The organism is Oceanicola granulosus HTCC2516, from assembly GCF_000153305.1.
In the GTDB taxonomy this organism is placed as follows: Bacteria; Pseudomonadota; Alphaproteobacteria; order Rhodobacterales; family Rhodobacteraceae; genus Oceanicola; species Oceanicola granulosus.
In genome coordinates, this window is sequence record NZ_CH724107.1 from 2,014,803 (window position 1) to 2,068,980 (window position 54,178).

Genomic DNA, 54,178 nt, shown 5'->3' on the forward strand with positions numbered 1-54,178 from the left:
CCAACGGCACGATCCCGATGGGCGCGGTGAGGGTGAGCGAGAAGATCTCCGACAGCGCGATGGAGAACGCCGACGCGCCCATCGAGCTGTTCCACGGCTACACCTACTCCGCCCACCCGATCGCCACCGCCGCCGCGCTGGCGACGCTGGAGACCTACCGCGAGGACCAGCTCTTCGAGCGCGCCGACGCCCTCGCGCCGGTCCGGGAGGACCCGCTGCACGGGCTCAAGGGGCTGCCCCACCTCAAGGACCTGCGCAACCTCGGCCTTGTCGCCGCCATCGAGCTCGAGAGCCGCGAGGGCGCCGTCGGCTTCAGCCCGGCCCTGCCTGCGTGCGGGGCGCGCGCCCTGCCCCGGCCTCAGCCGTTGGTGCCGGCGGCGGCGGGGCGCAGGGCGGGGCGGATCACCGCCGGCGTCGCCGGGCCGGTGATCGCGGGGGCGCGGGCCTCCTCGAGGGTCGCGAGGCCCTCGGGGCGCGCGGGCGGCGCGACGGAGGTCAGCGGCGCGAGGTCGGTCACCCCTTCGAGGCGTTCCACCGCGGCGCCGGGATCGGCCGTCGAGACGGAGACCGCCGTCGAGAGGCTGCCGTCGGGACGGGCCTGCGGGCGGACCACCGGGATCGAGCCGTTGAGCAGGTCGAGGAAGCCGATCTGCTGGCCCTCCTCCACCTCACCCGCCAGCCGCGCGCGGTAGACCGGGATCGATTCCGTCACGCGCATCACGTAGTTGCGGGTCTCGGTGAAGGGGATGTGCTCGATCCAGTCGACCACGTCGATCTCGCCCAGCCGCGGGTCGCCGCGCTCGCCCATCCACTTGGCGGGGCGCGAGGGGCCGGCGTTGTAGCCCGCCGAGATCATCACCGGCGACTTGCCGAACCGGTCGGTCAGGTGCGCGAGGTAGGCGCTGCCGAGGGTGGCGTTGTACTCCCAGTCGCGGGTCAGGCGGTTGCGGTCGAACGGCAGGTCGAGCCAGCCGGCCACCTCGCGCGCGGTGCCCGGCATCAGCTGCATCAGCCCGAGCGCGCCGACGGAGCTGCCGGCATCGACGCGGAACTCGCTCTCGCGCCGGGCGATGGCGTGGGCCAGCGCCGACTCGACGGGCAGCTCCATCCCGCTCATCGGGTGGACCGGGAAGTAGGCGGCGGGCACGACGATCTGCTGCCCCGCCGCGGCCTTGCCGAGCAGGACCTCGAAGTAGGGCTCGTCCTCCTCCGCGAGCCACGCGCCGATGGCGCCGATCTCGTCGCGGGTCAGGGTGCGGCCCATCTCGGCGAAGAACAGCACTGCGAGGCCGCGCTCGCCGCCCTTCAGCAGCGCCATGCCGGCGGCGACGAGATCGTTGTCGTCGAGGCCGAGCTCCTCGAAGCTCGGGAAGGTCTCGGTCCCCGCGAGGGTCGGGTCGAGCGGCAGCCCGGCGCGGTCGGCGGCGAGCAGGCCGTAGAAGCTGGTCTGGTGCTGGCCGCCCTCGGCGAAGGCCGCCATCGCGGCCTCGTCGTCGCCGAGCGCCTCGTGGGCGCGGCCGATCCAGTACCAGGCGCGGCCCTGGCTGATCGGGGTCCAGGTGGCGTCCTCGAGGTTCTGGAAGTGGGCCAGCGCCTCGGCAGGGCGGTCGAGCTTGGTCAGCGCGATATAGCCCGCGAGCCACTCGAGGTCGCTGTAGGCGCTGCCCTCGGTGAGGAAGTGGTTGGCGGCGAGCTCGTAGGCCAGCTCGGCGTCGCCCTCGCGCATCACCCAGCGCGCCAGCTCCTGGCGCCAGCCGGACCAGCGGAAGGGCTCGCCCAGCGCCTCGGCGGAGGTGGAGCGGGCGGCGAGATGCTCGACGGCGTCGGCGCGGCGGCCGCGGTCGGCGAGCCAGTTGTAGCGGTCGTAGATCAGGCCCGGCGTGTCGGCGACGCTGGCGGGGACGCTGCGGTAGCGCGACTCGGCGTCGGTGTTGTCGCGGATCAGCGCGGCGCGGGCGCGCACCAGCGCCTCGGTGTCGTCGTCGAGCAGCGGCAGCAGGCGCAGCGCGTCGTTCACGCGCCAGCGCCAGAGCAGCATGTCGGCGCGGCCGGCGTGGTGCTCGGCGAGCAGGTCGCCGTAGGCGCCGCGCAGGGCGGACTCGCCGCTCTCGTCGAGCGTCATCGTCAGCCAGGCCTCGACGACCAGCGCCTCGGCCTCGTCGTCCCGGCCCAGCGCCTCGAGCGCGCGGGCATGGGCGAGCGCGCCCTCGCCGGTCTGCATCTCGCGGCCGTCGAAGAAGGCGATGACCTCTTCCGGGTCCATGCGGCCGGCGAGGCTCTCCTCGAAGCGGGCCTGGATGCGGTCGGTGCCGGGCCAGTGCTCGCGGGCGTCGAGGAAGGCCTTGTACTCGCCGAAGCTGCCGGCGCCGGCGCGCAGGCGCATCCAGTCCACGAGGTCTTCGCCGAGCGCGCCCCCGGGGGCGGCGAGGCTCTCCGCCGCCTGCCACTCACCGCGTTCCGCGGCGGCGAAGGCCGCGTTCATGTCCGGCACCCGCTCCTGGGCAGTGACGGTCAGGGGCGCGAGCAGGAAGGCGAGAAAAGCCATACGATGCATGAGATGTATCCGGTCAGCTACCATGGTGGCGGACACTCCCGGAAAGCGTGATTCCGTTCAACTCACAAACTTGGCAAAGTGCCGGAACCGGACTAGGGTCCGCGCGTTTCCGCCGATGGGTCCGTCCGCGACCCGCAATTCCCCGCCACTTCAGCCAGCCGAGCCAGTCCCGAAGGAGCCGCCACATGTTCAGAGGGTCCATTCCCGCCCTTGTCACCCCGTTCTCCGACGGTGCGGTGGACTTCGGCGTGCTCAAAGCCCTCGTCGACTGGCATGTGGAGCAGGGCAGCCACGGGATCGTCCCTGTCGGCACCACCGGCGAGAGCCCCACCCTCACCCACGACGAGCACGACGCGGTCGTGGCCTGCGTCGTCGAGCAGGCGGCGGGGCGGATCCCGGTGATCGCGGGGGCGGGCTCCAACAACACCGCCGAGACGGTGCGGCTGATCGAGGCCGCCAAGGCCGCCGGCGCCGACGCCGCGCTGGTGGTGACGCCCTACTACAACAAGCCGACCCAGCGCGGCCTGATCGCCCATTACACCGCCGCCGCCGAGTGCGGGCTGCCGATCATCATCTACAACATCCCCGGCCGCTCCGTCGTCGACATGAGCCCCGAGACGATGGGCGAGCTGGCGCGCCACGAGATGATCGCCGGGGTCAAGGACGCGACGGGCGACCTGTCGCGCGTGCCCAAGACCCGGATCACTTGCGGGACCGACTTCATCCAGCTCTCCGGCGAGGACGCCACGGCGCTCGGCTTCAACGCCCACGGCGGCGTCGGCTGCATCTCGGTCACCGCCAACGTCGCCCCCCGCCTCTGCGCCGAGTTCCAGGAGGCCACCCTCGCGGGCGACTACGCCACCGCGCTGGAGCTGACCGACCGCCTGATGCCGCTCCACATCGCCATCTTCCTCGAGCCCGGCGTGGTGGGGGCGAAGTACGGCCTGTCGCTGCTGGGCCACTGCGCCGACACGGTCCGCTCGCCGCTCACCGAGGCCACGGACGGGACGAAGGAGGCCATCCGGGCGGCGATGGTACATGCGGGGTTGTTGAATTAGGGGCAACGGCAGGGCATATCGTTCCAGTTACATTGGGAAGACACCCGTCAAGCTCCGTCACCTTTACCGGAAGTCCCAGCCCGGGTAGCATCGCCGTTGGAGGCGACGAAGTGACTAAGTCCAGAACCTACACGTTCAGAATCGAGAACTTCACACCCGAGAGCATGCCTTTCGGGCGCCTCGTTGAGTATTATCGCGAAGTAAAAAGGATGCTGGGAGGAGCCGACAATCTTCATCTCGTCGAAGTAGCCCAGGGCAGTCATGCCAGTGCATTTCGACTGGACCAGGACTGCGAGTTTGACTTTGAGGAGCACATCTCTGCACTAAACGCCGGGACGGCACCACATGCAGCGATGCGGGCGCGGGAAACAATAGACGCCATGTTACGCGAAGATGCAACTAGTGGCAGCTTCTGCGATCCGACAGGTGAAAATGTTGTCCCCTTCCCCGGGAAGTTCAGCGCAGTTAGCAATCAGCTCCGAGTGCGTGGAGCTGCGAACTTTGTAGGAGAACTTTATCACATTGCGGGAACGGGAGATAACGCGAAGGTACGGATAAACACTGGTGCTTACGGCGTTGTCTTCTGTGTCACCAGCAAGGACATAGCTAAGTCTCTCCGCGAGTTTCTGTTCGAGAAGGTGAAGGTGAGCGGACGTGGAATGTGGACAAAAGCGAGTTCTGGCAGGTGGGAAATAGATGATTTTGTCATCACGGATTTCGCCCCGGTAAAGAGCGAGAACCTCCGGACCAGTGTGAATAGGTTGCGAAGTATGGATATAACTTGGCCTGATGACCCCGTAGGAGAAGTAGATCGGCTGGAAGAGCGTGACGGTACGATAAATTGATCGTCGCATTCGATAACACTTTTTTATCACTCGTCTTGAGCCCGGGCTCTAGGCCTAGGTCCAATCCTGCAACGGGATCCCCTGTGGACCACTGCAAGGAACGCGTTGAAGCGCTCGTCGATTCATTGAGCAAGAGAGGCGACACGGTGGTAATACCAACGCCGTGTTTTTCGGAATTACTCTGCGCAGTTCCTGATCTTGAAAAGGCAGTTTCGGAGCTGAACACGTCCACAGCCTTTGATCTTGCACCATTCGATGAGCGCTGCGCAGTTGATCTTGCAGAAGTTGTTCGAAGTGCAAAGCGAGCCGGCGACAAGCGAGGAGGTGTCGCCGCTTCCTGGAACGAGATCAAGTTCGATCGACAGATTGCAGTTACTGCTAAGGTCAACGGAGCCGAGATTTTCTATACCGATGACGATAACCAAGCTACCTTCGCACGACAAATGGGCCTGCAAGTCGTACACACTTGGGAGTTAGATCTGCCGCCAGAATTTGCCCAGGTCGGGATGTTTGACGACGAGCTTTAACGCCCCCCACCCCCTGCTACACTCGCCCCCATGCAAGCGCTCTGCCGTGACTGTCTCCATGCCTTCGACGGCCCCGGCCGGTGTCCGGTTTGCCGGTCGCCGCGGGTCGTGGCGCATCCGGAGCTGTTCTCGCTGTCCATCGCGCACATGGATTGCGACGCGTTCTTCGCGAGTGTCGAGAAGCGGGACAATCCGGAGCTGGAGGGCAAGCCCGTCATCATCGGCGGGGGCCGGCGGGGGGTGGTGTCGACGGCGTGCTACGTGGCGCGGATCAGGGGGGTGCGCTCGGCGATGCCGATGTTCCAGGCGCTCAAGCTGTGCCCCGACGCGATCGTCGTGAAGCCGCGCTTCGAGGCCTACGTGGAGGCGTCGCGGGCGATCCGGGCGATGATGGACGAGCTGACGCCGGTGGTGGAGCCGCTGTCGCTCGACGAGGCGTTCATGGACCTCACCGGCACCGCGCGGCTGCACCACGCGCCGCCCGCGGTGATGCTGGCGCGGCTGACCAGGCGGATGAAGGACGAGCTGGGGCTGACCGGCTCGATCGGGCTGTCGCACAACAAGTTCCTCGCCAAGGTCGCCTCCGACCTCGACAAGCCGCGCGGCTTCTCGGTGATCGGCGCGGCGGATACGGTGGAGTTCCTGCGGCCGCGCCCCGTCAGGCTGATCTGGGGGATCGGGCCGGCGGCGCAGGAGAGCCTCGAGGCGGCGGGCATCCGGACCTTCAACGACCTGCACCGCTGGGACCGCGAGGCGCTGGCGCAGCGGTTCGGCGGCATGGGCGAGCGGCTCTGGCACCTGGCGCGCGGACAGGACCACCGGCGGGTCAGCGCGCACGCGCCGGTGAAGGGGCTGAGCAACGAGACGACGTTTCACGAGGACACGGCCGACCCGGAGATCCTCGACGGGCACATCTGGCGCATGGCCGAGAAGGTGTCGTCGCGCGCCAAGGCCAAGGAGATCGCGGGGCGGGTGGTGACGCTGAAGCTGAAGCGGGCGAACCACAAGCTGCTGAGCCGCCGCCTCAGCCTCGGCCAGCCGACGCAGCTCGCCGACACCATCTACCGCACCGCGCGCGGCCTGTTCGACGGGGTGGGCGAGCGCGGACCCTACCGGCTGCTCGGGGTCGGGATCAGCGAGCTGGTCCCGGCGGAGCGGGCCGATCTCGAGGGCGACCTGCTCGACCCCGACGCCACCCGCCGCGCCAGCGCCGAGCGCGCCGCCGACGCCATCCGGCAGCGGTTCGGCCACGACGCGATCCTGAAAGGACGAGCCCTGAGATGATCCGTTCCCGCCCCGCCAGGGGCCGCCACGCCTACGTCACCCTCGTCACAGGCGACGGCTACGCCATCGGCGCGGAGGCGCTGGTGCGCTCGCTGGCGATGTCGGGCACCGAGGCCGATATCGCGGTGCTGCACACCGCCGGTGTCTCGGGCGAGTGGCTCGAGCGGCTGGCCCGGCTCGGGGCGCGGCTGTGCGAGGTGGACCTGCTCGAGACGTCGGACGCCTTCAACCGCGCCCACGCCCGCGACGCGCTGCACGCCGCCGCGCCGTTCACCAAGGGCACCAAGCCGCCGCTGCACACCCCGCTCGACAACTTCGCCAAGCTGCGGCTGTGGCAGCTCGACTACGAGGCGGTGGTGTTCATCGACGCCGACGCGCTGGTGCTGCGCAATTGCGACCGGCTGTTCGCCTACCCCGAGTTCTGCGCCGCGCCGAACGTGTACGAGAGCGTCGCCGACTTCCACCGGCTCAATTCGGGCGTGTTCACGGCGCGGCCGTCGGAGGCGACGTTCGAGGTGATGATGGCGCGGCTGGATGTGCCGGGGGTGTTCTGGCGGCGGACGGACCAGACGTTCCTGCAGGAGTTCTTCCCCGGCTGGCATGGGCTGCCGGTGATCTACAACGTGCTGCAGTACGTGTGGTTCAACATGCCCGCCCTGTGGAACTGGGAGACGATCCGGATCCTGCACTACCAGTACGAGAAGCCGTGGCAGGCCGACCACCCGCGCGCCGCCGAGCTCGCGCCGCTGATCGCGCTGTGGCGGGGCGTGGCGGAGGGCCGGCCGCTGCCCGACCTGGGCGCCCTGCCCGGCCCCGCATGAGGCTCGCGGTCACCGGGGCGAGCGGGCTCGTCGGGCGGTTCGTCGTGGCCGAGGCCCTGGCGCGGGGCGACGCGGTGACGGTGCTCGGGCGCGCGCCCGTCGCGGGGGCCGACTGGCTGGAGTACGACCTGCGCGCGCCGCCGCCGTCGCTGGAGGGGATCGACGCGCTGGTCCATTGCGCCTTCCTGCACGTGCCGGGCCGCTACCGCGGCGGCGAGGGAGACGATCCCGATGGGTTCCGCCGGGCCAATGTCGAGGGCACCGCGGCGCTCTTCGAGGCGGCGCGGAAGGCGGGCGTGGAGGCGGCCGTGTTCCTGTCGTCGCGGGCGGTCTACGGGCCGGTGGCGGGGCCGCTGACGGAGACGGCGGAATGCCGGCCGGACACGCTCTACGGCGAAGTTAAGCTGGCCGGGGAGCAGGCGCTCGCGGCGAGCGGGCTGCGCGGGGCGAGCCTGCGGGCGACGGGGGTCTACGGCGCGCCGGGGCCGGGGCTGGCGCACAAGTGGGAGGACCTGTTCGCGGCGTTCGCGCGGGGCGAGGAGATCGCGCCGCGGATCGGCACCGAGGTCCACGGGCGCGACCTCGCGGCGGCGGTCCGGCTGGCGCTGGAGCGGCCGGGGGCGGCAGAGGTGCTCAACGTGTCGGACCTGTTGCTCGACCGGGCGGAGCTGCTGGCGCTGTGGGCGGAGGTGAGCGGCGTGGCGGGCCGGGTGCCGGCGGCGTCGGAGCGGGCGGGGTACGGCGAGATGGACACCGGCCGGCTCCGGGCGCGGGGGTGGCGGCCGGGAGGGCGTGGGCTGTTGCGGGAGACGTTGGAGATGTGGGCGGCGTCGGGGGAGCCGGGCTGAAGCCCGGCCTACGGGCCTTATTCGGCGGCCATGGGGAGGGCGTGGCGGCGGCCGATGGCGGTGATCTGGGCGATGACGCATTCCAGCGCGGCGCAGACCTCGGGGAAGTCGGGGCGGGGCTCGACGGTGCGTTCGTTCATGTAGAGCGAGCGATCGATCTCCACCTGAATCGCGTGCTGGCGGCGCGAGGGGCGGCCGTAATGCTGGGTCACGTAGGCGCCGGCAAAGGGCATGTTGCGCGCGACGCGGAAGCCGACGGAGGTGAAGGCGGCCTCGACCTGGTCGACGACGGAGGCCGCGGCGGAAGCGCCGAAGCGGTCGCCGAGCACCACGTCGGGGCGCGGCGCACCGGCGGGGCCGACATTGTCGAGCGCCTCGTGCGGCATCGAGTGGCAATCGATCAGGATCGCCTCGCCGAACTGCCCGTGGCTCTGCTCGAGCAGCCCCCGCAGCGCGCCGTGGTAGGGCCGCCAGTAGTGCGACAGCCGGTGGTGCGCCTCGCTGAGCGGGATCTTGCCGCGGTAGATCGCCCGGCCGTTCGCGACGACGCGGGGAATCACCCCGAGCCCGCTGGCGATGCGCGGATTGTGCGCGACGCGGCGCACGCCCTCGATCAGCGCCGGGTCGAGCTCCTCGGCGGCGCGGTTGAGGTCGACGAAGGCGCGGGGCGCGCCGGCGGTGAGCAGCGGCGCCCCGTAGCCGGGGGCCGCGCCGAACAGCTGATCGACGAAGGCATCCTCGGAGGATCGTATCTCGCGCTCGTCCAGGATGACGCTCCGCAGGAACTGCGCCGGGTAGGCGCGGCCCGAGTGGGGCGACGCGAAGACGACCGACGTGGTGCGGATATCGGGACGGTCGAGATGATACGCGGACTTGGACATCGACGCTCCTTTAGGGCCGGAAGATAGACCGGAATCTTTGTCTTCCAAAAGCCCTTGATCTCGTTCCCGACTCCCTTTAGAGACCGCTCACCTGACGCGGTTATGCCCGCGTCCTGTTTGTTTATGGGACGTGGGGAGCCGAAGACGGCAAGGGTGATTAGCTCAGCGGTAGAGCACTTCGTTGACATCGAAGGGGTCACTGGTTCGATCCCAGTATCGCCCACCAGACATTCACCGCGCCTGCCGCAGGCGCCGACGGCAACCCAGGCGCATCGCCGCGCCGCGACTACGAGGTAGAGACCTATGAAGGTTCGCAACTCCCTCCGCTCGCTCAAGCAGCGCCACCGCGATTGCCGCGTCGTGCGCCGCAAGGGCCGGGTCTACGTGATCAACAAGACCCAGCGGAAGTTCAAGGCGCGCCAGGGCTGACGCCCGCCGCCTGACCGGAAGACAAACGGGCTGCCCTTGGGCGGCCCGTTTCGTTTTCGTCGCGCGGCCATGAGCATTTCGTAGCCAAAACGGCCGCTTGCCCCTACGCTACCTGTCGTAAACACGATTCAACGACAACAGGGGTCCATTTTCATGAACAAGACGACGTTCTTCCTCGGGGCGACGGCAGCCTGCGCCTTCGCCCTTCCCGCCGCGGCGCAGGATCTTTGCGGCGGTGCCGTTTCGTCCGGCGCCTGGATCGGCGGCGACGAGGCCAATTCCGACATTTCCACCGCCGGCTCCCACAGCGATCAGCTCGCGCTCGTGCTGCTGGGCAACGCCCATGTTTCGCTGTTCACCGTCTCGAGCCCGACCGACGTGCGGCTCGAAGCCCAGGGCCAGGGCAGCGGCGACCCGCTCATCGAGCTTCTCGACGGCAACGGCAGCGTCGTCGGCGGGGACGACGACGGCGGCGGCGGCACGTCCTCGCTGATGACGCAGACGCTCCAGCCGGGGCAGTATTGCCTGCTCACCAACAGCTACGATACCATGGCGCCGCTCACCGCCACGGTGCGGATCGGGCGGACGGAGCACGAGGCGCTGACCGAGGTCGGCCAGAGCGGAGGCGACAGGGGCGGCGAGGGCAGCGACGGCGGCGGCGACATGCCGCCGGTGGAGATGGACGATTGCGGCGGCCTCTGGGAGCTCGCCGACGGTCCGATCGACGGCCAGCTCGGCGGCGGCGGCATCACCATGACCGAGACGATCAACCAGGTGCCGGGCTACAGCTTCCAGCTCGCCTCCGACGCGATGATCACGATCACCGCCGAGAACGAGGCCGCCGACCCGGTGCTCACCATCACCGACAGCACCGGCGGCTTCATCGCCGAGAACGACGATTTCGACGGGCTCAACAGCCGCATCGACTTCACGACGCCGCTCGCCGCCGGGAACTACTGCATCAAGCTCGACGCGCTCTCCGACGGCAACGTGCCGGTGACCGTCTCGGTGACGGAGTACGACCCCGCCGCCGCCGCCGCCGCGATGTACGACCGGGGCGAGACCGCGCCGCCGATGGACGGCAGCTACCCGATCACCGACATCGGCACGATCGACGGCCGCGTGGTGGAGATGGTGCAGATCGACGGCGACGACGCGAAGTGGTTCTCGGTGTCGGTCGACGCGGCGGGCCTGCTGCTGATCGAGGCGATCGGCGGCAACATGGGCGACCCAGTGCTGCGCCTGTTCGACGATGTGGGCCGCGAGATCGGCTACAACGACGATTTCGGCATGGGCCTCGACAGCCAGGTGGCCGCGCGGGTGCAGCCCGGCACGTTCCTGCTCGCGGTGATGGACATCTCCGGCTCCAGCCCGCAGCTGCGGGTGGTGATGGAGCGTTTCGTCAGCGCGCGCTGACGTCTCGCCGACGGACTTCGGGAGCGGCCGCCCTTCGGGGCGGCCGTTCTGCGTTCAGGCGATCGCTCAGCGGTTCAGCCCCGCCACGGCGCGGGCCATGACCTCGAGCCCGGTGGCGAGGTCGGCCTCGGCGGTGTCCTCGGCGAAGTCGTGGCTGATGCCGCCGATGGAGGGCACGAACAGCATCGCGACGGGCATCTTCTCGGCGACGTTGGTGGCGTCGTGGAGCGCGCCCGACGGCATGGTGCGCCACTGGCCCGGGACGCTCGCCTCGGCGGCGGTCTCGAGCGCGGCGCGCAGGCCCGGGTCCATCGCGACCGGGTCGAGGCCGAGCATCGGGCCGGTCTCGAGGGTGAGGCCGTGGCTCTCGGCCGTTTCGGCGAGGGCGGCGCGCACGGTGCGCTCCATCTCGTCGAGCCGGCCGACGTCGGCGTCGCGCCATTGCAGCGAGAAGGTGGCGCGGCCGGGGACGATGGAGGCGGCGTTGGGATGCAGGTCGACCTGGCCGATGGTCCAGACGGTGTCGGGGGTGACGAGTCCGGCGAAGCGCTCGGCCAGCCGTTCGGTCAGCGCGGCGAGGCCGCGGAAGGCATCGCGGCGCAGGTGCATGGGCGTGGTGCCGGCGTGGTTCTGCTGGCCGGTGAAGGTGGCACGCATGTCGCGGATGCCGACGATGTGGCTGACGACGCCGATCTTGCCGCCGCCGCTGTCGAGCACCGGGCCCTGCTCGATGTGCATCTCGATGTAGCCGGTGAAGCGGTCGTGCGGCACCCAGTCGTCCGCGAGGTCGGCCATGCGGGCGCGGGAGGCGGCGAGGGTGGTGCCGTCGGGCGCGGTGAGGGCGTCGGCCTCGGCGAGGCGCTGGTTGCCCGACCAGACGGAGCTGCCGGTGGTGACGCCGAAGCGGCCCTCCTCGTCCTGGAAGGCGACGACGGAGAGATCGGTGCGCCCCGCCTCGCGCGCGGCGCGGACCACCTCGAGCGCGGCGACGACGCCGAGCGCGCCGTCGAGCCAGCCGCCTTCGGGCTGGCTGTCGCTGTGCGAGCCGAGCAGCAGGCCGGGGGCGTCGCCGAGGCCGAAGAGGTTGCCCATCGGGTCGAAGCGGACGTCGAGCCCGATCTCGGCCATGCGCCCGGCGAGCCAGCGGCGGGCGGCGATGTCGGGGTCGCTGTAGGCGGGGCGGGAGACGCCCTTGCCGACGCCGGCGGCCCCGAAGCCGCGCAGGGCGTGGAGATCGGCGAGGAACCGTTGCGGGTTGGCGTTGGTCATGGTCCGTCTCCCGGTGATGCTGCGGCCGCGCGGATCAAGTCAGAACGCTGCCGCCGCCGTCAGCGCCGCAGATGTCAAACCGGCACCCTCAGCGCGGCAGCTCTCCCGTCAGCACGTAGCGCAGGACCTGCACCACCTGCTCCGGCGTCTCGGCGACCGCGAGCGCGGCGGCGTCGATCTCCTTGAGCGCGTGGCCGTGCTCGGGCGGGTGCAGCACCACGAGCGCCTTGCCCAGCGCCGCTGCGTAGCCGGCGTCGAAGGCGGCGTTCCACTGCTTGTACTGCTCGCCGAAGCGCACGACGACGACGTCGGCGCGCTCGATGTAGGTGCGGGTGCGGATTGCGTTGAGGCTGGCGCCCTTGCGGTCGTGCCAGAACTTGCTGTCCTCCGCGCCGAGGATCGCGACGCCGCAATCGTCGCTCGCGGCGTGGTCGGTGACGGGGGCGCTGAAGCTGATGTCGAGGCCCTCGGCCCCGGTCACGATGCGCTCGCGCCAGTCGGTGTGGATCTCGCCCGAGAGGTAAACGTCCAGTGTCATCCGCGTAGCACTCCGCCCGTTGCCTTGGTCACCTTGTCGACGATCTTCGCCGCGACCGCCTCGATCTCCGCCTCGGTCAGCGTCGCCTCGGAAGGTTGCAGCCGCACCGTGATGGCGAGGCTCTTCTTGCCCTCGCCGACGCTGCCGCCGACGAACTCGTCGAACAGCCGCACCTCGTCGATCAGCGCCTTGTCGGCCCCGGCGGCGGCGTTGACCAGGTCGAGCGAGGCGGTGTCGGCGTCGACGACGAAGGCGAAGTCGCGCTCGACGGCCTGCAGGTCGGTCGCCGCGAGCGCCGGGCGCGCGAGGGCGGCCTTGCGCGGCAGCGGCACCTGCTCGGGCCAGATCACGAAGGCCACGGCGGGGCCCTTGAGGTCCATCGCCTTGAGCACCCGGGGGTGCAGCTCGCCGAAGACGCCGAGCACCTTCTTGGGGCCGAGGCAGATGCGCCCGTGCCGGCCGGGATGCCACCAGCCTTCGCCGCCGCGCAGCACCTGCACCTTGGCGGGCGCGCCGATGGCGGAGAGGATGGCCTCGGCATCGGCCTTCACGTCGAACAGGTCGACCGCGCGCGCGGTGCCGTGGACGTCCTTCGGCCCGGTGCGCCCGACGCGCAGACCGGCGATCTCGATCCCCTGGTCCTCCGGCTCGCCACCGGCCCAGACCTGGCCGACCTCGAACAGCGACAGGTCGGCGAAGCCGCGCGCCTGGTTGCGGGCGGCGGCGGCGGCGAGGCTCGGCAGCAGCGAGGGGCGCATGTGGCTCATCTCGCTCGAGATCGGGTTCTCGAGCCGCGTCGCGTCGGTGCCGCCGCCGAACAGGGCCGCGGCGGCCTGGTCGATGAAGCTGTAGGTCACGCACTCGTCGTAGCCGAGCGCCGCCGCGGTGCGGCGGCCGATCTGCTGGCGCTTCTGGCCCGGCGTCAGGATCGGCTTGGGCACGCCCGGCACGGTGCGCGCGAGCGGCTTGCCGACGAGCCTGGTCAGCGAGGCGATGCGGGCGACCTCCTCGACGAGGTCGGCCTCGCCGAGGATGTCGGTGCGCCAGGGCGGCGCGTAGGCCATGTCGCCCTCGAGGGTGAAACCGAGCCGCTCCAGCGTGGCGCGCTGCTCGGCGGCGGGGATGTCCATGCCGACGAGGCTCTGAACGCGGTCGGTGTCGAGCCGGTAGCCGCGCCGCCAGTGGGGGACCTCGCCCGCCTGCACCACCTCGGACGCCTCGCCGCCGGCGATGTCGACGATCATCCGCACCGCGTGCTCCATCCCCTCGGGGGTGAAGGCCGGGTCGATGCCGCGCTCGAACCGGTAGCGGGCGTCGGAATGGATCTTGAGCGCGCGGCCCGTGTAGGCGGTCCGGACCGGGTCGAAGACGGCGGCCTCGACGAACACGTTGACCGTCTCGTCGGTGCAGCCGGTGCGGGCGCCGCCCATGACGCCGGCGATGCTCTCGACACCTTCGGCGTCGGAGATCAGCGTCATGCCGGGCTCGAAGCTGTAGACCTTGTGGTCGAGCGCCTCGAGCGTCTCGCCGCCCTCGGCGCGGTGGACGCGCAGGGTGCCGCCCTTGAGCTGGTCGGCGTCGAAGACGTGCAGCGGGCGGTTCATGTCGTGGGTGAAGAAGTTGGTGACGTCGACGAGGAAGCTGATCGGGCGCAGGCCGATGGCGCGCAGGCGGTCCTGCAGCCACTGGGGCGACGGGCCGTTCTTCACGCCGCGGATGTAGCGGCCGAAGAAAACCGGCGCCTGCGCGCGGGTGTCGTCGTCGATGGTGACGCTGACCGGGCTGGGGAAGCTCTCGGGCACGCGCTCGAGGGTGAGCGGCTTGAGGGTGCCGAGGCCGCGGGCGGCGAGGTCGCGCGCGATGCCGTGGACGCCGAGCGCGTCGCCGCGGTTGGGGGTGATGGCGATCTCGATCACCGGGTCGACCTTGCCGGGGTCGTTGGCGGCGAGCCAGTCGGTGAAGCGCTCGCCGACCTCGCCGGAGGGTAATTCGATGATGCCGTCATGCTCGTCCGACAGCTCCATCTCGCGCTCGGAGCACATCATGCCGTGGCTCTCGATGCCGCGGATCTTGCCGACGCCGATGGTGGTGTCGATGCCGGGGACGTAGACGCCGGGCCTGGCGATGACGACGGTGATGCCGGCGCGGGCGTTGGGTGCGCCGCAGATGATCTGCAACTCGCCGGCATCGGTGGCGACCTGGCAGACCTTGAGCCGGTCGGCCTCGGGGTGCTTCTCGGCGGTGAGCACCTTGCCGATGGTGAAGTCCGCCAGCCGCCCGGCCGGGTTCTCGACGCCTTCGACCTCGAGCCCGAGATCGGTGAGGGTGTCGAGGATGGTGTCGAGATCGGCCTCGGTGTCGAGGTGATCCTTCAGCCAGGAGAGGGTGAATTTCATCGGCGAGGGCTCCGCTGTCCGGCGTGTCGCGGCGTCTTAGCCCATCGCTCCGGCAGGGAAAAGCCGCGCGCGGATCAGCCGGGGCGCAGGGGACGCAGGGAGATTGCGCCGCGCGCCGGGCCGGTCCATTGGCGGGACTGGACGATGCGGCCCGTGGCGTCGAGCCAGTAGAGGTTGAGGAAGCGCTCGGTCTCGCCGGTGCAGGCTTCGTGGAAGAGTCGGGTTTCGGTGGTGTCGAGGGTGCGGGGGCCCTGGTCGGAGATGTCGCAAGTGTAGTGGCGGGTGACGGCGCGGTCGTCGCCCGTGAGGTAGCGATGGCTCCGGGGGGCGGTGCCGGTGCGCCCGGCGGCGAGCAGCGCGGCGCTGGCGCTGGCGTCCGCGGCGAGCAGTTCGGCGCCGTAGCCGCGCACGCCGGCGAGCAGGCCGTACCGGAGGGCGAGCCCGCCGCCTCCGGGGCCGATCCAGCTGTCGACCTCGCCGCGCCGCGCCTCGTGCAGCAGCGGGATGTTGGCGCCGCTGTCGACGAACGCGGCCTGCAGCGCGGGGCCGCCGGCCTCGGCCAGCGCGGCGAAGCGGGGGGCGGGCGCGGTGCTGCAGCCGGCGAGGGGCAGCAGCGCGAGGAGCAGGGCCCGCGCCGCTCTCCCGATCCAGCTCGTCACGTCGCGCGTCATCGGGTGATCCTCGCGAAGCGGTCGTCGATCTCGCCGCCGCGGTAGTCGCGCGTCAGCGGGTAGAGCCGGTGGGCCACGGCGAGCCGCGCGCCGCCGTCGCGCTGCACGGGGCGCAGCACCTGCCGGTGCACCCGCCCCGTGGGGCGGCGGGTGAACCAGTCGAGCGGGACCTCGAAGATCAGCCCCTTGTCGAACGCGCCTTCGCCGAACTCGTCGAAGGACACGTCCGTCAGCGTGGCGAAGGCGCCGATGCGCACGCCGTTGTCGTACTCCCGCATCACGGTCAGCGTGCCGCCCCAGTCACCGGCGAGGTAGCGGCCGACGTCGAGCTGCGCATGAAGCGGGCCGGGCAGATCGTAGTAGGCGGAGGCGTGCCCGGTGAGCGAGTCGTAGCCGCGAAATCCGAACATCTCGTTAAAATCGCGCTGCCGGACCGCGTTGATCTCCAGCCCCAGCGCCAGGGGCCCCTCGAGCGGGTGCCAGAGCAGCTCGGCCGAGACGCCGCCGTACATCCGCTCGAGATAGCCCGCCGTCACCCGGCCGAACAGGTCGCGACCGGGCCGGAACAGGTGCGTCGCGGTGAGCCGGTGAAGCTGCAGGCCGGGCGCGGCGGCATAGCGGACGGCGTCGGTGCGCACGTGCGGCAGGACCGAATCGGAGCGCCGGGTCGCCGTGCCGATCGTGTCGTGCAGCGGGTAGCGCAGGTCGGCGGCGAGGACGAGGCCGGGCATCGGCCGCAGGCTGGCCGTCGCGGCGGCGCCGACGCTGTAGCGCAGGGGGCTGTCGGGATCGAAGAGCGACGTCTCCACGTAGGGCGCGAGGGCGACGTGGCCGGCCGGGTAGGCGACGGGAAGCTCGCCGGCGCGGGTCGGGCGGGCGTCGGCGAGGGTGGTGGCGGCGCGCAGGATGCGGTCGCCCTCGAGCGCGTGCTCGCCCGCCTCCAGCGCGGCGCGGGAGATCGAAACGGTGGTGATCGGCAGGCCGTAGCGCACGAAGGTGATGTCGAACTGCGTCACCTCGGGGGGCAGCACGTTGGCCATCACCCGCGCCGTGCGGCCGGCGGCCTGCGGCACCGCGCTCCAGACCTCGTTGACCACCCGCACCCCGGCGCGCGGGCCGTCGCGGGTCAGGCCCTCGAGCACGATCCCCTCGGCGAGCAGCCGCGCGTCGAGCGTCTCGCGCAGGGCGTTCGGGCTGGCGCCGGGGCGGTTCCAGCTCCGGGCGGCGACCGTGTCGCGCGGCGCGAGCGGCTCGGGCAGGCCCTCGCGGCCGCCGGGGTGGCGCGGGCGCGCGGGGTCGAGTCTGTAGCCGAGGGTCAGTCCGATGTCGCGGCCGTAGAGGTAGGCGGCGCCGAGGGTGAGGCCGTTGTCGAAGCGGTGGCGCAGGCCGAGATTGACCGGGGCGGCGATGTCGTGCGCGGCGCCGCGCGCGCGCTCCTGGCGGTAGAGGTCGGGGCTGTACTCGGCGAGCAGGGTCGTCCGGCCGGCGATCTGGTAGCTGAGCCCGGCGAAGGGCGCGGCGGGGCCGCGGAACCACTGGCCGGCGTCGAGCTGGCCGGTGTCGGTGTCGGGCGCGGGGCGCTCGGCGAAGGGGCCGGGCAGCGCGCCGAGGGGCACGCGCCCGGCGAGCCGGCCCCAGCCGAGACCGGCCGTCACCGCGAGCGGACCGATCTGTTTGGTCGCGACGAGGTATTCGCTGCTGTAGATGCCGGTGCCGCCGAAATCGCGCAGACCGAGCGCGACGGCGGGGCGGCGCGGGCCTTCGGCGAGCAGATCGAGGTGGAGGTCGAAGCTGCGGTCGTAGCGAGTCCCCAGGCCGTCGTAGTCGAAGCCGTCGATGATCGCGTAGCGGGCGGCGCCGCGCAGGCGGGGGGTGAGCTGGTAGCTCAGCGCCGCGCGGGTGGAGGGGCCGACGCGGGCGAGGCCGAAGGCGAGGGTGCCGTCGGGGCGCGCGCCGGCGGTCGGCATCTCGAGCAGGCCGGGCGTCGCGTACGTGCCGAGCGGCGCGGCCTCGACCGCGCCGACCGCGAGCGCGAGGAGGGCGGCGAGCCTAATGCCCATTGGCCCGCAGCACCACGCGCACGGTGCGCAGCAGCAGCCGAAGGTCGGTCCGCGGCGACAGGGCGGCGCTGTAAGCGCGGTCGAACCGGACCCGCTCGGCGAAGGTCGTCTTGCCCCGGGCCGAGACCTGCCAGGGGCCGGTCAACCCGGGGCGCAGGCTATAATAGTGGCTGCCGCCGGCGGCGCGGTAGAGGGACTCCTGCTCGATGGTAAACGGGCGCGGGCCGACGAGGCTCATGTCGCCGCGCAGGACGTTCCAGAGCTGGGGCAATTCGTCGAGGCTCGTCCTGCGCAACAGCCGGCCAAGCGGCGTCACGCGGGGGTCGTCGCGCAACTTCTGGTAGGTGCGCCACTCGGCGGCCAGGCGGGGATCGCGGGCGCAGAGGCGCGCGAGCCGGGCCTCGGCGTCGGGCACCATGGTGCGCAGCTTGTAGCAGCGGAAGGTCGCGCCGCCCTGCCCCACCCGCTCCTGGGCGAAGAAGGCCGGGCCGCCCTGCAGGCGCGCGGCGAGCCATGCCAGCGCGATGATCGGCAGGACGAACGGCGCGAGGGCGAGACAGGCGGCGATGTCGAGCAGGCGCTTGCCGGCGACGCGGTAGAAGAAGCCGCGCCGGAGAGTGAGGGCGGGGCGTAGGATGACGGACGGGCTGAACATGGCGCGCTCCCGGAGGTCGACCCGGATGCAACCCTGGGCCGATTCTGCAGATTTTCTGAAACTGGTGCGCAGTTCGTAGCCGGGAGGTCTTAAGCGCCGGTTAAAGGCGCATTAAGCAGTACACTTTCTACCGCAAAGCCTTGGTGAAGCGGCGTTTCACCGGCTCACGATCGTGTCACAGCGATTGCCGGAGCGGCCGGCTTGACCCAGAACGTATCGCAGACAGGATCAATCGCATGTTCGACGCCTCCCTCCGCCGCGTGATCGACCCCCCGCTCAACGCGGCCGGGGCCCGGCTGGCGCGGCGTGGAGTCAGCGCCGACCAGGTCACGCTCGCCGGGCTCGCCATCGGACTCGGGGCGGCGCTGGCGATCTGCGGCGGGATGTTCGTGCTGGCGCTGCTGCTGATCCTCGCGTCGCGACTCGCCGACGGACTCGACGGCGCCGTCGCCCGCGCCAGCCGCAAGACCGACGTCGGCGGCTTCCTCGATATCGTCGCCGATTTCGCCTTCTACGGCGCCGTGCCACTGGCCTTCGTGGTTCATGATCCGGCCGCGAACGGCCTCGCCGGGGCGTTCCTGCTGGCCGCGTTCTACGTCAACGGGACGAGCTTCCTCGGCTACGCGATCCTCGCCGAGAAGCGCCGGATGCACACGTCGGCACAGGGGCAGAAGACGCTTTACTACTCGAACGGCCTGCTGGAAGGTGCCGAGACGATCGCCCTCTTCCTGGCCATCTGCCTGTTTCCAAACCTGTTTCCGCCGCTCGCCTGGATCTTCGGCGCGCTGTGCCTCGTCACCGCCACCCTCAGGGTGCTCGCCGCCCGCCGCGTCTTCGCCGACGCCTGATCGAAAGGATTTCCATGCGCGCCGCCTTCCTCGCCGCCCTGCTCGCCCCGCTCCCGGCCCTCGCCGACACCGACCCCACCGACTGGGACGCGGTGCTCGCCGCCGCCGAGGGGCAGACCGTCTACTGGAACGCCTGGGGCGGCTCGACGACGACGAACGACTTCATCGCCTGGATCGGCGAGCGGGTGGCCGAGGAGCACGGGGTGACGCTCGAGCACGTCAAGCTCACCGACACCGCCGACGCGGTGACGCGGGTGCTCGCCGAGCGCGAGGCGGGGCAGGACGCGGACGGGGCGATCGACCTCATCTGGATCAACGGCGCGAACTTCGCGGCGATGAAGGACGCGGACCTGCTGTTCGGGCCCTTCGCCGAGCAATTGCCGAACTGGCGCTACGTCGACACCGCCAAGAGCGTGACGACCGACTTCACCGTGCCGACGCAGGGCTACGAGTCGCCCTGGGCGATGGCGCAGGTGGTGTTCATGTACGACAGCGCCGACCTCGCCGAGCCCCCGGCCTCGATGGCCGCGATCCTCGACTTCGCGCGCGCCAACCCGGGCCGGTTCACCTACCCGCAGCCGCCGGACTTCCTCGGCACGACCTTCCTCAAGCAGGCGCTGATTGACCTCGCCGACGACCCGTCGCTGCTCGCGCGGCCGGTCGAGGAGGTGGATTACGAGGCCGTCACGGCGCCGCTCTGGGCGTGGCTCGAGGAGCTGACGCCGCTGCTCTGGCGCGAGGGGCGGGCCTATCCGCAGACCGGGCCGCGGCAGCTGCAGCTGATGAACGACGACGAGATCGACCTCGCGATCAGCTTCTCGCCGGGCGAAGCCTCGACGGCCATCGCCAACTTCCAGCTGCCCGAGTCCGTGCGCACCTTCGTGCTCGACAAGGGCACGATCGGCAACGCCAGCTTCGTGGCGATCCCCTACAACAGCGGCTCCAAGGAGGGCGCGATGGTGGTCGCCAACGCGCTGCTCTCGCCCGAGGCGCAGGCCCGGGCGCAGGATCCGGAGGTGCTCGGCTACGGCACCGTGCTCGACGTCGCGGCGCTGCCCGAGGCGGCGCGCGCGGCCTTCGATGCGCTGGATCTCGGGGTGGCGACGCTCTCGCCCGAGGAACTGGGGCAGGTGCAGGACGAGCCGCACCCGAGCTGGGCGACGCGGCTCGCCGAGGATTGGGAGGCGCGCTACGGCGTTGCCCGGTAGACGCGTGCACGACCGGCGCGGCCGGCTGCGGGCCTTCCCGCTGCTGACGCTGGCGGCGATGCTCGGCCCGCTCGCGGCGGGGCTGTGGTGGACGATCCGCCCGGCGCTCGGGATGATGGACGGCGCCCCCTCGCTCGGCCCGCTGCGCGCGACGCTCGACTGGCCGGGGCTGCCGGCGGCGTCGTGGCTGTCGCTGACGAGCGGCGCCGTGGCCACGCTCGGGGCGCTCGCCATCACGGCGCTGATCCTCGCGGGCTGGACCGGCACCCGCGCCTTCGGGCTGCTGCAACGGCTGCTGTCGCCGCTGCTCGCCCTGCCCCACGCGGCCGCGGCCTTCGGCCTCGCCTTCCTGATCGCGCCGTCGGGCTGGATCGCCCGTGCCGTCTCGCCCTGGGCGACGGGTTGGGAGCGGCCGCCCGACCTGCTGATCGTGCAGGACCCGTGGGGGCTGGCGCTCGCGGCCGGGCTGATCGTGAAGGAGGTGCCGTTCCTGCTCCTCGTCAGCCTCGCCGCGCTGCCGCAGGCCGAGGCGCCGCAATCGCTCCGCATCGCGCGCGCGCTGGGCTACGGCCGTGTCACGGGCTTCCTGCTGACGGTGTTCCCGCGGCTCTACAGCCAGATCCGGCTGCCGGTCTACGTCACCCTCGCCTACTCGATGTCGACGGTCGACGTCGCCATCATCCTCGGCCCCAACACCCCGCCGACGCTCTCGGTGCAGATCGTGCGCTGGATGGCCGACCCGGACCTGGCGCTGCGCGAGCTGGCGGCGGTGGCGGCGCTCTGGCAGCTGGCGCTGGTGCTGGGCGGCATCGCGCTGTGGCGGGCGGGCGAGGTGCTCGTCGGGCGACTCGGCGCGCTGTGGATCGGCTCGGGGCGGCGCGGGCGGCTCGACGGCGTGGCGGGCGGCGCGGGCTTCGTGCTGGCGCTGCTCACCGCGCTCGCGGTGCTGGCGGGGCTGGCGGGGCTGGCGCTCTGGTCGGTCGCGGGCTTCTGGAGCTTCCCCGACGCGCTCCCCGACAGCCTCACCGGGCGCAGCTGGGCGCGCCACGGGTCGGACGCGCTCGCCACCTTCGGCGACACCGCGCTGATCGCCGGCGCCGCCACGCTCGCCGCGCTCGCGCTCACCGTCGGCTGCCTCGAGACCGAGCATCGCGGCGGGTTGCGGCCCTCGCGCAGCCTGCTGCTCCTCTACCTGCCGCTGCTGATCCCGCAGACGGCGTTCCTGCCGGGGCTGCAGATCATGCTGATCCGGCTGCGGCTCGATCACGGCCTCCTCCCGGTCATCCTCGCGCACCTCGTCTTCGTGCTGCCCTACGTCTTCCTGTCGCTCTCCGGCCCCTGGCGCGCCTGGGACGGGCGCATCGCCACCCTCGCCGCCGCGCTGGGCGCGGCGCCGGGGCGGACGCTGTGGCAGGTGCGCCTGCCGATGATGCTGCGCCCGCTGCTGACGGCGGCGGCGGTCGGCTTCGCGGTCTCGGTGGGGCAGTACCTGCCGACGCTGCTGACCGGGGGCGGCCGCGTCTCGACGCTGACGACGGAGGCGCTCGCGCTCGCCTCGGGAGGAGACCGGCGGGCGATCGGGGTCTGGAGCCTGATGCAGGCGCTCGCGGCGTTCCTGCCCTTCGCGCTCGCGCTCGCGCTGCCGGCGCTGCTGTTCCGCAACCGGCGGGGGATGGCCCATGGCTGAGGCGCTGGTGCTCGACGATGTCTGCATCCAGGCCGACTCGCGGCGGCTGCTGGAGATCGACCGGACCATCGCGCCGGGCGCGGTGCTGACCCTGATGGGACCGTCGGGCGTGGGCAAGTCGACGCTGCTCGCCTGGATGACCGGGAGCCTGCCGCCCGACTTCGCCGCGCGGGGGCGGCTGCGGCTCGGACGCCAGGACATCACCGACCTGCCGCCGCACCGCCGCCGCCTCGGCATCCTGTTTCAGGACGACCTGCTGTTTCCGCACATGTCGGTGGGGCAGAACCTCGCCTTCGGCCTCGCCCGCGGCGGCGACCGGCGGGCGCGCATCGCCGAGGCGCTCGAGGAGGTCGAGCTCGCCGGCTTCGAACATCGCGATCCGGCGACGCTGTCGGGCGGGCAGAAGGCGCGGGTGTCGCTGATGCGGATGCTGCTGTCGGAGCCCGCCGCGCTGCTGCTCGACGAGCCCTTCTCGCGGCTCGATGCGGCGCTGCGCGCGCAGGTCCGCACGATGGTGTTCGAGCGCGCGCGGGCGCGGATGCTGCCCGTCCTGCTCGTCACCCACGACGGCGCCGACGCCGAGGCCGCGGGCGGCGACTTGGTGACCCTCGACCACGCTCATTGATACCCCCGCACCAGCGCCTCGGCCACCAATGTCCAGCCGTCGGCCACGACGAAGAAGGCGAGCTTGAAGGGCAGCGACACGATGGCCGGCGGCACCATCATCATCCCCATCGACATCAGCACCGCCGCGACGACGAGATCGATGATCAGGAACGGCAGGAACAGCAGGAAGCCGACCTGGAAGGCGCGCTCGATCTCGCTGAGCAGGAACGAGGGCACCAGGACCGACAGGGGCGCGGCCTCCGGTGCGGGGGGTGGCGCGCTGCCGCGCAGGTCGGCCAGCGAGGCCAGCGCGGACGGATCGACCCGCGCGGCCATGAAGGTGCGGAAGGGCGCTATGGCGCCGGCGAACGCCTCTTCCAGGCTCGCCTCCCCCGCCGCCAGCGGCGCGCCGCCGGCCTCCCAGGCGGCGCGGAAGACGGGCTCCATCACGAAGTAGGTCAGGAACAGCGCGAGCGTCACGATCAGCATGTTAGGCGGCGATTGCTGCAGCCCGATCGCCTGCCGCAGGATCGCGAGGACGGTGACGATGAAGGGGAAGCAGGTGATCATGATCGCCAGCCCCGGCACGAGGCTCAGCAGCGTGACGAGGAGGAGCAGCTGGATCGAGCGGGTGGCGAGCGAGCCGTCCTCGCCGAGCGACAGCGTCACCTCCTGCGCGGCCGCCGGCGTGGCCGCCAGGCCGGCGGCAAAGCCGGCGGCGAGGCCGACGAGGAGGAGCGGGGCCGCGCGCACCGGCCTCAGCCAAGCCCGCCCGTCCGCGCCACCTCGGTCAGGCGGACCGCGAGCTGGCCGGGCTCGCCGCCGGCGTGCTCCTGCAACTCGCCGCGCGCGATGAGCCTGTCGCCGACATAGAGCTCGACCGGGTCGTCGACGCCCCGGTCGAGCGGCAGGACGGCGTTCTGATCAAGCGTCAGCAGCTCGCCGACGGAGGGGCGGGCGCGGCCGACGACGATCGTGATCTCGATCGGGACCGCGCGCAGCGGACCGCCCTCCGGGGCGGCGGCGGGAGGGGCGGGGCTGTCATCCATGCAGGGCGCTCCGGGCATCTGGGGGATCGTGAACGAGCGCGTCGAGCGCGGCGGCGATGTCGGCGACGAGGCGGTCGAGGTCGAGCACCGTCTCGCGCTCGGGTGTGCGCAGCAGCACCTCGCCGGGGCCGAGCGCCGGGTTTGCCTCGATCTGGACGGCGAGTCCGGGCTGGGCGGCGACGATCTCGCCCAGCGCCTCCAGCGAGTCCGGCGCGACGAGCAGCGCGATCGGGGTGCGGCTGTCGCCCTCCGCCGCCTCCATCAGCGCCTCGACGACGAAGGCGCCGAGGCTGGCGCGCGCGAGGCCGGGCAGGAGCAGCCCGGCGATTGAGACGAACAGCGGGCGCAGCGACTCAAGCACCTGCTGGCGGGCCTCGGCGTGGGTGAAAGCGAGCTCCGTCAGGCGCTGGACGACGGCGTTGTCAAGTTGCGTGCGCTCGGCCCGCGCCTGCGCCAGCCCGGCCTCGCGCCCCGTCGCGAAGCCGTCTTCGTAGGCGAGCGGCGCGGGGGCGGCGTCGGGCGGCGGAGGGGTGCCGGTGTCGAAGGATTCGAGCGTAAGGATCTGTCCCATCTACACGTTCTCCGGCTCCGACTCTTCCATCCAGCTCTGCAGGATCTGCAGCGTCTCGTCCTGCCGCTCGTCCATCAGCCGGCGCAGCCGCGACACCGGATCGAGGGTCGACAGGTCCTCCTGCGGCGGCGCCCGGTCGAACTCCGCCATGTCGAAGGTCGGCAACTGGCTCATCGCCACCTCGCCGGCCTGCGTCTCGCGCAGCGCCGGCAGGCCCGGTTCGCCGCGGGCGGACGGCTCCATCGTCAGCGCCGGAGGCGGCCCCCGCTCGGGCAGGGCGGCGGGCCGCGCGCCCGTGAGGATCGGGCGGATCACGAACAGCCCGAGCACCAGCGCCACCACCGCCATCACGGCGAGCTGCACCAGCCACATCACGTCGAGCGGCGGTTCGGGAGCGGCGACGTCCAGCGCCTCCGTTCCTGCCACGGCGGGCGGCTCGAACGGCATGGAGCGCAGCGTGATCACATCGCCCCGCGCCTCGTCGAAGCCGACCGCCGACGCCACCAGGTCGCGCAGGACGGCGAGCTCTTCCTCCGACCGCGGCGTGGCCGTCTCCACTCCGGAATCGACCTCGACCGGATCGTTGATCAGCACCGCCACCGTGATCCGCCGCACCGCGCCGGGCGCCCGCAGGACCTCCCGCTCGACCTGCGAGACCTCGTAGTTCGTCAGCTGCCGCGTCTCCGACGCCTGGCTCTCGCTGCCGCCGCCCGCGGCATCGCCATCGGGCAGGTTCGAGGCGACCGTCACCGCGCCAGTGCCGCCGGACGCGCTTTCGCTGCGCTCCGAGACATCCTCGGCGATCGCGACCCGCCCTTCCGGATCGAACTGCCGCTCGCGGATCTGCTCCGTCTCCGTCTCCGTCTCGATGTTGAGCTCGACGACAGCGTTGCCGTGCCCGACACGCGCCTCGAGGAGGCGCTGGAGCCGCTCGCGCATCAGCCGCTCGCGCTCGCCCTGCGCCGCCGGGGCGGAGCTGTCGTCGGCCGCCGCGACGAGGCCTGATTCGTCGATCACCGCCACGTCGTCGGGCGCGAGGCCGGTCACCGCGGAGGCGACGAGGTGGCGGAAGGCCTTGGCCTGCGCCGCCGACAAGCCGCCGCCCGCGCTCGTGACCGTCACCGCCGCCGCCGGCTGGCCTTCGCGCTGGAAGCCGCGGTTGGCCGGGACCGACACGTGCACGCGCACCGCGCGCACGCCGGGGCTCGACTGGATCGTGCGCGCCAGCTCGCCCTCCTTCGCGCGCCAGTAGGCGGCGTCGAACATCTGCGACGTGGTGCCGAAGCCCGAGAGCGAATCGAGCAGCTCGTAGCCCTGCGCCCCGCCGCTCGGCAGCCCCTCGCCCGCCAACGTCATCCGCAGCAGATCGCGCCGCGCGCTCTCCACGTAGATGCCGCTGCCCCGCACCTCGTAGACCTCGCCGCGCGTGTCGAGCGCGGTGACGACCTCGCCCGCGGCCGCGGCATCGAGCCCGGCGTAGAGCAGCGCCATCTGCCGCGTGGGCGTGCTGCGGCCGACGAACAGCACCGCGAGCACGACCACCACCACCGCCGCCCCGACGATCAGGCGACGCCGCGGCTCCAGACCAGACCAGACGGATCCCAGACCTTCCAACAGACACCTCCGCGAACGACCGGACCTTCTGCCCGGCACCCTCCTTCTCGCCGACGGAGCTTAAGAAACGGTTAGCTGTTGGCATGTATCTGTCGGTGCGACGCAAGCAGGAGCCGAGTCGCATGACCGACGAGACAGCAGAGCCGGACGCCGACGCGCCGCCGAAGAAGAGCAAGCTGCCGCTGCTGGTGGGCGTGGTGCTCGCGCTCGCGGGCGCGGGCGGTGGGTTCTTCATCGTGTCCAGCGGCATGATCGGCGGCGGAGCACGGGCGACCGAGAGCGCGGAGCCGGCCGCGCCCGAGCCGCTCGCGCCGGTGGCGTTCCTGCCGCTTGATCCGATCGTGATCAGCCTGCCGCCCAGGTCCGGGGGCGGGCACCTGAAGTTCACCGCTCAGCTCGAAGTTCCGCCAGAGGAGCTGGCGCAGGTCGCCGCGATCCAGCCGCGGATCGTCGACGTGCTCAACGGCTACCTGCGCGCCGTGGATCTCGGAGACCTCGAGGACCCCGCGATGCTGATTCGGCTCCGCGCCCAGATGCTCCACCGCATCGGGGTGGTGGCCGGGGAAGGACGGGTCAACGACCTGTTGATCATGGAATTTGTAACGAATTGAGGACATCTCATGGGTGCGATCGCCGACATCCTCCTCGCCGCAGGCGCTCTCGGAGCCGGCCTCTACTGCCTCGTCCTGTCCCGGCGGCTGCGCCGCTTCACGGATCTGGAGCAAGGGGTGGGCGGCGCCGTCGCCGTGCTCTCGGCGCAGGTCGATGATCTGGTGCGCGCCGTTTCCAGGGCGCGCGCCCAGGCCAGCGAGAACGGCAAGGCCCTCGAGGCGCGCACCGAGCGCGCCGAGGCGGCCGCGAAGCGCCTCGAGCTGCTGATGGCCGCCATGCACGACCTGCCCGACGCGCCCGCGCCGCCCGAGCCGCCGCGGCGGCCGCGCGACAGCTTCTTCGTCCGGCACCCCCTGCGCGGAGAGGATGCATGAGCCTTCGCGCACTCCGCCGGCCGGCGCTCTACGTCATCGCCGCATTGTTGTTCGCGTCGGCCGCGCTGCGCCTGGGGCTCGGCGTGGGCGTCGCCACGGCCGAGACGGGTGCACCGCCCGAGCCCCTCGCCTGCCCGGCCCCCGAGCTGCCGGCGGTGCTGGAAGCGCTCGCCGGCCGCGAGGAGCGTGTCGAGGCGCGCGAACTCGCCATCGCGGACCGGATGCAGGCGCTACGGGTCGCGGAGGCGGAATTTGCCGAGCGGCTGCAGGAGCTTCGCGCGGCCGAGGCGGCCCTTGCCGAGACGATCGCCCGGGTCGAGACCGCTGCCGAAGCCGATCTCGCCCGTCTCGTGGCCGTCTACGAGAACATGAAGCCCGCCGATGCCGCCGCCCTCTTCAGCTCGATGGCGCCTGACTTCGCCGCCGGCTTCATCGGCCGCATGCGCCCCGAGGCCGCCGCCGCCATCCTGACCGGGCTCGAGCCTTCAGCGGCCTACTCGATCAGCGCCATCCTCGCCGGGCGCAACGCGAATGCTCCGACAGAGTAGCCGGATTGACCCGATCTTAACGCCTTCCTCGTAGGGAAGAGGCGCAAGGCAAGGAACGGGCGCGCATGATCGGAATCATCGGCATTGTCATCATCTTCGTGATGGTATTCGGCGGCTATCTCCTCGCGGGCGGCAAGATGGGAATCATCCTGAAGTCGCTGCCCTTCGAGATGATCATGATCGGCGGCGCCGCCATCGGCGCCTTCGTCATCTCCAACGACGTGCCCGCCATCAAGCACACGCTGAAGGACGTCGGTAAGGTCTTCAAGGGCCCGAAATGGAAGGCGGAGGATTACCGAGACCTCCTGTGCCTGCTGTTCGAGCTGATCCGCGTCGCCCGCAACAATCCCGTCGAGATCGAGGAGCATATCGAAACGCCGGAAAGCTCGGCCATTTTCGGACGCTACCCCAAGATCTCCGCCGATGGCGAGGCTCTCGCCCTGATCTGCGACACCCTGCGCTCCGCCTCCATGAACTACGACGACCCGCACCAGGTCGAGGAGGTGCTCGAGAAACGGATCGACGCGTCGCTCCACCACAAGCTGCACTCGACCCACGCGTTGCAGACCATCGCCGACGGCCTTCCGGCGCTCGGGATCGTCGCGGCGGTTCTCGGCGTCATCAAGACGATGGCCTCGATCGACCAGCCGCCGGAGGTCTTGGGCAAGCTGATCGGCGGGGCCCTCGTCGGTACCTTCCTCGGCGTCTTCCTGGCCTATGGCCTCGTCGGCCCGTTCGCCGCAAAGGTCAAATCCGTCATCGAAGACGACATGCACTTCTACCGCCTCATCCGCGAGGTGCTCGTCGCGAACCTTTACCAGCACGCCACCAACATCTGCATCGAGGTCGGCCGCCAAAACACGCCCGGCCAGTACCGGCCGAGCTTCTCGGAGGTCGAGGAGGCGCTGAAAGCCGTCAAGCAGAGCGCCGCATGATCCGTCTCGTCCTCCTCATGCTCGTGATTTGCGGGCCGGCCACGGCAGAGACGATCACCATCCGCAGCGGCTGGCAGCCGGCCTTCACGCGCCTTGTCTTCGCGATCCCCGAGGGTGCGAACTGGTCACTCGCTCCCGATGGCGGGAACTACCGGTTGTCGTTTCCCGAGCGCGAGGTCGCTTTCGACCTCGCCGGAGTCTTCGAGCGGATCCCCCGCGCGCGGCTCGCGGCGCTGACGCCACGGCCGCCTCATCTCACGCTGCAGCTCGCCTGCGCTTGCGAGGCGACGGCTTTCCTCTGGCGCCCGGACCGCCTGGTCGTCGACATCAAGGACGCCGCCCGGCCTCGGGCTGCGCCCGCCGATGCAGCTCCCACGACGGATCCGCCGCTCGATCTGCCGGTGGTGACGGAAGCGGCGCCAGATGTCCCGCCCGCCTTCCTGCCCAGCGTGTTCCGAGAGCCGGAAGCAGCCGACCCGGTCCAGCAAGCGGAAACGGCGCTGGTGGAAAGCGTCGCGCGTGCGGCCAGCCAGGGCTTGCTCTCCATGGAAGCGCTTCCTCCCGACGGGCCCGCAGACGCGCCCCCGCCTCCCCAGCCGCCGGATGTCTCCCCGGCACCGGAGCCCGACACACCCGGCCTCGCGGCCCACACGAGCCTCGACGCAGGCCTCGCCACCTTGTCGCCTCTCCCCACGGGCCTCTCGCACGCCTGCCCTCCGGCCGAGTGGTTCCACTTCCCCGAGCCGGACGGGCAGCCTTTCCACGCGCACGTCGCCGCGGCGCGGCAGTCGCTCGTGGGAGAGTTTGGCGACGCAGTGCCCGCCGCGGCCATGCAACTTGCCCGCACCTACCTCCGGTACGGCTTCGGCGCGGAGGCCATACACGTTCTGGGCCTGACCGAAACCGGACCGGAAGCTGACGCCGTCCAAACTCTCGCCGCCCTACTGGATGGCACTCAACTGCCGCCGGGCAGGCTAACCCAACCCGGTTGCGACGCGGCAGTCGATGTCTGGTCGATCCTCGCCGGTGCTCCAGCGGAGTCAGCCGCGCGGAACGACACGCTCCAGGCCTTCGCCCGCCTGCCGCCGCCGGTGCGCGCGCGGATCGGGGGGCGGCTGGCCGCCAGGTTCCTCGCAGCCGGCGACGAGGACGCGGCGGACACGATCCTCGCGATGGAGCGGCAACAGGCCCCGGGCGAGACCACGCGCTTGGTCGAGGCGGAGCTGGCCGGTCGACGAGACGGTGCCCTCTCCGAGATCCGGGAGCTGACCGAGGCGCTGCGAAACGAGGCGGATCTCGGGCCTGGCGCGCTTCTGGAGCTCTACGACCTCCACATCGCCGAACAGAGACCGCTCCCCGCCGACATCCGCGAGACGGCCGCTGGCCTGGTGTTCCGCTACCGTGACCGGCCGGAGCATGTCGCTCTCGTCAAAGCGGGCGTCGCGGAGCGGCTGATGGCAGAGGATCCCGGCGGCGCCATGGCGCTGCTCGAACTGGCGCGCCCCGACTTGCCGGACGAGGCGTTACGGGCCCTCATGTCCGATATTGTCGTGAAAGAAGCCGAGATCTTGAACGACAGCGACTTCCTCGCGCGCGTTCTTCCGACCCCGCCTCGCCCCCTCGATGCCGCCGCGGAAAATGCTGTCGCGCGCCGCCTTCTGGATCTGCAGCTGCCAGAGGCTGCGCTGTCGGTGCTGACGCAAGAGGCAACGCGCGACGATGCCCGCGCCCGCCGGTATCTGGAGGCGGAAGCCGCCTTGCAATCCGGTCGGCTGGAGACGATGGAAGCGATCCTCGGAGGGCTGAGCGATCCGGCGGCTCAGGCACTGCGCGCGCGTGCCCGGGAGGTGCAGGGTGATTTCGTCGGCGCCTTCGAGAACCGCTCCACACGCCCAGACGAGTTCGATCCCGACGCAGCCTGGCGCGCGGGAGCCCTCGAGCGCCTGGTGACGGCACCCGATGCCGTCGGAGACGCGGCCCGGCGGCACCTCGAGCGTCCCCCAGCCGAGCCCGTGGCGGAATCCGAACTCCTGGCCAGCAGCCGGAAGAACCTCGCCGACGCGGAAGAGGCGCGCAGACTGGCGGAGAGGCTGCTCGCCCAGTTCGATCTGCCGGCCGAGCCCACGATCGACTGAGTATTCGCTTTTTCTAAAGACTTTCCGCCTAGCAAGGCCCCGACCTTCTTGTTGGCAGAAAGCCTTGCATGACCACGCACTCGGCCATCCTCTCCCTGCTGCTCGTGCTGCTCTTTCCGGCAGCCGGCGCGCGCGCCGATCCGGCAGACCTGTGCCTGACGGCCGCGCGAACCGCCGCTGCCGAGACAAACGTGCCGCTCTCGGTGCTCGTCGCGATCAGCCTGACCGAGACGGGCCGGCGCCGCGGCGGCGAGACGCGGCCGTGGCCCTGGACGGTCAACATGGAAGGCGCGGGGCACTGGTTCGACGATGCGCAGGAGGCGCTCAGCTATACGGAGCGGCAGTTCGACGCCGGCAAACGCAGCTTCGACGTCGGCTGCTTCCAGATCAACTACCGCTGGCACGGGCAGCACTTTCCATCGATCAGCGCGATGTTCGATCCGGTCGCCAACGCGCGCTACGCCGCTCGCTTTCTCGTCGATCTGCATGAGGAATTCGGCGATTGGTCTCGCGCAGCCGGCGCCTACCACTCCCGCACCCCCCGCTACGCCGAGCGCTACCGCGTGCGCTTCGACCGGTTCCGCACCGCAGCCCTCGCGCGCGGCGTCGATGCCGAAGCACCGGTTGTCGTGGCCAGGCCGCTGCCGGAGCAGGGGCTCGTGCCGCGCGAGAACCGCTTCCCGCTGCTCCAGGCCGGCGGCCGCCCGCTCGGCAACGGGTCGCTCGTCCCGATGAGCGGGGGATGACCATGACGCTCGACCTGAAGGCGCTCTTCCAGCCGACGGTGCTCCTGGCGCTGGCGTTGATGGCGGTCATCGTGATGATGATCCTGCCCGTTCCTGCATGGGTGCTCGACCTGGGCCTCGCCGCGTCGTTCGGGCTGGCGATCCTCATCTTCACGGTGACGCTCTTCATCGAGCGCCCGCTCGACTTCTCCGCCTTCCCGACCGTGCTTCTGGCGTCGCTGATGCTGCGGCTCTCGCTCAACGTATCGTCAACCAAGCTCATCATCGGCGAAGGACACACCGGAACGGGCGCTGCCGGCGACGTCATCCAAGGCTTCGCCAGCTTCGTGATGGGCGGCAGCGTGTTCCTCGGGCTCGTCGTGTTCTGCGTGCTGCTGATCGTCAACTTCGTCGTGATCAACAAGGGCGCCACGCGGATGGCCGAGGTGGGCGCGCGTTTCGCGCTCGACGGGATGCCGGGCAAGCAGCTCGCGATCGACAGCGACATGAGCGCGGGCGCCATCGATCACGCCGAAGCCAAGCGGCGCCGCGAGACGGAACAGGCGGAGACGACCTTCTTCGGCTCGCTCGACGGCGCCTCGAAGTTCGTGAAGGGCGATGCCGTCGCGGGGCTCCTGATCACCCTGCTGAACCTCGTCGTCGGCCTCGTCATGGGCGCCGCCGTTCATGGCATGCCGCTCGGCCAGGCGTTCGAGACCTACGCGATCCTGACCGTCGGCGACGGCCTCGTCAGCCAGATCCCGGCGGTCATCATCTCGATCGCCTCCGCCCTCCTGCTGGCGCGCGGCGGGGCGACGGGGGCGACCGACCTCGCCCTCGTCGGCCAGCTCGGCCGCTACCCGCCGGCGCTGATGACCGTCGGCATCCTGATGGCGCTGTTCGGGCTCGTCCCCGGCCTCCCCCTCGTGCCGTTCCTGACGGGGGGGCTCGTCCTGACGGGCTGCGCTCTGCTCGTGCGGCGCGGACGGGCGCGCGATGCCCGCGCCCGGGCCGAGACCGACGCGCGGGACGCGGAAGCGGCGCCGCCGCGCAGCTCGCTCGGGGACATGCTCGACCTCGACGACATTCACCTGCAATTCGCGCCCGACCTCGTCGACATGGTGCTGGACCCGGGCACCGGCCTCGACGCCCGCATCGCCAACATGCGGAAACACGTCGCCACCGAGTTCGGCGTCCTGCTGCCCGAGATCCGGCTCACCGATGATCCCTCGCTGCCGGCGGGGCAGTACGTGATCCGGGTGCAGGGGGTCGAGCAGGCGCGCGCGATGCTGCGGCCGGACCGGATGCTCGCGCTCCTGTCGGACGCCGGCGCGCCCGACCTGCCCGGCGAGGACATCGAGGAGCCGGTCTACGGTGCGCCCGCGCGCTGGATCGAGCCGGGCGAGCAGGAGCGGGCGTCGCTCGACGGGCTGACCGTGGTTAACGCGCCCGAGATCCTCGCCACGCACCTGCTCGAAGTCACCAAGGCCAATTTCGCACGGCTGATGACCCACAAGGCCCTGCGCCGCCTGCTCGACGAGCTGGTCAACCTCAGCGATCCGGCGCGCTCGGAGGCCAACCGGCGGATGGTTGACGAGCTGATCCCCGACAAGGTGCCAATGGCGGTGCTGCTGACGGTGCTGCGGCTGCTGCTCGAGGAGCGGGTCTCGATCCGCAACCTGCCGCTGATCATCGAGGCCACCGCGGAGGGGCGGCAGCTGCACGCGACGGCCGAGGGCATCGCCGAGCATGTGCGGCAGCGGCTCGGCTTCCAGCTCGTGGCGGAGCTGCGCCGCGACGACGGGACGATCCCGCTGGTGCAGCTCGCGCCGGAGTGGGAGCAGACGTTCGAGGCGCACCAGCTCGGAAAGGCTGGCGAAATCGGTGACGTGGCGCTGCCGCCGGACGACTTCAACCGCCTCGCGGGGGCCATCTCCGAGAAGATCTCCGAGGCCACCGAGGCCGGCGCCTTCCCGGCGCTCATCACCTCGATGAAGCGCCGCCGCTTCCTGCGCACGGTGCTCGCGGCGCGCGGCATATCGAACCCGGTCCTGTCGTTCGAGGAACTGGGCGTCGACGCGCGGCCGTCGCTGGTGGGGCTCGTGCCGGCATGATCGGCGATGCGGCCGCGCTGCTGGGGGTCGCTCAGGAGGTGCTTTGGGCGGGGGTCGCCGTCTTCCTGCGCGTGGCGGCGATGGCCGGCGTGTTCCCGGTGTTCGGCGAGCAGTCGGTGCCGCTGCGGCTCCGGCTGGCGATCGCGCTGGCGCTGACCCTGGTGGTGCTGCCGGCGGTGCCGCTGGCGGGCGGGGCGCCGGGCCTGGCGGCGCTGGTCGGCGAGCCGTTGGTGGGGCTATTCTTCGGGCTGTTCCTGCGCCTGATCGTGATGGCGCTGCAGATCGCGGGGACGATCGCGGCGCAGTCGACGTCGTTGAGCCAGATCTTCGGCGCCTCGGCGGGCATCGAACCGTTGCCGGCGATGGGGCACTTCCTGGTGGTGGCCGGGCTGGCGCTCGCGGCGCTGCTCGATCTGCACGTGCGCGCCGCTGCCTACATCCTTTTGACCTACGAGCTCGCGCCGGTCTCGACCGTTCCGGCGGCGGCCCTCGTCGCGGAGGTCGGCGTCGCGGAGGTGGGGCGGGCCTTCCGCTTCGGCTTCGCGCTCGCCGCGCCGTTCCTCGTCGCGTCGCTGCTTTACAACATCACGCTCGGCGTCATTAACCGCGCCATGCCGCAGTTGATGGTCGCCTTCGTGGGCGCGCCCGCCATCACCGCGGGCGGGCTGGCGCTGCTGGCGATCTCCGCCCCGATCATGCTCGCAGCCTGGTCGGACCGGCTGCTCGACTTCCTCGCCGCCCCGTTCGGCGCGCTGCCATGAGCCACGACGACGGCGCCGACAAGAGCTTCGAGCCGACCCAGAAGAAGCTCGACGACGCGCGCCGGAAGGGCGACCTGCCCCGCTCCGCCGACCTCACGACGGCGGCGGCCTATGCCGGCTTCCTGCTCGCGGCGCTGGCGCTGGGCGGCGGCGTCGTCGACGGGATGGGCAGCTTGCTGCGGGCGCTGGTCGAACGGGCGGACGCGCTGTCGGCAGAGATGTTCGCCGGCGGCGCGGCGCCGCGATCGGGCGCGGTGATCTTGGCGGCGGCGGGGGCGCTGGCGCCGATCCTGCTGGGGCCGGCGGCGGCGGCGCTGGTGGCGGTCATCGCCCAGCGCGGCCTCGTCTTCGCGCCGTCGAAGCTCGCGCCGAAGCTGTCGCGCATCTCGCCGCTGTCGACGGCGAAGCAGAAGTTCGGCCGGACCGGGCTGTTCGAGTTCGCCAAGAGCTTCGCGAAGCTGACGATCTACAGCATCACGCTGGGCCTGTTCCTGTCGGCGCGGCTGCCCGACATCGTCGGCACGATCGGCATGGCCCCGGCGATCATCGCAGGCGAATTGCTGCGGCTGATGCTCGATCTGCTGCTCGTGGTGGTGCTGATCGCCGCCGCGATCGGCGCGCTCGACCTGCTGTTTCAGCGCGCCGATCACCTGCGCAAGAACCGGATGAGCCGCAAGGAAGTGACCGACGAGATGAAGCAGTCGGAAGGTGATCCGGCGATGAAGCAGCAGCGGCGGCAGAAGGCCGTGGCCATCGCGACGACGCAGATGATGGCCGACGTGCCGACGGCCGACGTGGTGATCGTCAACCCGACGCATTACGCCGTCGCGCTGAAGTGGGACCGCGGCTCGCCCGGCGCGCCGGTCTGCGTCGCCAAGGGGGTCGACGCCATCGCCGCGCGCATCCGCGAGCTGGCGCTCGAGCACGTGATCCCGCTGCATTCCGATCCGCCGACGGCGCGGGCGCTGTTTGCCGAGACGGAGATCGGCGCGGAGATCCATCCCGACCACTACCGCGCCGTCGCCGCGGCGATCCGCTTCGCCGAGCGGCTCCAGCAGAAGGCGCGCGGCCGGTGAGCGTGGAGCAGTTGGCGCGGCTTAGGGAGCTGACCGAGGTCGAGTTCGTGGCGGCCCAGCAGGCGCTGGCCGCGCTGCGCGCGGAGGAGGAGCGGCTACGGGCGCAGATCGAGGCGCTGGAGACAGGGCGGACCGCGCGGGCGACGGCGCTGCGGGAGGGGCCGGATGCCGCACGGCTGGCGGGCGCGGACCCACGCTGGGAGGTCTGGATCGACCGGCGCCGCGCGGAGCTCGCCACGCACCAGGCCCGGGTGCGGGCACGGATGGAGACGGCGCGCGCGCGCCTGCGGCGGGCGTTCGGGCGGCGCGAGGCGTCGGCGATGGTGCTCGAGAGGGCGCGCGCCGAGGCGCGGCGGCTGCGGGCTCAGCGCGCGTCGACGTCCTGACGGACGATGTCGATGATGAGGACGTCGAGCACGTGGTCGCCCATCGTCTCGCGCGCGGCGTCGCGCAGGGAGGAGCGCAGGACGCGCATGTTGGCCGCGCTGGTGAAGTTGCCGTCGAAACCGCCGATGTTGGCGTGGCCGAACAGCACCTGCAGGAGCGCGTCGCGCAGCTTGGGCTCGTGCGCGAAGACCACGTCGCGGCTGCCGGCGGCGACTTCGAGGCTCAGCGACAGCACGACCAGCGCGGCGACGCTGCCCTCCTCGACCACCGGGACCACGAACTGGTTGTTCAGGCGCGCGTAATCCCGCCCCTCCACCACCACGTCGCCCGGCTCCTCCTCGGGCGCGGCGGCAACGTCGGCCTCGTGCGGATCGCCGCAGGGCGCTTCGGCCGCGGCGACTTCGCCCTCGGGCAGCTCCTCCTCGGGTGGCGGCGACAGCAGCATCCCCGCGCCGACACCGGCGCCGGTGCCGAGGAAGAGGAGGAGGACCGGGACGAGGAGCGCTTTCATGGGCGGCGACCTTCAGAAGGGGAGCAGGATGTCGGCGAGCTGCTGGCCGTAGCGCGGCTGCTGCACGTCTGAGATCAGCCCCCGGCCGCCGTAGGAGATGCGCGCCGAGGCGATCTTGTCGTAGGTGATCTCGTTCTGGCGGGTGATGTCCTCGGGGCGCACGAAGCCCGAGACGAGCAGCTCGCGCAACTCGTGGTTGACCCGGACCTCCTGGCTGCCGGAGATCGCGAGGACGCCGTTGGGCAGCACGTCGAGGATCGTCGCCGCGACGCGCAACTCGAGCCGCTCGTTGCGGCTGACGGAGCCGTCTCCGTCGGAGAAGCTGTTGGAGGTGAGCGAGACGGCGTCGGCCAAGCTTGCGCCCTCGGGCAGCGCCGGGTCGACCCGCTGGGGGATGCCGAGAAGCTGCGGGATGCCGAGCGACTCGGAGCCGGAGCGCGAGCGGGAGGTGGAGTTCTGGATCTCGGCGCGGTCATCGATTTCGATGACCACGGTGAGGATATCCCCGCGCTGCACCGCGCGGCGATCGCCCAGCAGGGAGCCGCGCTCGCCCGTCCAGAGCGAGGCGGCGGCGAGCGGCTCGGCCACGGCGGGAACCGGATCGACCAGCGGCAGCGCGTCGGTCATCATCGCGATGTGCTCGTCGCCGGCGCGGGGCGGGCTGATCGGCGGCGGCCGGCCCAGGTGGTCGAGGCGGCCGCAGGCGGCAAGCAACAGGAACGACAGCAGGATCGGCCGCATGGCGGGAGCCCTTCAGAAAGAGACGTAGCCGGCGCCGTCGGGCCCGATGCGGGCGGTGACGGTGGTGCGCGACGACAGGTTCATGACGCGAATGATCTCGCCCGACGCGGCCCGGTCGAGCGCGCGCCCGTCGGTCGAGATGGTGAGGCCGTTGCTGTTGTAGATCAGCGGCAGGATCGCGTTGCGCTCGACGATGGCGGGCGGCCCGACATCGGCGGGGCGCACCGGGCGGCCGGCATAGATCGCCACCCGCGCCTCCTGCCCCACCAGCAGCGCGGCGTCGCTCGTGCCGCCGGCGAATTCGGCGGCGTCGAGCGCGAGGTCGGCGGCGGCGATGATCTCCTGCGCCCGGATCGTGCGCGTCGCGACGAGCGTCTCCGCCGCGGCGGGCCCGGCGAGCAGCAGGAGCGCCAGCCAGCGCATCAGCGGACCTGCACCGTCGCGCCGAGCATCTGGTCGGCGGCGCTGATGACCTTGGAATTGAGCTCGTAGCCGCGCTGCGCCTCGATCAGATCGGTCACCTCCTTGACCGCGTCGACGGAGCTGTCCTCGAGGAAGCCCTGCCGCAGCGTGCCGAGCCCGTCCTGGCCCGGCGTCGTGACGTTGGCGGGGCCGGACGCCTCGGTTTCGACGAACAAGTTGGAGCCGACCGCCTCGAGCCCGCGCGGGTTGGAGAAGCCGGCGATGTCGAACTGGCCGAGCAGCTGCGCCTCCACGCGGTCGCTGAAGTAGGCGTAGACCTCGCCCTCGGGATTGATCGAGATCGACAGGGCGTCGCGCGGGATGGTGATCTCGGGCGCGACGGGGAAGCCGTCGGCGGTGACGATGAGCCCGTCGCCCGAGCGCTTGAGGCCGCCGTCGCGGGTGTAGCCGGGGCGGCCGTCGGGGAGCGCCACCTCGAGGTAGCCCGAGCCCTCGATGGCGATGTCGAGATCGCCGCCGGTACTGGAGAGCGAGCCCTGCGCGAGCATCATCGACACCGACGTCGGCCGCACGCCGAGCCCGAGCTGGACACCCGTCGGCAGGACGGTGCCGTCGGAGGCGTTGATCGTGCCGGGGCGCATCATCTGCTGGTAGTGCAGGTCGGCGAACTCGGCGCGGCGGGCGTTGTAACCCGTCGTGTTCATGTTGGCGAGGTTGTTCGAAATCACCTCGACCCGCATCTGCTGGGCCGACATGCCGGTAGCGGCGATTTTCAGCGCGCGCATGGTGGGTCTCCTTGTTAGCTGCCCGTGGTGGCGCGGATGGCGCCGCGAAGTCGTTCGTCTTCCTGCTCGAGGAAGCGCTGGCCGAGTTCGTAGGCCCGCTGCACCTCGATCATCCGGGCGACCTGCAGGATCGGATCGACGTTGGACTCTTCGAGGAAGCCCTGCGCGACGCGGACCCGCGGCACCGGCTCGAACCCGCCCTCGGCCCGGAAGCGGACCCCGTCCTCGCGCACCAGCCCGGCCGGATCGCGCGGCCGGACCACGCCGACCTGCCCGAGCGGCTGGCCGTCGGCGGAGAGCACGCCGTCGGGCGCGACCGTCACCGACGCCGCGGCCGGCGGCACGAACAGCGGCGCGCCGCCGGCGTCGAGCACGGGGTAGCCATCGGGGGTGACGAGGTCGCCGTTGGCGTTGGGCATGAAGTGGCCGGCGCGGGTGAGGCGCTCGCCCCCCGGGGTCTGCACGAGGAAGAAGCCCTCACCCTCGATCGCCAGGTCGAACGCGCCACCCGTCGCCGTCATGCCGCCGGGCGAGATGTCGGTGTCGCGCACCGCGGCGCGGGCCATCGAGAGGCTGTCGTGGCCCGGCCCGAGCGCCGAGACGTACTCGGAGAAGATGACGCCCTCGCTGCGGTAGCCCGTCGTCGCGGCGTTGGCGATGTTGTTGGCGATCAGGCGCATCTCGGCCATGAGGCCGGATTGGCGGGTGAGCGTGGTGTAGCTGGCGTTACCCATGTCAGTACCCCACCATCATCAGCACGAGCGTGTCGCGGAAGAACGCGGTGAGCGTGCCGGTCATGAAGCCCATCGTGACCCAGAAGATCGCGACGATGGCCGCGAGCTTGGGCACGAAGGTCAGCGTCATCTCCTGGATCGAGGTCAGCGCCTGGAACAGCCCCACGGCCAGCCCCGCGACGAGCGCCACCGACAGGATCGGCAGCGACATCGCGACGGCGACCCAGAGGCCGTGGCGGACCACGTCGTAGAAGTGCGACTCGCTCATCAGACCGGCATCCGCAAAATTTCCTGATAGGCCTCGACGACCTTGTTGCGCACCGCGACCGCCGCCTCGAGCGCGAGCTCGGTCTGGGCGAGCGCCTGGACGAGCGCGTGCGGATCGGCGTCGCCCGTCATCGCCGCCATCGCCGTCTCCTCGCTGGCGCGCAGGGTGGCGAGGAAGTCGTCGGCGAGCTGGCCGACGGGGCTTCCGCCGGCGTCGGGGCCGGGCGCGGTGGCCGCTCGGTTGGTCTCGTAGGCATTGGCGACGAGGGAGCTGGGGAGGTTCATCGGTTGTCTCCTATCGGCGCAAGAGGTCGAGCAGCGAGGTCGACATCTGCCGGACCTGCTCGAACATCTTGAGGTTGGCTTCGTAGCTGCGCTGCGCCTCGCGGGCGTCGGCGATCTCGATCAGCAGATCGACGTTGGAGCCCTCGAAGTGACCGCTCTCGTCGGCAAGCGGATGGGCCGGATCGAAGATCCGCTCGAGCGCGCTGTCGTCGAGCCGGACCGGCCCGACCGCCACCTCGCCCGCCGTGGCGCCGAAGGCGTCGCGGAAGGTGACCGTCTTGCGGCGGTAGCCGGGGGTGTCGCTGTTGGCGATGTTCTCCGAGACATGCCGCAGGCGCGCGGACTGGGCGCGCAGGCCGCTGGCGACGACATCGAGCGCCTGGCTGAAGTCGCTCATCTATCGACCTCCGACGGAGAGGCGCAGAACGTCGAGCGCGTGCTTGTAGACCGTCAGCGCGCGCGAATGCTCGCGCTGCACCTCGGCCGCGGCCACCATCTGCTGCTCGAGCGAGACGGAGTTGCCGTTCGGCGCGGGCTCGGCCGCGGCCGCGCCGGGCGGCGCGCGGCCGCTGCCGCCGAAGTGGCCCGCCCTGGTCTGCGCCAGCGCGCGGCCCGTGCCAGCCACCTCGCGGAATGGCGGCAGCGACTGGGCACGGTAGCCGGGCGTGTCGGCGTTGGCGATGTTGCGGGCGACCAGCACCTGCCGGGCGCTCGCGTGCCGCGCCATTGCGGCGGAGGTCTGCATGACATCGAGCTTGTCGAACATCGGGGCTTCTCCCTCGATTGGCTTCAACCAAGCCTTAAGGGCGATTCCTTAAGATACGGTTGGCAACCAACGGGAATCGGAGACGCCATGCCAATCGATCAGATCGACCTCGTGCGCGAACGCCTGGGCGACCTGCGCGTCCGCCACCTGCTCGGCCGCGTCTCCGGCGTCGCGAGCGCCGCGCTGGAAGTGACGGGCTTCGGCGCCGGCGTGCGCGTCGGTGATCCGGTGACGCTGCCCTCGCTCGACGGGCGGCGCGGCGAGGTGATCGGGCTCGATGACGGCACCGCGCGGGTGCTGCTCGAGGGCGGGACGGAAGGGATCAGCCTGCGCACGCCGGTCCGCCTCGAGCCGCCGGTGCGCTTCGCCCCGGGGCCGCACTGGCTCGGGCGGGTGATCGACCCGGACGGCCGCCCCCTCGATGGCCGTCCCTTGCTGCCCGGCACGGGCCGGCGGCCGCGCGCTGCACCGCCTCCGCGCCCGCACCGACGCCGCCCGCTCGGGGCGCGGCTCTCGACGGGCTTCGCCGTCTTCGACACCCTGCTGCCCCTCGTGCGCGGCCAGCGGCTGGGGCTGTTCGCCGGCTCGGGCGTCGGCAAGTCGACCCTGCTCGGCGACCTCGCGCGCGGTGTCGAGGCGGACGTGGTCGTCATCGGGCTCGTCGGCGAGCGCGGGCGCGAGCTGCGCACCTTCGTGGACGAGGTGCTCGGCGCGGAAGGCATGGCGCGGGCCATCGTGGTCACCGCCACGTCCGACACGGCACCGCAGGTCCGCCGCCGCTGCGCCCCGGCGGCAATGGCCGTCGCCCAGCATTTCCGCGATACCGGCCACCACGTGCTGCTGCTGCTCGACAGCGTCACCCGCTTCGCCGAGGCGCACCGTGAACTCGCCGCCGCGCAGGGCGAGCCGGCGAGCCTGCGCGGCTTCCCGGCGTCGACGGCCGGCGCGATCGCCGCACTATGCGAGCGCGCCGGCCCGGGCGAAGACGCGGGCGACATCACCGCGGTCTTCTCGGTCCTCGTCGCGGGGTCCGACATGGAGGAGCCCGTCGCCGACATGCTGCGCGGCGTCCTCGACGGCCATGTCATCCTCGATCGGAAGGTCGCCGAGCGCAACCGTTTCCCGGCCATCGACCTGTTGCGCTCCGTCTCCCGCGCGCTGCCGGCAGCGGCCAGCGATGTCGAAAACAGCCTCATCAGCCGCGCCCGCGCCTTGCTCGGCAGCTATGACCGCGCCGAGATGATGATCCAGTCCGGCCTCTATGCCTCTGGTTCCGACGCTCGCATCGATGAGGCGATTGCGTGCCACGACGCGCTCGACGGCTTCCTCGCCCAGCGCTCGGCGTCGGTCAGCGAGAGCTTCGCCGCGCTGCGCCGCGCCCTGAATAGTGGCGCGCGATGACCGATCAGAGCCCTTGCAGGAGCGTCAGGGCAGCTGCAGCGCCCGAGAGCGACTGGCTCGCTGCCATTTCCGTGCGCACCATGTAAAGCCGGATCAGCTTCTCCTGTACAGCCTCGTTCTCGAAGTCTGCCGGATCACCGGAGCCGAGCACTGACTCGGTGCGCTCCTGGAATTGCTCGAGCTGCTGATCCAGATCGATGCTGCCGAAGCTCGAGGAAAATCCCAGCGCCGTCTCGAAGACGCTGCGCAGCGGCGCGTTGCCCATGATCGCGAACCAGCGGGCGGTCCGACCGTCCTGCCCCTGCAGCACTTCCTCCACGCCGCGGGAGACGCTCAGCGCGATGCGCAACTGCTCGTCCTGCTCCCCGACCGCACGCTCGAATTGCCGCGCCTCGTACCGCGCCACGATGACGTCGGCGAAGCCGAGCCACTGCGTTTTGCCCGCTCCGCCGAGATCACCGAAACCGAGTGCATCGGCGAGCTGGAGGTACCTCTTGTCCGAAAGTCGGATCGCGAACGAGTCAGGCGCGACCGTGCCCTCCTCGAGCACCTTCCGCACGAAGGCGGCGCTGTCGATATCATCATCCAGTCCGAATGCACCCAACACCACCTGCATCGCCTGCCGGTCGTCGAGCAAGTCGTCGATCGAGGTGATCTGCGGTACCTTCTCCCGAAAGCTCTCGGTCGCTCGCTCTATCGGTGCGCTCGCGGCATAGGCGGCTTGCTGCACCTCGAGCGTCCGCGCCAAAAAGCGATAGCCGGCGTACCCGGCAAGCGGGAGAACCGGCTGGAAGCTCATGCCGCCGGCCCGGCGATGTTGATGAGACGTTCCTCTCTCGGAAGTAGTGTCCGCAGCTGCTTCAGCGCCCGATAGATCTCGCCATGCTTTACGGCGACGGTCGCTGCATCCAGGCGGCCGCGACTGTCCTCGTCCAGGAAGACGTGGCTCAACTGCTCGATCCCGCGCATCAGCTGATGCCGGCCCTCCAGCTCACCGGCATCGCCCGCGAGCATCAACTGAGCGATGTAGCAGACCCGACGAACGGGAGTCGTCACCTCGTCCGGACGGATCGCGTCGCGCAGACGCAAGATATTCGCGTTGGCGGTCAGGATCGACAAGCGCGAGCGTCGCTCCCCGTTCTCGATGACAGCGCCGTTCACGAGCACGCGCTCGCGCGGGCCGAGTTTCAGCACGAGGCAGGTCATTCTCCTCCTCCCTGCCCGGTGAGGCCCCGCATGACAGCGGTGTTCACCTCGATGAGGGAGGCCACGCCACCTTGCCCCTTGAGAGCCTTGCGCGTCTGGTAGCCCACGAATTCGGACAGGTAGAAGAGACGCGCGCGCAAGTCCTCCGACAGCGCGTTGTTTCGGTCGGCGACCTCGGCGGCCATGTGGATCCAGATGCGACGATTGTCGTGCAGGGCAGCTGCCAGAGCGGGCATGTCGTACGGTGCTGACGCCACAGCGGCTTTGAGGCGAGCAGTTGCCCGGCCGAAAAGCTGGAGCTCGGTGGCACGACCAGTGCGGATCGGTGAAGTCGTTGGGGCGTAGGCTCGATGAGCGCGTTCGATGACGTTCACGAGGACGTCCTTTCGGGACTGATGGGATAGCTGCGCGGCTTCAGCGCAGCGAGTGTGCGAGGCGCCGAAGCGCCCCGCGAAACTTCTCGCTTAGCGGAAGAGCGAGAGGATCGACTGCGGCGCCTGGTTGGCGATCGAAAGCGCCTGCACGCCCAGCTGCTGTTGCACCTGCAGTGCCTGAAGCCGCGCCGAAGTCTCCTCCATGTCGGCATCGACGAGTGCGCCGATCCCCGACTTGAGCGAGTTGGTCAGATCGGACACGAAGCTCGCTTGGGTTTCGACGCGCGACTGCACCGAGCCAAATGCCGAGGCAGCGTTAGTCGCCGATTGGATCATGCCTTCGATGTTGCTCAGTGCCGTCTCGGCTCCGGCTTTGGTCGAGACATCCAGCGTCGCGAGCTGCGCCAGCGCCCCTGTGCCGCGCTCCTGGCTAAGGGAGATGCCGATCCCGGCGTCACTGGTCAGGTTCTCGACATCCAGAGTGCCGGAACCGAGGGACAGGTTGAACTTCGTGTCGTCCAGCCCCGCCGCCATCAGGCCGTTCTTCAGGCCAGAGAGAACCGCATCAGCCGTATCGCCTTCCCGGACCACGTAGCTGCCTTCGATGTTGCCGATCTTCAGCCGCATCACATCGCCTTCGACCAGACCGGTCGCGACAGCGGTATCGACGCCGGCGTCGCTCGACTTCAGAGCCGTCGTGCCAGTCGCACCGCCCGATGCATCGAGGAAGGCCGAGCCGAGGGCGACCTGCGTGGTGTCGCTCGCGCCGCCGTTCTCCGTCAGGGTCGCCACCGAGTTGGTCGCAGCGGTGAGCGCGTCACCCGTCGTCGTCGAGAGGTTCTGCGCATCGACGCCGATGTTCGATACCGTCACCCCGCCGAGGTTGTCACGGTCGAGCGAGGACAGGATGTTGGTGCCGACGTTGCCGTTGGTGTTGAAGTCGCTCGAAGAGCCGTTGACGAGGTTCAGTCCGTTGAACTGAGCGGCGCCGACGACGGACTTGATCTGGTCGGTCAGGGCCTGGACATCGTCCTGGATTTTAGATCGGTCGACGTTATCGGCTTGAGCGTCGACGATCTTGTTCTTCATTTGCGTGAGCAGATCGGTGACCGTCTCCGAGGCCTGTCGCGCGACCGACACCGTCGATTCGCCGAGGGCCAGGCTGTTCGAGATCGCCTTGAAGCCCTGGACGTCGGACTCCATGACCTTGGAGATCGCCCAGACGGCGGAATTGTCCTTCGCCGTCGCGACCGCCTTGCCGGTCGAGATCATGGACTGGGTCTTGCTCAGGTCCTGGTTCAGAGTCTTCAGCGTCTGAAGGGCGACCATGGCCCCATTGTTCGTCAGAATGCTGGACATGCGTTATTGGTCCTTTCGTGCACGCGCTTTGCGCGGCGAGTTCGAGTTGGCTGTCGCGCACTTCGTGGCGACATGAATTGTCATTCTGACTTTGCTAAATTAGCGGTGGCTTCTCCCCGCCGCTGCCCTCTCAGAAGGCAGGCAGACCATGCCGCTGACGGGTGAAGAAACTGCTAATACGGAGCCGGAGTCCGCCAACAATTTACCTCCAATTCTCATAGTTTCGTTTCTAACTGGCCGATGCTCCGTCGAATCGCTCTCCGCCCATCGGCTTTGTAGATGTTCAGCTCCCGGCGCACGTGTTCGACCAGAGCCAACCGTGCGCGGGCCGCGCGGACGCCGGCCTGCGCCGACTCCAAGAGGCGCTGATTGCGCTCGAGCTGATCCGCGAGATGCCTCAGCGGGGCTCGGTCTTCGCAGCCCCCTAGCGCTTCAAGGCACTGCTCCTTCGCGGCGCCAAGTTGCCCGACAGCCTCGAGATTCCCATCTAGGAGGAGTTCACGCTCGTGCTCAAGCAGGCTCCGAAGATCGTGAATCACCTCAGCCATCGCGCCGATCCCGAAGAGCCTCGTAGAGCGATTCGCTGAGCCCGATGCCGCCGGAGCGCACCATCTCGCGCGCCTGCTCTTCGAGAAGGAACGACGCCATCTGCTCCTCGCCGACCCCGCCTCCAAAGGCCCCTCGTGCCGCGCCAGATCCGGTTGCCTTGAGCATCTCGGCGAGGAAGACGGCCTCAAGCTTCCGGGCTGCGGACCGCAACGGATCGGCAGGCGAAACGGCGATGGGTGAGACTGGTTGCACGGCTATCTCCAATTCGAACCATTCTGCCGACTCTATCTCGCCACGAGTAAACAATTGGTAAGGCTTTGGTCGTAGGACGATCGAAACAGATCGAGTGCCGAATGCATCTGATTTCCGACATCCCACTGCCATCGAATCAGGCGCAGGTGCCTGTCTTGCTGCAAGCTTCGCTTAAACTGGCGCGATCCTTCGGCGACCTCGTGGATGAACCGGACGTGGAGGAGAATCCTGGAGAGCACCTCTCTTGCAAGGAACAACCGGTTTCGCGGGAGGTCGACGAACCTCCGCACCTGGAGCCCCGGGAAGGCGACGCCGTACCGGCAGAGCCGGAACCTTCGCCGATTCCGAAGTTGCCCCTCGATGACGCCGCCAAGCCGGTCTCCAGCGGTCCGCTCCTTGAGGAGGCGCAGCTGACGGAGCTGGGCCCGGCCGAAGATCCGACCGAAGATGTTCCAGATTCACTCGCAGCTCCCGAAGTCGCAGTAGCGCAACTGGCCTGGAGGCCGCCATCCGAGCCTCCGAGAGAGTCGGCCCCGCTTCGCGACGATCCTGCCGGGTCACGCGCTGATCCGCCCAAGCAACCTGAGCCCGTAGCTCTACCGCGGGCTTCTGCGCCTCCCAAAGAAGCAGACCTGCGCGTGACACAACCGGTGCCGGCAATGGTCACGGAGCATGTGCCTTCGGTCTCGCAACCGGGCGCAGCTGCGACAGAGAGTGTCGATCCTCAGGATGAGAAGGGACCTGCGCGAGCACTCGTTGGGCCCGGATCGAGTGGCCTGAGTGGGTCCGAGATCGGCCTTGCCAACCCGATCCGGCATCCTGCAGACCGGGGGGCACCCCCGTCCGTATCTAGCCCTTCGACCGAGGTCCGGATGCCTCTCCAGTCGAAAGCAGAACCCGCCAGACAGGAGGGCTGGCAGCCAATCGCGGCGCAGCGCCTAGAACATCGTGCAGGTGCTGAACTCGTCGCTTCGCACGGTTCACCAGCTCCGGCTATCGTTCATCGGCTGCAAGACATCCAAGTCAAGGATAGGACCTCGCCAACGCCGATAGAACAGCCCAAGGCGGCACGGTACCGCAATTCGCCGACCACTTCACCGGAATCCGTCAGCCCGGTCATCGGTGCGACAAAGGCGCGGGTGACGCAGGAGCGATTGCAAGAGCAGCACGCCCCTGCGTCCGCATCTGAAGCGTCCCGGCTTCGAGGCGGTCCGGCCGGGCCAATCCTCGATACTGCCGCTTCATCCCTAAGAGAAGTGCCGCCTGCGCAGCCACAGCAGGTGCTTCGTCAGCCCGGCCGCCTGATGTTGGCGCAACTGCAGATTCAGCAGGTTGACGTCGCAAACATTCAGAAGAGGACGGTGGCTTCCGCCGAGATTCGGAACCTCCCAGACCATCCTGCGATCTCCTATCCGTCTCCCCTCGATCTGCCACGCCCGCCGTCGCCGATGTCCAGTCCGGTGCAACCTGCAGCACATGCACAGAAAGCTTCGCGCCAGATCGCAGTGGCAATTCAAGCCGTCGCACCCGGAACGACGGAAATACAGCTTGATCCTCGCGAACTTGGGCGTGTGACGCTCAACGTCGCGACCTCGGAGACAGGCTTGCACGTGGTCATCGCGACGGAGCGGCCGGAGACACTCGATCTGATCCGCAGACACATCGACTTGCTGACACTGGAACTCCGCTCGGCGGGAGGCGGCACCGCTTCGTTCGATTTCGCCGGTACTGGTCGTGAAGCGGAGCGCTTCGGCCGACCGTCGGCCGATGCACCTCCCGAAGCCGAAGCCGACGATGACACCTCGCCTCCCCCACAGACGGCACCCTCCGCAAGCTCGAGCGACGGGGTCGATCTCAGGATCTAGGAGACAAGCATGAATCTAGTAAGCAACGTTTCAGAACCTCAGCCCGCGGCCTCCAATGCCGCGCCGGCGACGAGCGACCTGACCTCGGATTTCGAAACGTTCCTGAAAATGCTGACGGTGCAGCTGAAGAACCAGGACCCCCTGAACCCGGTCGAATCAGCCGACTATGCGGTACAGTTGGCGACGTTCTCCCAAGTCGAACAGCAGGTTCTGACGAACGACCTCCTAACCTCACTCTCCGAACAGCTGGGTGCAGCCGGCCTTGGACAAGTAGCCGATTGGGTCGGGCGAGAGGCGCGCGTCGCGGCAGCGGTGAGCTATGTTGGCACTGCAATCGACGTGGTGGTGAAGCCCGCGGAGGGCGCTGATCTGGCCTACATCGTGTTGCGTGACGAAAACGGGATCGAGCTCGAACGGCAGCCGGTGGAAGCCGAGGAGCAGATACTTGGTTGGCATCCGGCGCCGGGCAACGACGTGAGCGGCAGGCGCCTGAGCTTCGAGATTGAAAGCTTCGCCGCGGGCGAGAGCCTCGGCACGGTGCCTGCCGAAGTTTATGCAAGTGTTCGGGAGGTGCGAATGAGAGACGGCACCGCCCATGTCGTCCTGTCGGGTGGAGCCTCCGCTCCGGCTTCGGAAGTCACGGCACTGCGCGTACCATGATGCCCCGTTTTGCTCTAGAAGCTTGCGCCGATCAGGACGCCGAGAGCCACGAGCGTAGCACCGCCCAGCCCCGCCGCCACGAGTGGCCAACGTCGGTCTGGCGACTCCTCGTGCACCTCGCGCGAGCGCTCTATGAGCGCGGCTTGCGCCAGGTCGGGCAGCCGCGGGCCGAACCGCGCCAAGACCTGTACCGTCCGGGCAAGATCCTTCGCGAAAGCGGCAGGACCGAGGTGCTTGCGGATGTAGCCCTCGACAACCGGCCGCGCGACTTCCCAGATGTTCATGTGCGGATCGAGCGACCGCGCCACGCCTTCGACCACAACCATCGTGCGCTGCAACAGGATCAGTTCGGTCCGGGTCTCCATGCCGAAGCGCTCGGTCACCTCGAACAGGTATGCCAGCAATCGCGCCATGGAGATGCGGGAGGCGTCCATCCCGAAGATCGGCTCGCCCACCGCGCGCAGCGCCCGCGCGAACTCGTCGACGTCGCGGTCGTACGGGACGTAGCCGGCCTCGAAGTGGACCTCTGCGACGCGTCGATAGTCGCGGCGGATGAAGCCGAAGATGATCTGGGCATAGACGCGGCGCGTGTATTCGTCGATGTGCCCCATGATGCCGAAATCAAAGGCGATGATGTCGCCGTTCGCCGCCACCTTGAGGTTGCCCTGGTGCATGTCCGCATGGAACATGCCGTCTCGCAGGGCATGGCTCAGGAACAGCTCGAGCACGCGGGCCGCGAGCCGCCTGCGGTCGTGCCCGGCGGCATCGAGGGCGGCGATGTCGCCAAGGCCGATCCCTTCCGCCCACGTCTGGGTCATGACCCGCCGACCGGACAGGTGCCAACGGATGTCGGGCACCTGGAAGCCGTCGTCCTGCGCGGTGTTCGAGGCGAATTCGGAAGCGGCGGAGCTTTCGAGGCGCAGATCGAGCTCCCCCAGCACGACCCCCTCGAAGTGCTTGATGACATCGAGCGGGCGCAGGCGCCGCGAAGATGGCGACAGCACCTCGACCACGCGCGCGGCGAAGTAGAAGGCGTCGATGTCACGGCGGAAGGCGCGTTCGATTCCGGGGCGCAGCACCTTGACTGCAATCGGTTCGCCCGTATCGGCAAGGATGGCCTTGTGCACCTGGGCGATGGATGCGGCGGCGACGGGCTCCGAGAAGGAGGAGAAGGTGGTGTCGACGGGACGGCCGATCTCGCGCTCGAACTCCGTGAGCGCGACATCGCGGCCGAAGGGCGGAAGCTTGTCCTGGAGGACGCGGAGCTGCTGGGCAAGGTCCGTGCCGACGACGTCGGGGCGTGTCGAGAGGATCTGGCCGAACTTGATGTAGGCCGGGCCGAGCGCCGTGAGGGCGCGGGTGACCGGAGGCATCGCAGAATCACCCGGGTAGCCGAGCCAGCGGAAGGGCCAGACGAGGCCGCGCATGACGATCCGGACGAGGCGGGGTGCGGCGAGGGCATCCATGACCACCTGCATCGCCCCGGTCCGCTCGAAGGTGGCGCCGGTCCGGATAAGTCGCAGGATGTTGTGGGGGCCGCGCACCTAGAGCTTCCAGCCGGAATGGAGGCAGGCGACGCCCATCGTCAGGTTGCGGTACTTCGCGTTGCCGAAGCCGGTGTCGCGCACCATCGACAGGAAGGTCTCCTGGTCGGGGAAACGGCGGATCGACTCGACGAGGTACTGGTAGCTGTCGCGATCGTTGGCGATCACCTGGCCGAGGCGCGGAATCACGTTGAAGGAGTAGAGGTCGTAGAGGTGCCGCAGCGACGGCGTCGGCACCCGGGAGAATTCGAGCACCATCAGCCGCCCGCCCGGCCGCAGGACGCGGTAGGCTTCGGCGAGGGCCTCGGCGGGGCGGGTGACGTTCCGGATGCCGAAGGAGATGGTGTAGACGTCGAAGCTCGCGTCCGGGAACGGCAGCGACATCGCGTCGCCCACCACCCAGTCGAGCTGGTCGGCCATGCGCGCGGCGTCGGCACGCTTGCGGCCCTCGACGAGCATCGGCTCGGTGAGATCGCAGACGGTGGCGTGGCCGGAGCGGGCGCGGCGCAGGAAGCGGAAGGCGATGTCGCCGGTGCCGCCGGCCACGTCGAGCAGGCGCTGGCCCGGCCGCGGCGCGAGCCAGTCCATCATCGCGTCCTTCCAGAGCCGGTGCACGCCGCCGCTCATCACGTCGTTCATCACGTCGTAGCGGCTCGCCACGGAGGAGAACACGCCGCGGACCCGCCCGGCCTTCTGGTCTTCCAGCACGGTTTCGTAGCCGAAATGGGTGGTCTGGTCTCGGTCGTGGGTCATCGGCACTTGCAACCTTCTGAGGCCGCGCCCTTCTATAGGCGCTCGGCGGCGCAGACAACGCGCCGCAGGGCTAAGGAAGCGCACGATGCCGGAATTGCCAGAGGTCGAGACAGTCCGTCGCGGGCTCGCGCCGGCGATGGAGGGTGCGACGATCGCGCGGGCGGAGGTCAACCGGCCGGACCTGCGCTGGCCGTTTCCGGAACGGCTGGCCGAGCGGCTGACGGGGCGGCGGGTGCTGCGTCTGGGGCGGCGGTCGAAGTACCTGCTTGTCGAGCTCGAGGGGGACGAGACGCTGATCGTGCACCTGGGGATGTCGGGGCGGATGGTGGTGTCGGGCGATCCGCTGGGCCAGTTCCACCAGGAGCACGCGGCGGCGGAGAAGCACGACCACGTGGTGCTGCACATGGCGAGCGGCGCGCGGGTGACCTTCAACGATCCGCGCCGGTTCGGAGCGATGGATCTCTGGCCGACGGAGACGCTCGAGAACCATTGGCTGCTGGCGGAGCTGGGGCCGGAGCCGCTCGGCAACAGCTTCGACGAGACGTACCTCGTGGCGCGGCTGCGCGGGCGGGCGACGCCGATCAAGTCGGCGCTGCTGGACCAGAGGATCGTCGCCGGGCTTGGCAACATCTATGTCTGCGAGGCGCTGCACCGGGCGGGGATCCACCCGCGGCGCAAGGCCGGCCGCATCGCGCCGGCGCGGCTCGCCGGGCTGGTGCCGGTGGTGCGGGCGGTGCTCGCGGAGGCGATCGAGGCGGGGGGATCGTCGTTGCGCGACTACCGTCAGGCCGACGGCGAACTGGGCTACTTCCAGCACACGTTCGAGGTCTACGACCGCGAGGGCCACCCCTGCGCGAAGCCGGGCTGCGCCGGGACGGTGGCGCGGATCGTGCAGTCGGGGCGGTCGAGCTTCTACTGCCCGGTCTGTCAAAGATAGCTTGAACCCCGACGCCCCTTTGCTAAGCGTGGGGACTTAGCCTCCGGCAGCAGGGACCGCGATCATGGCCTACGAGACGATTGTCGTCGAAACGTCCGACGATGTCTGCACCATCACCCTGGATCGCCCAGACGCGATGAACGCCATCAACAGCCAGCTGCTCGGTGAGCTGGTGAAGGCGCTCGAGGAGGCGGATCGCAGCGACAAGGTGCGCTGCATCATCGTCACCGGCTCCGACAAGGCCTTCGCCGCCGGCGCCGACGTGACGGAGATGGCCGACAAGAGCTTCGTCGACATGTACGTCAACCAGCTCTACGCCCGCGACACCGACCGCTTCGCCAACGTGCGCAAGCCGGTCATCGCGGCGGTGGCGGGCTACGCCCTCGGCGGCGGCTGCGAGCTGGCGATGATGTGCGACTTCGTCATTGCGGCGGAAAACGCCAAGTTCGGCCAGCCCGAGATCAACCTCGGCGTCATCGCCGGCATGGGCGGCACCCAGCGGCTGACCCGGCTGGTCGGCCGCTCGAAGTCGATGGACATGCACCTCACGGGCCGGTTCATGGACGCCGAGGAGGCCGAGCGCGCCGGGCTGGTGAGCCGTGTGGTGCCCGTCAAGAAGCTGCGCGAGGAAGCGCTCGCGGCGGCGGGGCGGATCGCCGAGAAGTCGCTGCTCGCCACGACGGCGGTGAAGCAGGCCGTGAACCGGGCGGAGGAGACCTCGCTCGCGGAGGGGCTGCGCTTCGAGCGGGCGATGTTCTACGCGATGTTCTCGACCGACGACCAGTCGGAGGGGATGTCGGCCTTCCGCGAGAAGCGCGAGGCGCAGTTCCGCGACAAGTAGCGCGCGGCGCGTTTTCGCGGTTTCCAAGCCCGCCGATCTGCCTTATAGGCGCCGGCTACATGCGCGTGATGCCCGCTCTGGCAAGAATTGTCGGGTCGTCGGACCCGGCCCGGGTCTCATTGCGCGACGACATTCGAACTGACCCGGGAAAGGGAACCGACACATGGCCAACTCGCCGCAGTCCAAGAAGCGCGCCCGCCAGGCCGAGCGCCGCCTCGCCGTCAACAAGGCCCGCCGCTCGCGCATCCGCACCTACCTGCGCAAGGTCGAGGAAGCGCTCGCTTCCGGCGACAAGGACGCCGCCGCCAACGCGCTGCGCGCCGCCCAGCCCGAGCTGATGCGCGGCGTCACGAAGGGCGTCTTCCACAAGAACACCGCGTCGCGGAAGATTTCCCGCCTCGCCAGCCGCGTGAAGAAGCTCGGCTGACCCGCGGCCGCGTCGCGGCCGACCCAGCGTCATTGCTACACCACAAAGCGCGTCCTTCGGGGCGCGCTTTGTCATTTCAGCAACAGCCGGAGCAACCGAATCGAAGGGGAGTCCTTCGGATTCAAGCAGCTTCGAGATTCTTCGAAATGCCGCTCCAGCCAAAGCCCGAGTCAAGCGAGTTGTTCTGTTGAAGGGCTCGCAGACCCCTTGCTAGCTTGACCGAGCGATTCACGAACGCAGACCTGGGGGAACATGGAATCGGCGAACTGAGGCAGACGCAAGTGGCTTGGGTGGGACCCGGGGTCACGAATCGGTTACCGAAGAACGCCAGAGGATCGAGGGGGACCAGCGCGCTGCTGGGTTGGTCCTGACAACCCTCGTCCGTCGTGCCGGATGCTGGAGGATACCAGCCGGACCGGCCCGCCATGCTCCGTAGAGCCGCGGCTCCGCCACCGTCACGCCGTAACCGGCGAACGATGGAGCCATGGCACGAGAACCGAAGCAGCTCCCGCTCATGAGGCAAGGCGGGGGACGCTGCCGGTTTGTTCCCAGGGAGCGTCCTTGACCGCGCTTGGAGGCGGGCAGTCCGCCAAGTGATGGGGAAGGTGGCGGATGTCACGACGATTGGGACAGGCTGGAACAATGATGACGCAGGACGAGTGGATTAACGTCAAGCAGGAGATGCGCGGCGCGGTCGGTGAAAGCAAGTTCACCAACTGGATCGAGCCCCTCGTCTTCGAGACGCTCAGGGACGGCGTGCTCACCTGCTCCGTGCCGACGCTGTTCATCGGCAACTACGTCAACCAGAACTACGCCGACCAGATCGTCTACCTGCTCGCCCGCGCCGGCCAGGAGGTCGAGCGGCTGTCCTTCGTCGTGCGCAACGACGAGACCGCCGGCCCCCAGCAGCAGAAGCAGCAGCCTGCCGCGCCCGCGGCCGCCGGCGCCCGCCGCGGCGTCGCCGAGAGCGCCCGGCTCGAGGAGCGCTACACGTTCGACACGTTCGTCGTCGGCAAGCCCAACGCGCTCGCCCACGCCGCCGCCCGCCGGGTCGCCGAGGGTGGGCCCGTCGCCTACAACCCGCTGTTCCTCTACGGCGGCAACGGGCTCGGCAAGACGCACCTGATGCACGCGATCGCCCACGACATGCGCCAGAACCGGCCCGAGCTCGACGTGCTCTACCTGTCCGCCGACCAGTTCATGTACCGCTTCGTCACCGCGCTGCGCGAGCGCAAGATGATGGACTTCAAGCACTTCTTCCGCTCGGTCGATGTGCTGATGGTCGACGACGTGCAGTTCATCGCGGGCAAGGACAGCACGCAGGAAGAATTCTTCCACACGTTCAACGCGCTCGCCGACGCGGGCAAGCAGATCGTCATCTCCGCCGACTGCGCGCCGGGCGAGATCCGCGACCTCGAGAACCGCATCTCGTCGCGCCTCGCGAGCGGGCTGGTGGTGGACCTGCACCCGACGGATTACGAGCTGCGCCTCGGCATCCTGCAGTCGAAGGTCGAGCAGTATCGCAGCCAGCACCCCGAGCTGGTCGTCGCCGACGGCGTGCTCGAGTTCCTCGCGCACCGCATCTCCAACAACGTGCGCGTCCTCGAAGGTTCGCTGACCCGGCTGTTCGCCTTCGCCTCGCTGGTGGGCAAGGAGATCAACCTCGAGCTGACCCAGGACTGCCTCGCCGACATCCTGCGCGCGTCGGACCGCAAGATCACCATCGACGAGATCCAGCGCAAGGTCTCGGAGCACTACAACATCCGCCTGTCCGACCTGATCGGCCCGCGCCGGATGCGCTCCTACGCCCGGCCCCGCCAGATCGCCATGTGGCTGTCCAAGCAGCTGACCAACCGCTCGCTGCCCGAGATCGGCAAGCGTTTCGGGGGCCGCGATCACACCACGATCATGCACGGCGTGCGCAAGATCGACGAGCTCCGCCAGACCGACAGCGCCATCTCCGAGGATCTCGAGATGCTGCGGCGGACGCTGGAGC

General features: G+C 70.0%; 58 protein-coding genes, 1 tRNA gene and 1 pseudogene (1 of these 60 running past the window's edge). 31 read left to right on the forward strand and 29 right to left on the reverse strand.

What is annotated here, in order from left to right:
• Positions 1–59 precede the first annotated feature (59 nt).
• A pseudogene (locus OG2516_RS20740) lies at positions 60–239 on the forward strand (omega-aminotransferase AptA); the annotation flags it as partial.
• Positions 240–358: 119 nt separating this feature from the next.
• On the opposite strand, the gene OG2516_RS09735 reads toward OG2516_RS20740, so the two are convergent.
• Positions 359–2,554: a lytic transglycosylase domain-containing protein gene (locus tag OG2516_RS09735; RefSeq protein WP_245544284.1), complete on the reverse strand. Its 2,196-nt coding sequence runs from the start codon at positions 2,552–2,554 to the stop codon at positions 359–361.
• A 185-nt stretch (positions 2,555–2,739) separates the two neighbouring features.
• Between OG2516_RS09735 and dapA the strand changes: the two genes are divergently transcribed.
• The 6 genes from dapA (at position 2,740) to OG2516_RS09755 (ending at position 7,937) form a co-directional block, all read left to right on the forward strand.
• Positions 2,740–3,612, forward strand: coding sequence for a 4-hydroxy-tetrahydrodipicolinate synthase (dapA, locus tag OG2516_RS09740; protein WP_007255494.1), 873 nt, complete (start codon positions 2,740–2,742; stop codon positions 3,610–3,612).
• A 110-nt stretch (positions 3,613–3,722) separates the two neighbouring features.
• Positions 3,723–4,457 (forward strand): hypothetical protein, encoded by a 735-nt coding sequence (locus OG2516_RS19945; RefSeq protein ID WP_156799309.1) that lies wholly within the window; start codon positions 3,723–3,725, stop codon positions 4,455–4,457.
• 83 nt (positions 4,458–4,540) lie between these two features.
• Positions 4,541–4,984, forward strand: a complete 444-nt coding sequence (locus OG2516_RS19950) for a hypothetical protein (RefSeq protein ID WP_156799310.1) — start codon at positions 4,541–4,543, stop codon at positions 4,982–4,984.
• 30 nt (positions 4,985–5,014) lie between these two features.
• Positions 5,015–6,268, forward strand: a complete 1,254-nt coding sequence (locus OG2516_RS09745) for a DNA polymerase IV (RefSeq protein ID WP_040615069.1) — start codon at positions 5,015–5,017, stop codon at positions 6,266–6,268.
• The gene (locus tag OG2516_RS09750; protein ID WP_007255496.1) at positions 6,265–7,089 is read left to right on the forward strand and encodes a glycosyltransferase; all 825 of its coding nucleotides are present in this window, start codon (positions 6,265–6,267) and stop codon (positions 7,087–7,089) included. Before OG2516_RS09745 ends, OG2516_RS09750 begins: the two co-directional genes overlap by 4 nt.
• Positions 7,086–7,937: an NAD-dependent epimerase/dehydratase family protein gene (locus OG2516_RS09755; RefSeq protein ID WP_007255497.1), complete on the forward strand. Its 852-nt coding sequence runs from the start codon at positions 7,086–7,088 to the stop codon at positions 7,935–7,937. Before OG2516_RS09750 ends, OG2516_RS09755 begins: the two co-directional genes overlap by 4 nt.
• 17 nt (positions 7,938–7,954) lie before the next feature.
• Here OG2516_RS09755 and OG2516_RS09760 read toward each other — a convergent pair whose 3' ends face one another.
• Positions 7,955–8,818, reverse strand: a complete 864-nt coding sequence (locus OG2516_RS09760) for an N-formylglutamate amidohydrolase (RefSeq protein ID WP_007255498.1) — start codon at positions 8,816–8,818, stop codon at positions 7,955–7,957.
• 151 nt (positions 8,819–8,969) lie between these two features.
• Here OG2516_RS09760 and OG2516_RS09765 point away from each other — a divergent pair.
• The 3 genes from OG2516_RS09765 (at position 8,970) to OG2516_RS09775 (ending at position 10,663) form a co-directional block, all read left to right on the forward strand.
• Positions 8,970–9,044: transfer RNA gene (locus OG2516_RS09765), tRNA-Val, on the forward strand.
• Between the two features lie 77 nt (positions 9,045–9,121).
• Positions 9,122–9,247 carry a type B 50S ribosomal protein L36 gene (gene ykgO, locus OG2516_RS09770; protein ID WP_007255499.1) on the forward strand — a complete coding sequence of 42 codons (126 nt, stop codon included), beginning with the start codon at positions 9,122–9,124 and terminating at the stop codon, positions 9,245–9,247.
• A gap of 153 nt (positions 9,248–9,400) precedes the next feature.
• Entirely contained in the window at positions 9,401–10,663 is a 1,263-nt protein-coding gene (locus OG2516_RS09775; protein ID WP_007255500.1) for a hypothetical protein, read from the forward strand.
• Positions 10,664–10,729: 66 nt separating this feature from the next.
• Here the strand turns inward: OG2516_RS09775 and OG2516_RS09780 are convergent, their stop codons facing one another.
• The 6 genes from OG2516_RS09780 to OG2516_RS09805 all read right to left on the reverse strand — a co-directional run bounded on the left by OG2516_RS09780 (position 10,730) and on the right by OG2516_RS09805 (position 18,252).
• On the reverse strand, positions 10,730–11,932 hold the full coding sequence (locus OG2516_RS09780) for a hydantoinase/carbamoylase family amidase (RefSeq protein ID WP_007255501.1): 1,203 nt from the start codon (positions 11,930–11,932) through the stop codon (positions 10,730–10,732).
• An 88-nt stretch (positions 11,933–12,020) separates the two neighbouring features.
• Positions 12,021–12,470 carry a YtoQ family protein gene (locus OG2516_RS09785; RefSeq protein ID WP_007255502.1) on the reverse strand — a complete coding sequence of 150 codons (450 nt, stop codon included), beginning with the start codon at positions 12,468–12,470 and terminating at the stop codon, positions 12,021–12,023.
• On the reverse strand, positions 12,467–14,866 hold the full coding sequence (gene pheT / locus OG2516_RS09790; RefSeq protein ID WP_007255503.1) for a phenylalanine--tRNA ligase subunit beta: 2,400 nt from the start codon (positions 14,864–14,866) through the stop codon (positions 12,467–12,469). Before pheT ends, OG2516_RS09785 begins: the two co-directional genes overlap by 4 nt.
• A 74-nt stretch (positions 14,867–14,940) precedes the next feature.
• Positions 14,941–15,537 carry a YjbF family lipoprotein gene (locus OG2516_RS18985; RefSeq protein ID WP_007255504.1) on the reverse strand — a complete coding sequence of 199 codons (597 nt, stop codon included), beginning with the start codon at positions 15,535–15,537 and terminating at the stop codon, positions 14,941–14,943.
• Positions 15,534–17,597 (reverse strand): YjbH domain-containing protein, encoded by a 2,064-nt coding sequence (locus tag OG2516_RS09800; RefSeq protein WP_007255505.1) that lies wholly within the window; start codon positions 17,595–17,597, stop codon positions 15,534–15,536. The genes OG2516_RS18985 and OG2516_RS09800 overlap by 4 nt, the downstream gene beginning before the upstream one ends.
• Entirely contained in the window at positions 17,587–18,252 is a 666-nt protein-coding gene (locus OG2516_RS09805) for a sugar transferase (RefSeq protein WP_007255506.1), read from the reverse strand. Before OG2516_RS09805 ends, OG2516_RS09800 begins: the two co-directional genes overlap by 11 nt.
• 236 nt (positions 18,253–18,488) lie before the next feature.
• Here OG2516_RS09805 and OG2516_RS09810 point away from each other — a divergent pair, with 236 nt between their 5' ends.
• The 4 genes from OG2516_RS09810 to OG2516_RS09825 are packed head-to-tail and all read left to right on the forward strand — an operon-like array spanning position 18,489 to position 22,620.
• A complete protein-coding gene (locus OG2516_RS09810) occupies positions 18,489–19,100 on the forward strand; it encodes a CDP-alcohol phosphatidyltransferase family protein (RefSeq protein WP_007255507.1) in 612 nt (203 codons plus the stop codon).
• Between the two features lie 14 nt (positions 19,101–19,114).
• The gene (locus tag OG2516_RS09815) at positions 19,115–20,308 is read left to right on the forward strand and encodes an ABC transporter substrate-binding protein (RefSeq protein ID WP_007255508.1); all 1,194 of its coding nucleotides are present in this window, start codon (positions 19,115–19,117) and stop codon (positions 20,306–20,308) included.
• A 58-nt stretch (positions 20,309–20,366) separates the two neighbouring features.
• On the forward strand, positions 20,367–21,995 hold the full coding sequence (locus tag OG2516_RS09820; RefSeq protein WP_050769163.1) for an ABC transporter permease: 1,629 nt from the start codon (positions 20,367–20,369) through the stop codon (positions 21,993–21,995).
• Complete coding sequence (locus tag OG2516_RS09825) at positions 21,988–22,620, forward strand: ATP-binding cassette domain-containing protein (protein ID WP_007255510.1); 633 nt, start codon at positions 21,988–21,990, stop codon at positions 22,618–22,620. Before OG2516_RS09820 ends, OG2516_RS09825 begins: the two co-directional genes overlap by 8 nt.
• Here the strand turns inward: OG2516_RS09825 and fliP are convergent.
• The 4 genes from fliP to fliF are packed head-to-tail and all read right to left on the reverse strand — an operon-like array spanning position 22,614 to position 25,835.
• The gene (gene fliP / locus OG2516_RS09830) at positions 22,614–23,354 is read right to left on the reverse strand and encodes a flagellar type III secretion system pore protein FliP (protein WP_007255511.1); all 741 of its coding nucleotides are present in this window, start codon (positions 23,352–23,354) and stop codon (positions 22,614–22,616) included. The genes OG2516_RS09825 and fliP overlap by 7 nt on opposite strands.
• A 5-nt stretch (positions 23,355–23,359) precedes the next feature.
• A complete protein-coding gene (locus OG2516_RS09835) occupies positions 23,360–23,650 on the reverse strand; it encodes a FliM/FliN family flagellar motor switch protein (protein ID WP_007255512.1) in 291 nt (96 codons plus the stop codon).
• On the reverse strand, positions 23,643–24,221 hold the full coding sequence (locus OG2516_RS09840; protein ID WP_007255513.1) for a FliH/SctL family protein: 579 nt from the start codon (positions 24,219–24,221) through the stop codon (positions 23,643–23,645). Before OG2516_RS09840 ends, OG2516_RS09835 begins: the two co-directional genes overlap by 8 nt.
• Positions 24,222–25,835: a flagellar basal-body MS-ring/collar protein FliF gene (gene fliF / locus OG2516_RS09845; protein WP_040615072.1), complete on the reverse strand. Its 1,614-nt coding sequence runs from the start codon at positions 25,833–25,835 to the stop codon at positions 24,222–24,224.
• Between the two features lie 122 nt (positions 25,836–25,957).
• Here fliF and OG2516_RS09850 point away from each other — a divergent pair, with 122 nt between their 5' ends.
• From OG2516_RS09850 to OG2516_RS18990, 10 genes are all read left to right on the forward strand, one after another.
• Complete coding sequence (locus OG2516_RS09850) at positions 25,958–26,446, forward strand: flagellar basal body-associated FliL family protein (RefSeq protein WP_007255515.1); 489 nt, start codon at positions 25,958–25,960, stop codon at positions 26,444–26,446.
• 9 nt (positions 26,447–26,455) lie between these two features.
• Positions 26,456–26,821, forward strand: coding sequence for a DUF6468 domain-containing protein (locus OG2516_RS09855; protein ID WP_007255516.1), 366 nt, complete (start codon positions 26,456–26,458; stop codon positions 26,819–26,821).
• A complete protein-coding gene (locus OG2516_RS09860; RefSeq protein WP_007255517.1) occupies positions 26,818–27,369 on the forward strand; it encodes a MotE family protein in 552 nt (183 codons plus the stop codon). The genes OG2516_RS09855 and OG2516_RS09860 overlap by 4 nt, the downstream gene beginning before the upstream one ends.
• Before the next feature lie 65 nt (positions 27,370–27,434).
• Positions 27,435–28,304, forward strand: a complete 870-nt coding sequence (motA, locus tag OG2516_RS09865; protein WP_007255518.1) for a flagellar motor stator protein MotA — start codon at positions 27,435–27,437, stop codon at positions 28,302–28,304.
• Complete coding sequence (locus OG2516_RS09870) at positions 28,301–30,439, forward strand: hypothetical protein (RefSeq protein WP_007255519.1); 2,139 nt, start codon at positions 28,301–28,303, stop codon at positions 30,437–30,439. The genes motA and OG2516_RS09870 overlap by 4 nt, the downstream gene beginning before the upstream one ends.
• A 68-nt stretch (positions 30,440–30,507) precedes the next feature.
• Positions 30,508–31,185, forward strand: coding sequence for a transglycosylase SLT domain-containing protein (locus OG2516_RS09875; RefSeq protein ID WP_007255520.1), 678 nt, complete (start codon positions 30,508–30,510; stop codon positions 31,183–31,185).
• 2 nt (positions 31,186–31,187) lie between these two features.
• Complete coding sequence (gene flhA / locus OG2516_RS09880) at positions 31,188–33,278, forward strand: flagellar biosynthesis protein FlhA (protein WP_040615749.1); 2,091 nt, start codon at positions 31,188–31,190, stop codon at positions 33,276–33,278.
• Positions 33,275–34,039 (forward strand): flagellar biosynthetic protein FliR, encoded by a 765-nt coding sequence (locus tag OG2516_RS09885; protein ID WP_007255522.1) that lies wholly within the window; start codon positions 33,275–33,277, stop codon positions 34,037–34,039. Before flhA ends, OG2516_RS09885 begins: the two co-directional genes overlap by 4 nt.
• Positions 34,036–35,115 (forward strand): flagellar type III secretion system protein FlhB, encoded by a 1,080-nt coding sequence (flhB, locus tag OG2516_RS09890; RefSeq protein WP_007255523.1) that lies wholly within the window; start codon positions 34,036–34,038, stop codon positions 35,113–35,115. The genes OG2516_RS09885 and flhB overlap by 4 nt, the downstream gene beginning before the upstream one ends.
• Positions 35,112–35,501: a hypothetical protein gene (locus OG2516_RS18990; protein ID WP_007255524.1), complete on the forward strand. Its 390-nt coding sequence runs from the start codon at positions 35,112–35,114 to the stop codon at positions 35,499–35,501. Before flhB ends, OG2516_RS18990 begins: the two co-directional genes overlap by 4 nt.
• On the opposite strand, the gene OG2516_RS09900 is transcribed toward OG2516_RS18990, so the two are convergent.
• The 9 genes from OG2516_RS09900 to OG2516_RS09940 are packed head-to-tail and all read right to left on the reverse strand — an operon-like array spanning position 35,480 to position 40,014.
• Entirely contained in the window at positions 35,480–36,013 is a 534-nt protein-coding gene (locus OG2516_RS09900) for a flagellar basal body-associated FliL family protein (RefSeq protein ID WP_007255525.1), read from the reverse strand. The two genes, OG2516_RS18990 and OG2516_RS09900, sit on opposite strands and share 22 nt — an antisense overlap.
• 12 nt (positions 36,014–36,025) lie before the next feature.
• Positions 36,026–36,754, reverse strand: coding sequence for a flagellar basal body L-ring protein FlgH (flgH, locus tag OG2516_RS20420; protein WP_007255526.1), 729 nt, complete (start codon positions 36,752–36,754; stop codon positions 36,026–36,028).
• A gap of 12 nt (positions 36,755–36,766) precedes the next feature.
• Positions 36,767–37,177, reverse strand: coding sequence for a flagellar basal body P-ring formation chaperone FlgA (gene flgA, locus OG2516_RS20425; RefSeq protein ID WP_007255527.1), 411 nt, complete (start codon positions 37,175–37,177; stop codon positions 36,767–36,769).
• Positions 37,177–37,962, reverse strand: coding sequence for a flagellar basal-body rod protein FlgG (flgG, locus tag OG2516_RS09915; RefSeq protein ID WP_007255528.1), 786 nt, complete (start codon positions 37,960–37,962; stop codon positions 37,177–37,179). Before flgG ends, flgA begins: the two co-directional genes overlap by 1 nt.
• Positions 37,963–37,976: 14 nt before the next feature.
• Complete coding sequence (locus OG2516_RS09920; RefSeq protein WP_007255529.1) at positions 37,977–38,696, reverse strand: flagellar hook-basal body complex protein; 720 nt, start codon at positions 38,694–38,696, stop codon at positions 37,977–37,979.
• A gap of 1 nt (position 38,697) precedes the next feature.
• Complete coding sequence (locus tag OG2516_RS09925) at positions 38,698–38,964, reverse strand: flagellar biosynthetic protein FliQ (protein ID WP_007255530.1); 267 nt, start codon at positions 38,962–38,964, stop codon at positions 38,698–38,700.
• Positions 38,964–39,248, reverse strand: a complete 285-nt coding sequence (fliE, locus tag OG2516_RS09930) for a flagellar hook-basal body complex protein FliE (RefSeq protein WP_007255531.1) — start codon at positions 39,246–39,248, stop codon at positions 38,964–38,966. The genes OG2516_RS09925 and fliE overlap by 1 nt, the downstream gene beginning before the upstream one ends.
• Positions 39,249–39,258: 10 nt before the next feature.
• Positions 39,259–39,645, reverse strand: a complete 387-nt coding sequence (gene flgC / locus OG2516_RS09935) for a flagellar basal body rod protein FlgC (RefSeq protein ID WP_007255532.1) — start codon at positions 39,643–39,645, stop codon at positions 39,259–39,261.
• Positions 39,646–40,014: a FlgB family protein gene (locus OG2516_RS09940; RefSeq protein WP_007255533.1), complete on the reverse strand. Its 369-nt coding sequence runs from the start codon at positions 40,012–40,014 to the stop codon at positions 39,646–39,648.
• An 87-nt stretch (positions 40,015–40,101) separates the two neighbouring features.
• Between OG2516_RS09940 and OG2516_RS09945 the strand changes: the two genes are divergently transcribed.
• The gene (locus tag OG2516_RS09945; RefSeq protein ID WP_007255534.1) at positions 40,102–41,415 is read left to right on the forward strand and encodes a FliI/YscN family ATPase; all 1,314 of its coding nucleotides are present in this window, start codon (positions 40,102–40,104) and stop codon (positions 41,413–41,415) included.
• 4 nt (positions 41,416–41,419) lie between these two features.
• Here the strand turns inward: OG2516_RS09945 and OG2516_RS09950 are convergent, their stop codons facing one another.
• The 6 genes from OG2516_RS09950 to OG2516_RS09975 form a co-directional block, all read right to left on the reverse strand.
• On the reverse strand, positions 41,420–42,214 hold the full coding sequence (locus OG2516_RS09950) for a DUF1217 domain-containing protein (protein WP_007255535.1): 795 nt from the start codon (positions 42,212–42,214) through the stop codon (positions 41,420–41,422).
• On the reverse strand, positions 42,211–42,621 hold the full coding sequence (gene flbT / locus OG2516_RS09955; protein WP_007255536.1) for a flagellar biosynthesis repressor FlbT: 411 nt from the start codon (positions 42,619–42,621) through the stop codon (positions 42,211–42,213). Before flbT ends, OG2516_RS09950 begins: the two co-directional genes overlap by 4 nt.
• Positions 42,618–42,995, reverse strand: a complete 378-nt coding sequence (gene flaF / locus OG2516_RS09960) for a flagellar biosynthesis regulator FlaF (RefSeq protein WP_040615076.1) — start codon at positions 42,993–42,995, stop codon at positions 42,618–42,620. Before flaF ends, flbT begins: the two co-directional genes overlap by 4 nt.
• Positions 42,996–43,085: 90 nt before the next feature.
• On the reverse strand, positions 43,086–44,354 hold the full coding sequence (locus OG2516_RS09965) for a flagellin (RefSeq protein ID WP_007255538.1): 1,269 nt from the start codon (positions 44,352–44,354) through the stop codon (positions 43,086–43,088).
• Between the two features lie 215 nt (positions 44,355–44,569).
• Positions 44,570–44,902 (reverse strand): hypothetical protein, encoded by a 333-nt coding sequence (locus OG2516_RS09970; RefSeq protein WP_007255539.1) that lies wholly within the window; start codon positions 44,900–44,902, stop codon positions 44,570–44,572.
• Positions 44,895–45,155, reverse strand: a complete 261-nt coding sequence (locus OG2516_RS09975) for a rod-binding protein (RefSeq protein ID WP_245544285.1) — start codon at positions 45,153–45,155, stop codon at positions 44,895–44,897. Before OG2516_RS09975 ends, OG2516_RS09970 begins: the two co-directional genes overlap by 8 nt.
• A gap of 872 nt (positions 45,156–46,027) precedes the next feature.
• On the opposite strand from OG2516_RS09975, the gene OG2516_RS20430 reads away from it, so the two are divergent.
• Both OG2516_RS20430 and OG2516_RS09985 read left to right on the forward strand, forming a co-directional pair.
• Entirely contained in the window at positions 46,028–47,020 is a 993-nt protein-coding gene (locus OG2516_RS20430) for a flagellar hook-length control protein FliK (RefSeq protein WP_192808365.1), read from the forward strand.
• A 9-nt stretch (positions 47,021–47,029) separates the two neighbouring features.
• On the forward strand, positions 47,030–47,680 hold the full coding sequence (locus OG2516_RS09985; protein ID WP_040615081.1) for a flagellar hook capping FlgD N-terminal domain-containing protein: 651 nt from the start codon (positions 47,030–47,032) through the stop codon (positions 47,678–47,680).
• A gap of 14 nt (positions 47,681–47,694) precedes the next feature.
• Here the strand turns inward: OG2516_RS09985 and ubiB are convergent, their stop codons facing one another.
• Both ubiB and ubiE read right to left on the reverse strand, forming a co-directional pair.
• The gene (gene ubiB, locus OG2516_RS09990; RefSeq protein WP_007255542.1) at positions 47,695–49,224 is read right to left on the reverse strand and encodes a 2-polyprenylphenol 6-hydroxylase; all 1,530 of its coding nucleotides are present in this window, start codon (positions 49,222–49,224) and stop codon (positions 47,695–47,697) included.
• Positions 49,225–49,977: a bifunctional demethylmenaquinone methyltransferase/2-methoxy-6-polyprenyl-1,4-benzoquinol methylase UbiE gene (gene ubiE, locus OG2516_RS09995; RefSeq protein ID WP_040615083.1), complete on the reverse strand. Its 753-nt coding sequence runs from the start codon at positions 49,975–49,977 to the stop codon at positions 49,225–49,227.
• Positions 49,978–50,062: 85 nt separating this feature from the next.
• On the opposite strand from ubiE, the gene mutM reads away from it, so the two are divergent.
• From mutM to dnaA, 4 genes are all read left to right on the forward strand, one after another.
• Positions 50,063–50,914 (forward strand): bifunctional DNA-formamidopyrimidine glycosylase/DNA-(apurinic or apyrimidinic site) lyase, encoded by an 852-nt coding sequence (mutM, locus tag OG2516_RS10000; RefSeq protein WP_007255544.1) that lies wholly within the window; start codon positions 50,063–50,065, stop codon positions 50,912–50,914.
• A gap of 64 nt (positions 50,915–50,978) precedes the next feature.
• The gene (locus OG2516_RS10005) at positions 50,979–51,755 is read left to right on the forward strand and encodes an enoyl-CoA hydratase-related protein (RefSeq protein ID WP_007255545.1); all 777 of its coding nucleotides are present in this window, start codon (positions 50,979–50,981) and stop codon (positions 51,753–51,755) included.
• A 163-nt stretch (positions 51,756–51,918) separates the two neighbouring features.
• Complete coding sequence (rpsT, locus tag OG2516_RS10010; RefSeq protein ID WP_007255546.1) at positions 51,919–52,182, forward strand: 30S ribosomal protein S20; 264 nt, start codon at positions 51,919–51,921, stop codon at positions 52,180–52,182.
• 645 nt (positions 52,183–52,827) lie between these two features.
• A protein-coding gene (gene dnaA, locus OG2516_RS10015) for a chromosomal replication initiator protein DnaA (protein WP_040615756.1) crosses the window boundary here: on the forward strand, positions 52,828–54,178 show its 5' portion. The gene runs 5 nt beyond the window's last position; 1,351 of the gene's 1,356 nt are visible here — the first part of the coding sequence; it begins with the start codon at positions 52,828–52,830; its stop codon lies beyond the right edge, outside the window.

Coding starts and splice junctions, on each gene's coding strand:
- OG2516_RS09965 (WP_007255538.1), bottom strand. CDS start 44,354: ATGTCCAGCATTCTGACGAACAATGGGGCCATGGTCGCCCTTCAGACG.
- OG2516_RS10005 (WP_007255545.1), top strand. CDS start 50,979: ATGGCCTACGAGACGATTGTCGTCGAAACGTCCGACGATGTCTGCACC.
- OG2516_RS09755 (WP_007255497.1), top strand. CDS start 7,086: ATGAGGCTCGCGGTCACCGGGGCGAGCGGGCTCGTCGGGCGGTTCGTC.
- OG2516_RS09860 (WP_007255517.1), top strand. CDS start 26,818: ATGAGCCTTCGCGCACTCCGCCGGCCGGCGCTCTACGTCATCGCCGCA.
- OG2516_RS09820 (WP_050769163.1), top strand. CDS start 20,367: ATGCTCGGCCCGCTCGCGGCGGGGCTGTGGTGGACGATCCGCCCGGCG.
- flgG (WP_007255528.1), bottom strand. CDS start 37,962: ATGCGCGCGCTGAAAATCGCCGCTACCGGCATGTCGGCCCAGCAGATG.
- flgA (WP_007255527.1), bottom strand. CDS start 37,177: ATGCGCTGGCTGGCGCTCCTGCTGCTCGCCGGGCCCGCCGCGGCGGAG.
- flgC (WP_007255532.1), bottom strand. CDS start 39,645: ATGAGCGACTTCAGCCAGGCGCTCGATGTCGTCGCCAGCGGCCTGCGC.
- flhB (WP_007255523.1), top strand. CDS start 34,036: ATGAGCCACGACGACGGCGCCGACAAGAGCTTCGAGCCGACCCAGAAG.
- OG2516_RS09925 (WP_007255530.1), bottom strand. CDS start 38,964: ATGAGCGAGTCGCACTTCTACGACGTGGTCCGCCACGGCCTCTGGGTC.
- OG2516_RS09950 (WP_007255535.1), bottom strand. CDS start 42,214: ATGAGCTTCCAGCCGGTTCTCCCGCTTGCCGGGTACGCCGGCTATCGC.
- ubiE (WP_040615083.1), bottom strand. CDS start 49,977: ATGACCCACGACCGAGACCAGACCACCCATTTCGGCTACGAAACCGTG.
- OG2516_RS09840 (WP_007255513.1), bottom strand. CDS start 24,221: ATGGGACAGATCCTTACGCTCGAATCCTTCGACACCGGCACCCCTCCG.
- OG2516_RS09785 (WP_007255502.1), bottom strand. CDS start 12,470: ATGACACTGGACGTTTACCTCTCGGGCGAGATCCACACCGACTGGCGC.
- OG2516_RS09815 (WP_007255508.1), top strand. CDS start 19,115: ATGCGCGCCGCCTTCCTCGCCGCCCTGCTCGCCCCGCTCCCGGCCCTC.
- OG2516_RS09825 (WP_007255510.1), top strand. CDS start 21,988: ATGGCTGAGGCGCTGGTGCTCGACGATGTCTGCATCCAGGCCGACTCG.
- flhA (WP_040615749.1), top strand. CDS start 31,188: ATGACGCTCGACCTGAAGGCGCTCTTCCAGCCGACGGTGCTCCTGGCG.
- ykgO (WP_007255499.1), top strand. CDS start 9,122: ATGAAGGTTCGCAACTCCCTCCGCTCGCTCAAGCAGCGCCACCGCGAT.
- OG2516_RS09920 (WP_007255529.1), bottom strand. CDS start 38,696: ATGGGTAACGCCAGCTACACCACGCTCACCCGCCAATCCGGCCTCATG.
- OG2516_RS09780 (WP_007255501.1), bottom strand. CDS start 11,932: ATGACCAACGCCAACCCGCAACGGTTCCTCGCCGATCTCCACGCCCTG.
- OG2516_RS09750 (WP_007255496.1), top strand. CDS start 6,265: ATGATCCGTTCCCGCCCCGCCAGGGGCCGCCACGCCTACGTCACCCTC.
- OG2516_RS09800 (WP_007255505.1), bottom strand. CDS start 17,597: ATGGGCATTAGGCTCGCCGCCCTCCTCGCGCTCGCGGTCGGCGCGGTC.
- OG2516_RS20430 (WP_192808365.1), top strand. CDS start 46,028: ATGCCTCTCCAGTCGAAAGCAGAACCCGCCAGACAGGAGGGCTGGCAG.
- motA (WP_007255518.1), top strand. CDS start 27,435: ATGATCGGAATCATCGGCATTGTCATCATCTTCGTGATGGTATTCGGC.
- mutM (WP_007255544.1), top strand. CDS start 50,063: ATGCCGGAATTGCCAGAGGTCGAGACAGTCCGTCGCGGGCTCGCGCCG.
- OG2516_RS09945 (WP_007255534.1), top strand. CDS start 40,102: ATGCCAATCGATCAGATCGACCTCGTGCGCGAACGCCTGGGCGACCTG.
- OG2516_RS09775 (WP_007255500.1), top strand. CDS start 9,401: ATGAACAAGACGACGTTCTTCCTCGGGGCGACGGCAGCCTGCGCCTTC.
- fliE (WP_007255531.1), bottom strand. CDS start 39,248: ATGAACCTCCCCAGCTCCCTCGTCGCCAATGCCTACGAGACCAACCGA.
- rpsT (WP_007255546.1), top strand. CDS start 51,919: ATGGCCAACTCGCCGCAGTCCAAGAAGCGCGCCCGCCAGGCCGAGCGC.
- OG2516_RS09970 (WP_007255539.1), bottom strand. CDS start 44,902: ATGGCTGAGGTGATTCACGATCTTCGGAGCCTGCTTGAGCACGAGCGT.
- OG2516_RS09745 (WP_040615069.1), top strand. CDS start 5,015: ATGCAAGCGCTCTGCCGTGACTGTCTCCATGCCTTCGACGGCCCCGGC.
- OG2516_RS09760 (WP_007255498.1), bottom strand. CDS start 8,818: ATGTCCAAGTCCGCGTATCATCTCGACCGTCCCGATATCCGCACCACG.
- OG2516_RS09985 (WP_040615081.1), top strand. CDS start 47,030: ATGAATCTAGTAAGCAACGTTTCAGAACCTCAGCCCGCGGCCTCCAAT.
- OG2516_RS18985 (WP_007255504.1), bottom strand. CDS start 15,537: ATGACGCGCGACGTGACGAGCTGGATCGGGAGAGCGGCGCGGGCCCTG.
- OG2516_RS09875 (WP_007255520.1), top strand. CDS start 30,508: ATGACCACGCACTCGGCCATCCTCTCCCTGCTGCTCGTGCTGCTCTTT.
- OG2516_RS09870 (WP_007255519.1), top strand. CDS start 28,301: ATGATCCGTCTCGTCCTCCTCATGCTCGTGATTTGCGGGCCGGCCACG.
- OG2516_RS09835 (WP_007255512.1), bottom strand. CDS start 23,650: ATGGATGACAGCCCCGCCCCTCCCGCCGCCGCCCCGGAGGGCGGTCCG.
- OG2516_RS09885 (WP_007255522.1), top strand. CDS start 33,275: ATGATCGGCGATGCGGCCGCGCTGCTGGGGGTCGCTCAGGAGGTGCTT.
- OG2516_RS09900 (WP_007255525.1), bottom strand. CDS start 36,013: ATGAAAGCGCTCCTCGTCCCGGTCCTCCTCCTCTTCCTCGGCACCGGC.
- OG2516_RS09805 (WP_007255506.1), bottom strand. CDS start 18,252: ATGTTCAGCCCGTCCGTCATCCTACGCCCCGCCCTCACTCTCCGGCGC.
- pheT (WP_007255503.1), bottom strand. CDS start 14,866: ATGAAATTCACCCTCTCCTGGCTGAAGGATCACCTCGACACCGAGGCC.
- flbT (WP_007255536.1), bottom strand. CDS start 42,621: ATGACCTGCCTCGTGCTGAAACTCGGCCCGCGCGAGCGCGTGCTCGTG.
- flgH (WP_007255526.1), bottom strand. CDS start 36,754: ATGCGGCCGATCCTGCTGTCGTTCCTGTTGCTTGCCGCCTGCGGCCGC.
- OG2516_RS09855 (WP_007255516.1), top strand. CDS start 26,456: ATGGGTGCGATCGCCGACATCCTCCTCGCCGCAGGCGCTCTCGGAGCC.
- OG2516_RS09735 (WP_245544284.1), bottom strand. CDS start 2,554: ATGCATCGTATGGCTTTTCTCGCCTTCCTGCTCGCGCCCCTGACCGTC.
- OG2516_RS09940 (WP_007255533.1), bottom strand. CDS start 40,014: ATGTTCGACAAGCTCGATGTCATGCAGACCTCCGCCGCAATGGCGCGG.
- OG2516_RS09810 (WP_007255507.1), top strand. CDS start 18,489: ATGTTCGACGCCTCCCTCCGCCGCGTGATCGACCCCCCGCTCAACGCG.
- OG2516_RS09850 (WP_007255515.1), top strand. CDS start 25,958: ATGACCGACGAGACAGCAGAGCCGGACGCCGACGCGCCGCCGAAGAAG.
- dapA (WP_007255494.1), top strand. CDS start 2,740: ATGTTCAGAGGGTCCATTCCCGCCCTTGTCACCCCGTTCTCCGACGGT.